This window comes from Neolewinella agarilytica (genome assembly GCF_900110645.1).
GTDB lineage: Bacteria > Bacteroidota > Bacteroidia > Chitinophagales > Saprospiraceae > Neolewinella > Neolewinella agarilytica.
This window is the reverse complement of record NZ_FOFB01000002.1, coordinates 1-57,671: the sequence shown is the minus strand read 5'-3', so window position 1 is coordinate 57,671 and position 57,671 is coordinate 1. Positions and strand designations below refer to the sequence as shown.

Genomic DNA, 57,671 nt, shown 5'->3' with positions numbered 1-57,671 from the left:
AGGGATTCATGGAAACGAGCCGGCAGGAGTCCGCGCGCTGGAGCAACTCTTCGACCTGCTGGACGAAGAACCACTGATCAACCCCGGCTTTACCTTCAAGGGCGAACTACTGGCCCTGCGTGGTAACCTGGCGGCGCTGGAATCCGGAAAACGCTACATTGATACTGACCTGAACCGGATCTGGCATCCAAGGGTGCCGGGAGACACGCACTTTGCCACTTCCGAAGACAGAGAGTTATTTGAATTGCTGGCCGCCATTGAGTCGGCAGTAGAAGAGGCTCCCTTAAGCGAACTGGTATTACTCGACCTGCACACCACGACCGCCGGAGGAGGGATTTTTTCCGTTACGGGAGATGATGCGCCCAGTCTTCTGCTGGCTGCGGAGATGAGTGTGCCCGTCATTAAGGGCATTTTGAGTGGCTTGCAGGGCACCACCTTGCATTATTTCAGGGGGAATCATTTTGCGACCAACTTCCCCGTTCGCGCCATCTCCTTTGAAGCCGGCGAGCATAACGATCCGGCCGCCATTGAGCTGTCGCTGGCCGCAACGATCAATTTGCTGCGAGCCGTAGGTTGTGTCCGCCAGGAAGACGTCAGAACCTATCACGACACTTTACTGCGGGAGGCAGCCGGAGAGCTGCCCCTGTTGACGGAGCTCGTCTATGTACACCGCATCAGCAAAGACGGCAGTGATGGTTTTGTGATGAACCCCGGCTTCAGCAACTTCCAAAAAGTAAGCAAGGGCTTGCCACTGGCCAGGGACAATAACGGAGAGATCCTTTGCCCCGCGGACGGCTACCTACTCATGCCGCTGTACCAGAAGCAAGGGGACGAAGGATTTTTCCTGATTCGGGACTATAATTTCCCGACGGCCTACTAAGAGATCTTACCGTAGTTTTGCAGAACTACTTTTACAAAACCAATCCATGGCGCAACGCAAAACCGGTCTGTTTTTCGGGTCTTTTAACCCCGTCCACGTCGGGCATATGATCATTGCCAACTACATGGCGAGTCAAACGGATTTGGAGGAGGTATGGCTGGTGGTTAGTCCGCAGAACCCCTTTAAAAAGAGATCTTCCCTCGCCCGTGATCACGACCGTTACCACCTGGTAACGCTCGCTATTGGAGACACCCCCGGCTTGCGGGCGAGTAAGGTAGAATTTGACCTGCCCAAGCCATCTTACACGATTGATACCCTGGCCGTACTGCGGGAGAAGCACCCCGACCGGGAATTCAGCCTGATCATGGGGGGAGACAATCTGCCTACTCTTCCGAAATGGAAGAACTATGAGATTCTGCTTCGGGACTACGACATTCACGTTTACAACCGGCCGGGCTACGAGGCCGGGGAGCTGGCCGATCACCCGCGTGTTCACTTTCACGACGCTCCCTTGATGCACCTTTCGGCCACTTACATCCGGAAGTGCATTCAGGAAGGGCATAGCATCAGGTACCTGGTGCCGGAGGCCGTGGCGCGGGAATTGGGAGCTTCGGGGATGTATCGGTAATAAAGGGGGGAAGGGGAAGAAAGCGTAAAGGGCTAAAGGGACGAAAGCGTAAAGGAGGGAAGGGACGAAGGAGTGAAAGGGGAGAATGCGAGCCGTAGCCCCCCAGGATTTCCCCGCAAATCGTAGCTTTAGGCTTCTGTTTGACTCCCCAACCCCACAGCATGCGCGCGCTATTCCTGACCTTACTGCTACCACTGGCTATTTCTCTTTCGGCTCAAATCACTCCTCCGAATGATTTTCTTCCCCATGAGTTAGGCGAGACCTTCACGCCCCACCATATGCTGGTGGATTATTTCCAGCTGGTCAGCGGGCAGAGTGAACGGGTGATGCTGGAGGAGTATGGCCGGACGAACGAAGACCGTCCGCTCTTGCTGGCCTACATCAGCACCAAAAAGAATATGGACCGGCTGGAGGCCATCCGGGAGAATAACCTGCGGGCTACCGGACTACTCCCCGGAGACACGGACCCGGAATTAAACGACATTGCGATCGTCTGGCTGTCCTACAGCGTCCACGGTAACGAAGCGGCGGGCTCAGAAGCCAGCATGGGCGTTTTGTATGACCTGGTGAACCCGCGCAATGAGCGGACGAGCCGCTGGCTGGAAAACACCGTCGTCATCCTCGACCCCAGCATCAACCCCGACGGATATAACCGCTACACTAACTGGTACCGGCAGAATGCGACCTTGCTGCTGGACCCCAACCCCGCCGCCAGAGAGCACAACGAACCCTGGCCCGGAGGCCGGGTCAACCATTATCTCTTTGACCTCAACCGCGACTGGGCCTGGCAGACCCAGGTAGAGAGCCGCCAACGCATGGTAAAATACAAGCAGTGGATGCCACACATTCACGCTGACCTCCACGAGCAAGGCTATACCAGCCCCTATTACTTTGCACCTGCGGCCGCGCCCTATCACGAATACATCACCGACTGGCAGGAGGATTTCCAGACTGAAATCGGCAAAAACCACGCCGGCTACTTCGACCAAAATGGCTGGCTTTACTTCACCCGCGAACGCTTTGATTTGCTGTACCCCAGCTACGGAGACACCTGGCCAACCTTCAACGGTGCCATCGGGATGACCTACGAGCAGGGTGGTCACAGCCGGGCCGGCCGGGCCATTGATCTGCCCAACGGTGATACCCTGACGCTTGCCGACCGGGTGGCTCACCACCGTACAACCTCCCTGAGCACCGTTGAAATTGCCAGCAAAGAGAGCGACCGGCTGACGGCTAACTTCCGCACTTATTTCCAGAATGCCGTCAAAGAACCACAGGGAGAATATCTGACTTACATCGTGAGTGGCGATACGCCCCGGGGCAAAATGCGGAACCTGATCAATTTACTGGATCGTAACGGGATTGCTTACGCCAAAGCCACCGCCACCCTGGGAAAAAGCATGTATAGCTACCGGGAAGGCCGCGACGTAGCCGGAGGCGCCGAAGCTGGTGACCTGGTCATTTCTGCCTATCAGCCCCGCTCCGTATTGACACAGGTTCTTTTTGATCCGGATGTATACGTAGAAGACTCGGTGACGTATGATATCACCGGCTGGTCTGTCCCCATGGCCTACGGCCTGGATGCCTACGCCAGCCGGGAGCGCCTGAGCATCAAAACAGAAGCCTTTGAGCTGCCAGCGTACAAGAACCCGCTGGAAGGCAAAGATCTTTCGGCAGCCTATGCCTACGTAGTGGACTGGGAAGACCTGAGTTCTGCCTCTTTCCTGGCGGCCGCAGTAGCGGCCGGCGTGCAGGCCCGCACGGCAACGGGAGACTTTACCATCGGGCAGCAGAGCTTCTCCGGCGGGGCCATTATTATAACCCGGGCGGACAACCGCAAAAACGAGAACTTCACCGCAACCGTGCGCCGCCTGGCGCGCGAGCACGAAGTAGACGTCAAAGTACTGGAAACCGGCTTCAGCGTTTCCGGCGGTGACCTGGGCAGTAGTAATTACCAGCTCGTTGGTGCTCCCAAAATAGCCGTCTTGGGAGGAGAACGGGTTAACCCTAACCAGTTCGGTCAGGTCTGGTACTACTTCGAGCAGGACCTGAAGTATCCGGTAAGCATCTTCTACCCGGATAATATTTCCAGTATCGCTGCGGGGGATTATGACATTCTCGTGCTACCCGACGGCCGCTATGATCTGAGCGGCAGCGAGGAGGCCCTGACGGACTGGGTCCGCGGCGGCGGTAAGCTGATCGCTATCGGCAATGCCAATGGTAGCCTGAGCCGGCTTGACGGCTTTTCGCTGGCCCGCAAAGAGGCCGCTGAAGAAGAGGAGGAAGACAGCGTGGATGAGCGCCTGCTACCCTACGGAGGTTCGGAACGGCGTTTTATCTCCAACTATAACCCGGGAGCCATCATCAGCGTGGAAATGGATGACACCCACCCGATGTCTTTCGGTATTGGCGAGAAGTACTACAGCCTGAAGACGGGCAGTACGGCGTACGATTACCTCGATAGTGGCGTTAATGCCGGCCGGGTACGAACGAATCCGGAAACCTTCGGCTTCATCGGCACCGGCGCCAAAAAGCAACTCAAGGAAACGCTGGTTTTCGGCGTAGACGGCATGGGCCGCGGCAACGTCATTTACCTGATCGACAATCCACTGTACCGCGGCTTTTGGGAACAGGGGAAGTTCTTGTTTGCGAATGCGCTCTTCCAGGTCAACTAATTTTGGGCGCCGGGGCGCGGGTGCAAAGGAAGGTGGAAGAGCAGAGAAATCACCCCTCCTCAATTCCCCAGCACATTAAACGAAAGTCCAAAAAAGAAGCCCAGCTCATATACTGACTTAAGTGGGACAATTGTCTCATTGTAGGGGTCACCGACTTCCAGCCCCTGAGCTAAGCGATCAACCTTAGCCCCCATCAGCCCACTGGTGAGGGTTACCCGCTGCCCCTTGCCGATGATCAGGCTGGGGCCGAAGAAATAGTTTTGCAGGCCGGTGCCCCCCTCTCCGCCGAGGCCAAGGCCAAGGCCCATTGTGCCCGCCAGAGAGACATCGTTTTTACTCTGTCGGTAAAAATGCACGAATGACGTGATGATAGGAGAAAAAGCGTCTAGTTCGTCTCCGAAGATTTGCCCGTCCCGCACGAGATAGTTCTCCGGGCGCTCGAACAGGCTGCCAAAGCTGATACCCAGGCTGGCGTTGATTTTTAGTCCGCCGTAACTCGCTACTTTAACCGGAGCGAAACTCTTGGCCGACAGGTTTCCTGCGAAGGAATCCCGGGGAACCAGCCTGATGTCAAGCGTGGTCAGGTCTGCGTCCGCATCAATTGTTACCCGCTTAGAGAAAGAATGAGCCTTTACTTCTTCGTACAGATAACGAAGAGAAGTTAGCGCAGCCAGGTCGCGGTCTTGCAGGGAAGGCACTACGGCCCGAAATGCCTGCAGTTGTTCGTTTAGCTGGCTGGTTTTGGCCGTCAATGCTTCGAAGGAGTTATTAACGTTTTTCTGTTCGCCCGCCGGTAAATTGAGTGTATTAAGTAGCAGAACAATGCCTTCTGCTTCCGTCATCTTTCCTTCCAGGTGGCCAATGTTGATCTCTTGCCGATCAAGTTTATCCCCAAAGGCGCGCTGGCCGTCAGATTGCTTGATCAGGTCATCCAGGTCCAACTCCCGGCCCGGCTTGAGGTCCAACAACTTTTCCAGGTATTCCTCCGTGAGGCTTCTGATCATATTGGGTGCCAGAGTAGTGTTTGTCTTTAGCCGGAAGACTTCTTCCTGCATGAAGGCGTAGTGTTTTTTCTCCTCCAGCTCTCGTTGCAAAGCATTGTCGACCTCACTGATCTCTTCTTCAATTTCTGCCACTTCCTTCATTACCTCCTTAAATTTCCGGAGCTGTTCTTTCGCCTGAGCGCTCACGGCTCTGTCCTGATCTTCACCGGCCATCCCCAGAGGCCCCTGTCCACCGGAGGTGCTCTTAAACATATTTCCTACCGAGCCTCCGGTGCCTAAGAGCCCTTGCAACTGATCAAAAGTACCTGAGTTGGCTCCACCCAAAAGCATGGAACCAAGCCCGGCCGACGGCACCTGATAACTTTCTTCTGAGGTCTTTACCTCCAGCTCGTAGAGGTAGTCGTTGTAGTTCGTAACGTGCAGGATAATCTTACCTCCTTTGCGTAATAAGGGACGACTAACCACCTTTCCCTGAAACTCGTAGTGAAGACTATCTTGATATGCGTCGTAATGCACGTGAAGGTCCTGAGAAAAGACAGCACCCGGCACCATCACAAAAATTAGGATTAACTGAAAAAATTTCACAGCAAAGAGTTGTTTTATGGTGACAGATTGAAAGTTGCTTAACTTCCGCTAAATTTAGGCATCAAAAGGAAGAAATAATTGACTTCTCTTATTTTGCCTTCTTTTTCTTTCCATTTATTTGACACATGATCAAAAGGTTCCTCAGGCCGCACTGTATAATCGTCTCGTTAGCCATTATACTGTTCATTTGGCTTCTGAACTCGATTCGGCTGAACCTGCATTACATTGATCCCTTCAACAATGGGATCAAGGAGTACGAGATCACGGACATTGTGTATTCCTACATCATTAAGGATACGGACTTCCACGAAGACCGGATTGTAATTGTCAACTCCGGCAAACCTGACCGACGAAGAATTGCGGATCTGACAGATCGTTTAACGGCTGCGGGAGCAGCAGCCATCGGTCTTGATTTCTATTTTGACGAAGTCTATGGTGCTCCGGAAGACACCTTGTTACAAAACAGTATAAAGGCGAACCCCAAAGTTGTCCTGGCCTGCTCTTTGGCGGATGACAACACCGACGATGACACCATTGAGGGCGTAACTGCTGTACATCCTTTTTTCAGTGATCATGCCACCATTGGATATGGCAATTACCCCAGTAATGAAACCAAAACCATTCGGGTATTCAGCCCCGGAGAGATGGCTGAGGGGCGGTACATTCCTGCCTTCACCACCGCTATTTTGGAAAAATACAAGCCGGAGGCAGCCCAAAAATTCAATAAGCGGAGAAACAAACTGGAGCACATCTACTTCTCCGGCCACAAGGAGAATTTCATCTCACAGGACATCAACGTTGTTCTGGACTCTTTGACTTCCAAAGAGTTTGTTGACGTTTTTAAAGACCGGATTGTGCTGGTTGGATATGCCCCCTCGGACGAGTGGGCGAATCCACTGATTGATCGTCACTATTCCCCGATCAACAAAAGCTACGATACGAAGTCTATTCCCGACATGTTCGGGATTGTAATTCATGCCAATGTGTTGAGCATGATCCTCAATGAGCAGTATATTTTCAATGTTCCCTGGAGCATATCATTTCTGCTCTCTTTATTAATATGTTATATCAACGTCGTATTCATCCGGTGGATATACCGAAGATTTCATGAAGGTTTTCACGGCATCACCCGTGCCTTGCAGCTTGTGGAATTCTTGTTGATGTTTTTCCTGATCGCCATTTTGTTCTACTATTTCCGGATAAAACTTAATCTTGGCATGGGCATCCTTGCGGTCGTCCTTGCCTATGACTTCATCATGATTTACGAAAGTCTCATTCGGCCAAGAGTGCCTCTGCTGCAGCAATTACCGGAGACCTTGGAGACAAAAAAATCACCCGCTGTTTTAGAAGAAGAGGGAGATGAAGATATTAACGCTTATCTTGAAAAGCCCCTCCAACCTCCAACTCCGATTATTCCGACTACTCCTTCGCCAGATGACAGGAGGGAAGAAGAATAGGTAACCTTTACTGGCTTAGACAAATTAAACTGACACTATCTACTATCTTTCTTCCCTATGTTTTACTCCTGTTTTTGAGACGCCTGATTTTCTATACCCTTTGACTGACGCTCTTAAACAATAACGATATGAATACGGTACAAAGAATTTCCCTTACCGGAGCATTACTGCTTCAGGTTTTACTGCTTAGCGGACAGCCAATTACTGTACTGTCTACCAGTGCCGCCAGTGGCATAGAATATGCTTCCGAAGATGGCCCCATCCAACGGGTGTTTGCCGGGCAAAACCTCCAGGCTGAAGGACGCCTCAAAATAAGTGAAGGGCGCTCTGTGAACGTTGTTTACGAAGGGCGTAAGATTCACCTTGAGGGCCCCAAAGAAGTAGACATCGCGGAGATGGTAAGTGCTGCCAACACCACTCAAAGTGGCAGTTTCATCAGTCGCTTTTGGGACTTCATCAGCAGTTCGGTAACCAACACCAGTAGTGCGGAAGATGTAGAAAATTATCACCGGAAGTATATGACGAATACCCGAGCAGGCATCAAAGGGTGGGGAAATAAGGAAAACAGTATTGCCTTTGCCGCTTACTTCAGCGAAGTATTTGGTGTGCCCGAATTACCGCTGCAATGGGACAGCATTGCTGGTGTTCATCATTATCAGGTAAGCATAATTGACCGCTCAACGGATGAGATTGTGCTATCGGCCATGGCACGGGCAAACCAGATCTCTATCCCGTTGGCTGACCTGGCACTTTCACCTGAAGCCATTTACCAACTACGGATTACGGCCGATAAAGACGGAGAGACCATTACGGCCCCGGAGACATTCTTTAGTTACGAGCCGGAAGCGGTTACGACTTTTATCGATAATCTTCACCAGAAGCGCGTCTTTAAATCTCTGACGGCAGACGAGCAATTACTGTTCATCCCTCATGCCCTCGAAGAAGCCGGATACTTATATTCCGCTCGTCAGCATTACATTGATCTGGTAGCAGCTGACACCACCAATCAACTTTACAGGAAGGTCTATGCTTCGTTCCTGGCGCGGATGAACGCTCCGGAAGAAGCTAAGGCCATCATTAAATAATTCCGATCATGAATCACTCAAACAGAGAACTCCCGATAATTGTCATTATCCTATTGCTTCTGGCCAATGTGAGCAGTGCTCAGGAGACCATTTTCGCCTACGTTGATGGTGGCGAATCGTCAAGATTTGCCCCGGAACCCGTTACTGGTTATAAGCTGGAAGTTACCAAACGGATCTATGAAGACCTGGTGCGTGCCCGGGGTGATATGCAAAAGAAGAAACCAACGCTCTTCATGAATAAAGGTCGCCGGTACATCGCCTGGATGAACCCGGAGAAAGTACAGATTGGCGTAGAAGAAAAAGCCTACGATATTTGCCGGAGTTTTGGAAAAGACTCCCTGAATGCGCTGGCTATGTTGCTCTCGCACGAGCTAACGCACTACTATGAAAGTCATGACTGGTCGCGCCATTTTGTTAATGCTAATGAAGGGCTGGAGGCCAGTGAAAAGATTGGAGCGCTGGATGAGGGAATCAAACTGGAAACCCAGGCTGACTACCTGGGTGGTATTCTGGCTATTTCAGCCGGGTATGACGGTTACGGGCTCATGCCTGAATTCCTGAAAGAAACCTATGCGAGATATGGTTTACCGGATGAACTACCGGGCTACCCTTCTTTACAGGAGAGAATTCGTCTTAGTGACAATACAGCAAAAGAGCTGAAGATATTACATGGCGTATACAAGACAGCGAACTTTCTGACGCTGATTAATGCCTACGAACCCGCCATTGCCTATTATGAACACATTCTCACCAAATACCAGAGTACGGAGGTATACAACAATGCAGGCGTTAGTGCAGCGCTGGCCCTCTTGGACCTGATTGAACCGGAAGAAATGCCTTACGTGCTTCCTCTGGAACTGGACCAAAGCAGCCGCCTGGACGAGCTCGCTACCCGTCTGCCAAAAGATGTAGAAGAACGCAAATCATTACTACTGGAAAAGTCCCGGCAGTTTCTGGCAAACGCCATCGGGCTAAGCAAAAAAGAAGCTACCCCAATGCTGAACATGGCCATTTTGGCCATGCTGGAAGACGAGTGGGACGAGTCTGAATACCTGGCGCGTAAAGCCATAAAAACCGCTAAAAAGTACCAGCAGCCCAAAGCCGAAGGGGATGCATTAATCGTACTGGGTATTCTCGCTGCGCTGCAGGGGGATAAGTCGGAAGCAAAAGACTTTTTCCAACAGGGCCAAAAGCAAAGCCCCGACCTGGCCAGGCGGAACCTGGCCCTGCTAAGCAATACCCCTGAGAAGGCCATCAGTCGGCAAGCGCCCGTAAAGGGGGTGGAAAAGATTGGCTCCATCTACCTGGATGACTTCCTCGCCGACCCTCAGGTTGACCAAAGTGTTGAGCTGAGCGGCAACGTTTTTAACGGTCAGAAAACCTACGCCAGCAGTACCGTAGAGCTCCATTTTGCGGATGATGGTGACAAATACGCTATCTTTCAGGAGACCAGTGCGGACTACGCCGGTCAAAGCCAACTAGGGGCAAGAGAAGGTGACAGTCGCGAAAAGGTCGAAAATTTATACGGCCCGGCCAGTAAAACAATTAACCTCCGGCATGGCATCTGCCTTCGTTACGATAACGCTAATATTCTGTTTTTCTTTAACGCCAACGACCAGCTTGATCGCTGGGTGATTTATAACGCTGAACTTTAAAATCCATAGCTATGAAATATTTACAAATCCTGCTTATCAGCCTGCTTTCTTGCAGTGTGCTGATGGCACAGTCTGATCCGTCTCCTACGGTATTCAGTCAGGTGGGCAAAGCCAAACTGGTAAAACCTGGCGTTAAGAAGAAAATGAAAGTACGGGCGGGCTCTGCGCTTGGCCAGGAGGGCACTTTAGTGCTGAAAAAGAATACGACCGTGGGGGTATTCTTCGATGATGGCTATACCTACCTCACCGGGCCCGGTACTTTTGAGGTAGCTCCCTTGATGGAGTCATCCAGATTGGAAGAGAGTGATTTCATGGAAATACTGGGAGACAAACTGCAACAAGTTCAACACCCCTTTTTCAATCAAAGCAGAAGATCCGGCTTTGGCTCCGGCGGTTCTGGTGGAACAGGATCAACAACCAACAGTACGACCACGAACTCTCCCTTAAAGCCACCAAGCAAGCCCACCCAGGCGGGTGCCGGAGACAAAGAATCCGGCATTAAGCCGATCGCTCCTCTGAAAGGGAAGATAGCCGCTGGGATCATCAACTTTAGCTGGCGCCCGAAAGCAGGAAATACAGGGATTAGTGCTTACGAAGTTGTCGTGATGAACAGTTCAGGTGACGTAGTGTTCCGCCAGGAGGCCAAGGGCCAGTCCCTAAGTGTAACGACGGCACAAGCAGGGCTTACGGATAAAGGTAAATACTCCTGGAAGGTAAGCAGTAAAGGAAACAGTGAGATCAATTCAGGGCCAGTGGAAGTTGAGTTTCAGGGAGCTGACGGAGTGGGCAAAGCGCTGGATCGCCTCAGCAGCGACAAGGCCTATCAAATGGCCAGTCCCGCCAGCAAGCTGTTGATGGAAATCGCCACTCTTGACCGGCTGAAATTTGTGGATGCAGCATTCCAGAGGCTCTCCATTGCGCAAAAGAAATATAAGAAAAACCCGCTGGTCAAAGCTATGAGTAAGTATTACAAATACGACTACGGCATACTAGAACAGTAGGGTTTAAACAGAAGTCATCTCTACCAAAAATCAGCGATGACGCTGTTTGCACTACATCGCAAAACTCTTAGCGATCAGCGGTCAATATTCAGGCGTAACGGCCATGAATGTTGACCGCTGATCGTTTTTATCATATTCAAAAGCAGCGTGCAATAGCTCAAGGAGCGATCATCCTATGCTTTTTATTCTTTCCTTGCACCTGCGGGCGCGCCAAAAATCGTTAGCGGTCTGGAAAATACTTATCCAGTAAAGCGACAAATGCTGGCGTATCACGAAGCGAAGCAAAGCGCTCATGTAGCCCTATCTCGGCGTAGTTGTCGTAGCCTGCTTCCAGCAGTGCCTGCAGTGCCGTGATGGCTTCTTCAGCTTGTCCGTTCTTCACGTACATATTCGCCAGGTTCAGGTTGAACTGGCTGAGATCTGGCCGCAACTCAATGATTTTCGTCCAGCGGGCAATAGCTGCCGGGTAATCTTTTTTTGCTTCATCCCGAACTGCCATGGGATATAGAATGAAGGGGTTGTCGGGAGAATCCTTTAAGGCAGACGAGTAGAGGCTATCCGCCTTTTCGGGGCTACCAACCTTTAGTTCCGTTTCCGCAAGTAAGAGTTTACCATAATAATCTTCGGGCTCCAGCCGGACGTAGCGCTTGATCATTTCCCGGCTTTCCGATGCGTCCTGAAACCCCTCTTCATATAACAGCAGGCGAGCCAGATTGTAATAAGCATTAGCGTTCGGTGACGGCTTTGAGATCGTCACGTAATACATCTCAATGGCCTCTTCTATTTTTCTTTGCTCTTCAAAAAGCCTGGCCAGGTTGTAATAAGACAGGGCCAATTCCTCATCGAGCGAAATGGCGTCCCGATAGAGGGTTTCCGCCTCCTCATATTCCTTGCGCTCCTTATAAGTGCCCGCCAGATTCATCAACGCCAGCCCCCAACGTGGTGACAATGCATTGGCGGTTTTAAAAGCCAGCAGTTCTTGCTCTCCGTTTTTAAAATGACGGTAGATGATTCCCTTCTCATTATAAATATGCGGCGCTACCGGCTGCAGCGCAAGCGCCTTGTCTTGTTCTGCCATCGCCAGTTGATAGAGACTGTCACTACCGCCCGCACGTTCGGCTTGTAAGCGAAGATTCACCCCCCGGAAGTAATGTGCCCGTGATTTGGTGTCCGCATAAAAGCTACTTTCCGTGCCCAATAGCTCTGCCGCCGTTTCCAGGTATTCCGGATAGCGATCATAAATATCCGCGTTTGCCCAGCGGCGCCCCAGCTCTTTCCCCGGGGAGGTAACGTAGTCGTTAAGCGCTTGCTGTGCGTCCTCCTGCAACACACTCAGCAAGCTGATTTTCATCACCTTTTTAAAGGCTACGGCGTCGGCACTTTCGCCCATCGAGCGGTAGAGATCATAGGCAGAAGCCCCTTTAGGGTAGAGCAGGTTTTTGGCCTCAATAGCTTCTCCGAAGGCAACGAATTTTTCAATCAGGGGGGTGTCTCTTTCCAAAGAAACGGGGTCAGCTTTCGCCAGATCCGTAGGGGAAGCCACCGGAGCCTGAGCACGGTCTACTTTGGAGAGTTTCGTTGTTTTTGAACCGGCGGTAGTCGGGATTTGCTGATCTCCGGAGGCAGCCATTACCTCATCGACCAGGTATCGTTCCAGTTCGAGAAGATTGACGTAACGGTCCTCGTTTTCATCCGCCGCACCGCTCAGCCCTTTAATGAGGTAGTAGGAAAAAATGCCTCTGCCTCCATCAAGACTATCGTCTTCCAGGGAGGATTGATCGGGCTCGCAGGAGAGAATTTTGACCGTATTACCAAAGAGTTGGGAGATGACGGCGGCGGTAGCCGCCGGCCCACCATTTTGGCTGCCGGCCAGCGTGCCTGAACGGCAGGCGTCGGTGATGAGGATAACCTCCGCTTTTTTCTCCAGAATCAGGCGGCTCAGCGCATCGTCCAGGGTGTTGACCATGCAAGCTCCGCCGGTGGCGTAGGTAGTAGCGGAAGCATCGTGAAAGAGCAGGTAGCCCATCTTGTTTTCGGAGACCACTTCCACGTCTCCGTGGCCGGCAAAATAGAGGATGATGCGCTCTTTGGGCTGTGCCTCTTCAATGAGTCGATCAAGCTCCGCCAGGAATTTACCGTAGGTGGCTTCCTCGTTCGTCAGTAAAACAATATCTTGGGCATCAAGCTTCCAGGCTGTTTGGTGGGTTAGCAGATTGGCAAAGGCTTCTGCATCATCGTCAGCGTACTCCAGATCAGTGATTTTATCATCTCGGTATTCGGAAACACCCACAATGAGTGCCTTAGCACCCGAGAAAGGGCGAATAGCCCTGATTTGCGCCTGGGTAACCATCGGCTGTATCATCAAATACAGAAACAGCAGCGGAAGCCAAACGCCTTTCTTTCCTCCCAAAGAGAAGAAGCCGGAGGGTCTGGATTTATTTGTTACTGCCTGCTTCATTGACCGTATTTAATTTATGCTAAAAATACAAAGCTACCTCCAATGATGAACGGAAATGTAACCTCTCTACTTACAGGAATGCTTTTTTGCCTGGCTTCATTGCTCAACGGGCAAAATGAAATTCAGACCGCCTTCAGCATGATTGGTGGCTCCAACACCGCCATCGAGCAGGAACAGTTGCGGGAGGAGGGTAGCAAATTCGAGATTGCCAACCGGGTCTACAAGCGGCTGATTGCCGCTAAGGGCGACCGGCGCTTCACCCCACCGGCCTTTTACATTGCCTCGGGCGAAAAATTTCTGGCTTTTATGGAAGCTGACGGACTGAGCATCGGCCTGGAAGAAAAAGCTTTCGACCTCTGCATGGAAATGGGCGAAGATGCCCTGGCCGCTGTATTAGGCCACGAACTCAGCCATTTCTACGAGAAACACGGCTTTGACTTCAACATCCTCTCTGAGTTTCAGGACGAAAAAACGGGCGAAGCCGTCAGCGGTGTCAGAACCCGGCTAGGCAATGATGCCGAGGCCAATGCCTTTGCCAACGACTTGCTTAATTCCATTGATCGATCCTGGAGTCGGCTGGTCAAGCTCTCTAACGAGACAGAGTCCGATTATCTAGGTGGCTTCCTCGCTTACTCAGCGGGATACTCCGTGGATAAGCTTCCCGAAATGTACGGTAAGCTTTACGAGGGCTACGGCCTCAAGGATACTATTTTCGGCTACGGAACCCTGCAGGAACGCCAGGAACTGGCCCAGGCGACCCAGCGAAAACTGGACAACTTTATCGATCTTTTCGAAGTAGCGAACCTGCTGATTTCCGTGGAACGATTTGCTGACGCGCGGGTGTTGTACAAATACATCCTGAGAGAATATCAGGGCCGGGAGATCTATAACAACCTGGGCGTCCTGACGGTGATGGAGGCACTTAGCTGCCTGGGAGACCGGAAAAAAGACTTCCGGTTACCGCTGGAACTTGATCTCTCCTTCGGCACCGGTACCAAGGGCATTGAAGCATATCCCCCGGGCTTCTTTGAAAAGTTGCTCGAAGAAGCGCTGTATTACTTCCAAAGCGCCGCCAGCCTGGATGCAGACTACGCCCCTGCCTACCTCAACCAGGCCACCGTGTATTACCTCCGGGAAGATTATACCCGGGCTACTTTCTACGCCGACGTGGAAGCACGCGACAGAGCGGAAAAATTTCCGGAGACCTTCCCCAACACCGGCCACGATGCTGATGTGCTGCTGGCTTTAATCACCATTAAGCAGGGCGATAAGGCGAAGGGAATCAGCCTGCTGGAAAAAGCCAGTGCCAATAGCAACGTCGCGGCCATTAACCTGAAGATCGCCAAGGGCGAAGAACTGCCCTCTTCCTCTTCTGATGGCCCTGAGTGGAGCATTAGCGACCTGGAGCAGGATGACATTCTGGTTAAATCCCAGTCCATCAACAAATCCAAAGACCTGCGTATTTTCGACGACGACAAGTTGCGGGTCTGGAACGAAAAGGCAGGACTAACGGACGCCAAGATCTACCGCTTCAAGCCTCGTTTCGAACTCAACCTGCCGGATGTGTACTTCATGATCACCAACCCGGGCTACGATGAATTAAACTTTGATGACCTCGGTGTAGGCAGCACTGCCGAAGCCATCCGGGAGGAATACGGTGAGCCGAACAAGATCATCTCCGCCGTCAACGGTGAAGTCTGGGCCTATGATGAAACCATTCTCATCTTTGATGCCGAACAAAAAGTAAGGCGCTATGCACTCTGGCTGGCTGATTAGCCACGGTGCATCAATTCCCCCAGGAGTAGTTCTTGCTAAGCGAAATCAATACTCCTGCTCCTGAAGCAACCATTATCTTCACCCCATAACAGAAAAGGTCTTACCCAAATTACAGCTTCGCATGACTGCCACTGAAAATGATTACATCCAGGCCATCCTGACCAACGATCCAAAGGGGCTGCGCGAACTCTATCGCGCATTCCTTCCCCGGATCAGCCGCTTCATTCAGTTGAATGGTGGCTCAGCGGATGACGCTCAGGATATTTTTCAGGACGCACTGGTTGTCATCTACAAAAAAAGTAAATCGCCGGACTTCATCCTGAGCAGCAAGTTCTATACACTCCTCTACGGTGTTTGTCGGAACCTCTGGGGAAACCAGCTGCAGAAAAAGTCACGAACAGAAGTTTCGCTGACTGATGATCATAAGTTCCAGCTGACGACTGACATCTCCAAAGAGCTGGAAGCCGCCGAAGAGCAGCGGCTTTTTTGGGACGCCTTCAAAAAGCTGGGCAAAGACTGCCAGCAGTTATTGAAGCTGTTTTTTGCGAAAGAAAAAATGGACATCATCACCCAAAAGCTCAACCTCAGTAGCGTAGGCTACGCCAAGAAGAAAAAATTCAAGTGTAAGGAAAAACTGGTTGCCCTCATTAAAGCGGACCGCCGCTTTCCCGAACTCCGATTAAACTAAATCCGCCATGGAAGAACAGTATGAAAAAATCGAAGGCTACCTCGGCGGAACCCTTTCGGCCGATGAACGAACGGCTTTCGAGGCGGCGCTGAGCGCCGATGCCGGGCTGCGGGCGGAGGTAGCCCTCCACCGGCAACTGGCGGCCAGCTTTGCCGACCCCGGCGAGCTCGCTCTGCGGGAAACGCTGGAAGAACTGGCCGGGGAAGAAACCTACCAGGCAACGACGGTTCCACAGGAGGCAGCCGTACGCCAACTCACCGCCCGGCGGGGCTGGTTATGGCCGGTGCTCGGTCTGGCGGCCATCGCCCTGGGGGCCTATTTTTTTCTGCCCGCCATTCTGGGCAGTGGCAACACCTTACCGTCGGCCAATCCCGAATTGGAAGCGATTATTGAGCGGGGCAGTAACCCCGTGTATGACTTCGAGCTGTCGGCCAGTCAACTGGCCAGCGGAGGAGAAACTCAGCTGCGGATCGAGGGCGAGTTGTTCGCCGCCAACCTGCCGGCAGATTCCAGCTTTGTCGTTCAGGTCTATAGTAGCGATCCCGAAGACTTCCCCGCAAAGCCCCTATATTCGACGGTGGTGCGCCCCGTTGAGGATAAAAGCCGACCGCCGATGGGCTTTGGTGGTAAAAAGGCCTTTTCGGTAGCACTCGAGGCAAAGGCCCCGGATCAAAGCAGCACTTACTACTTTGTGGTAAGAGACAAGGCTGGCGAAGAAGTGATTTACGCTGGCAAGGTCAAGGCACAAGAGTAAAGGCATTAGGTGCTTTCGGGCGCTGGCGCAGGTGCAAGGGAAAGTTTACGAGCAGGGCAGCGAAAAGTACAGGTTTTCACTACCCCCACCCGGCACCAAAGAAAGAGTAGGTTTTTTCAAGGATTGAATCATGAGTTATTCCCTAAGCACCCCCCGTATTCTTCGTGCAGCCCTGTTCTGTGGCCTGCTGGCGATACCGGTCCTCCTTTTTGCCCAATCGCCTCGACTGGGCGTACCCTTCGGGCATACGACGCCCGTTACCTCGCTGCAGCTCAGCCCCGACGGAATGCTGATCACCTCCGGACAAGACGCAAACATTTTCCATTGGGATCTCAACAAGCGCAAGCTTCTCCGCTCCGTACCCAGCCCCTACGGCATGTACCTGCGGCCGGCCACCGTGGAGGGTATTTCCTACGGCGACGCCGTCAATGTCGCCTACCGTAAAGGCGGAGAATACATCGACCTCAACAGCGGAGAAGTCATTGAATGTACCATTACCGTTCGCGGTAAAACCGATACCATTGGCATGGGCTACTTCAGCCTGAACAAGGGAAACGTAAGCAAAGACGGGAAGTACTTCCTGGAGAAAGGACGCCTTACCCCCGGCTGTGTCCGGGGTGGCGATACGCTGGACATTGACTTCCCCGCTCAGGGCTTTGTACCGGGCGGAGACTTCCTCTACCAGTTATCCGACTCTACCCTCAAGCGATGGGCTTACCCCGATTATGCCCCCGCGGAGCGGGTGACCCTGGAGGATTTCCCCGACAGCACGGGCGCTTTACAGTTTATCGGCCCGGGAAAATTCGGCTACCTGAGCCTGGAAGGAGAAGACAGAAAAACGAGAATATACCACCTCTGGAATTTGCTCAACGGGAAGAAAATCGGCGTTGCAGAACTTCCCACCCGGAAAACGATCAGCGACGTTCACCCCTCCGGCAAGTTCCTGCTCGTCCACAGCTTCACCGGTGGCCGACGGCGGAAATCCATTGAGCAACGCTACAACCTCGAGACCAATGAGCTCGACGTCACCTACAAAGACCCCTACCCCGCCAAGGCCGTCATCATCAACGATTCCCTGCCCGGTGCTATTTATTCTCCGGAAGGAGACTTCGTGCTCTACCCTAATTTACGGGGAACGGTCTATCTGCTCCACCCGGAATCCGGCACGGCCTGGGACAGCCTCAGCGCCCACGCTGCCGTCGTGGAACGGGTAGACGGTTCGCAGACCAATGATGGCATCTTCATGGTCAAAAAAGCCGTTGGTAGTTTCACCGAATCTTTTGCCGGTTACTTCTGGAACTGGAAGGACCTTAACACCCTGGGCGTCGTCACCATCGAGCGGGCCACCGCCCCGCCCCCCGGCACCCCCGAAGGGCGGGCACTAAACGCCACCCGACGGCTGGAAATCGTCGAGATCAAAAACCCCTCGGCGGAGCGGGCTAAATTCACGATCAACGATCGGACGGGAGAGAGAATCCACTCCACCAAGGAGGTCGATTTCAGTGACCCCATCACCAGCGGTCGGGACCTGAGAGTTCAGACCCACGCCATCTACGGCAATTCCACCATCGCCATTGGCACCCGGGGCGGAGACATCCTCTTCTTTGACAAGGAAGGAGCCTTCTATTCAATCCTGAGCGGCCATACCGAATCCGTCAATAGTCTGAGTTTTACCGAAGGGGCGAAGCGCCTTATTTCTGCCTCCGACGACGGGACGATGAAAATCTGGGACCTCGCCAGCGGAGAGCTCATCGTCACCCTGGTCCTGATCAATGATCTGGAGTGGGTCGTCCTTGGGCCCAACAATCTTTTTGATGCCTCTCCCCGGGCCATGAGTCTGCTCTATTACGTGGTGGACGACGGGGAAGGCGGGGAAGAAATTGTGGAGCTGGAGCAGATGAAGGAACGCTTCTATTCTCCGGGACTGCTACAACAGCTACTCGGCTACAATAAGCGCCCCCTACGCTCGATCAAAGGGCTCGACCAGGTGGACCTGTACCCTAAAGTAGAGAAAATGACGGTGGGTAACGATTCCCTGCACCTGCGCCTCCGCGCCCGCACGGGTGACATTGGTAAAGTCGCGCTCTTCCTGAACGACAAGGAACTCGAGGAAGACATCAATCCGGACCGGGCCACCTCCATTTCACTCGACCTCAAGCGCTATCAGTCCTTTATGTTTCACGACAATGTGCTGAGTGTGCGGGCCTACAATAAGGAAGCCTCGCTGCGCAGCTCTCCCGTCGAAACGGAGTACATCTACCCCGAAGGGGCAAAAGCCCGGGGCACGACGAATGACAACAGCCCTACCCCAACCCTGAGCCGGGAAGATTATCTCGACGCCAAGCTCTACGTCCTCTGCGTCGGCACTTCGGATTACACCGATGAGCCCGGCGAATCAATGGACCTTTCCTTCCCCGACGTTGACGCCGAAATGATGGGTCGCGCCCTGAAAATGGTGGGTTGTGAACTCTTCTGCTCAAACGCAGAAGTAGACGTTGTTTGTCTTAACACCAACGACAGCCTGAAAACCGATCTGGAAGCCGAAAACATCCGCTGGGATTTTTCCTCCAAGGAAAACATCGTCCGCGAATTCAAAACCCTGAGTGAGAAAGCCCGCCCGCAAGACATCGTTATCGTCTACTTCTCCGGGCACGGCAAAACCTACCGCAGCAACGATAAAGATCAGTTTCACTACCTGACCTACGACGTTCGCCCGGGTAACGTTGGCGATGAAACCGCCACCAAAAATGCGGTCATCGCTTCCGATGAGCTGACCACTTTGCTCAAAAGCATCCCCGCTGCCAAGCAGGTCCTCATTCTCGACGCCTGTAATTCCGGGCAGATCATTGACGATATTTCTCTGGGCTCCAAGGACCTCAACGGCTCACAGATCCGAGCACTTACCCAGATGAGTGACCGCACCGGCCTCTATCTGCTCACCGGTTCTGCCGGTGATATGGTGAGCTACGAAGCCAGTAAATTTGGTCATGGCCTGCTCACCTACGCGCTGCTCAACGGCATGAACGGACAGGCCACTACGAAGGACGAAGAAGGCATCTCCATGGTGGGCATCACTCGCCTTTTTGATTACGCTCAGGGGCGGGTGGTTGACCTGGCCAGAAGCATTAACGGCATCCAGAAGCCGCAGGTGAATTACCCGCTGCGGGCCGGAACTTTCCCCATTGGCATCTTTAACGACAATACAAAAATCCCCATCACGGGGGCGAAGCCGACCGTCGTTCGTTGCCGGGTAGTTGACCGCGAATCCTTTGAAGATGAACTGGACCTGGAGGTTGAAATGGAACGCCTCTTCCGCAAAGAAGCCCGCAAAGGGCCGAAAGCAGCCTACACGTACGTTGACATCGGCAGGCTCGAAGATGCCTACTATGTGGTCGGCAGTTATACCGTTGATGAAGAAGGACTCATCACCCTCTCGGCTAACCTGGTTCAGAATAAAACCAAGAAAATCCCGCTCGTTATGGATGTCGGGGGAGAGCCGTTAACCGCTACCTCCATGGAAAAACTGGCTCGAAAAATCGAGCAGGCGGTGCGGCGGAAGTTGAAGGGGCGGTAGTGGGGAGCTTACTATGTTTACATGGAGCCGGTTGAGTAGCATTTGCATGATTTAAAATCTGTTTAGGTCGTTTTATTCAAAGTTTTGTTAGAAAAATTCTTACATTTACTATTGTACTAAGAATTAAACCCTATGAAAAATTTCGCTTCTTCGCTTCTTCGCTTCTTCGATTCTTCGCGATCAGTTTAATTTTGCTCACTGCTTGCGAAAAAGATGGCTATATACCATTAGATGAAACTCCTATTCATCCTGAAGAAGTTATTCGCAACAAACCAATAATCGTTGAACGAAATTTGGTCTCGGAGGAAGTACTGGTACTGCGCTCAGAAATCATAAATTCTGTAACCAATCTATCTACGCCTCGAACCAAAGATGGAAAATTTGAAAATTTTCTCGACTCAATACTTTTAACTCCTGCCTACATAGTTAATGATACTTCAGGGAATGCTATTGTTTACAGTTTTCTATTGGAGGAAAAGTCAATAGATGTTTTTGCTAATCTCGTAGTACGAATAGATAGCTTGGGAAATAGTACAAGTTTTGTCTACCAATACGAAATGGATACGGAGTTTAGTATCGGTTTCAATTCGGGAAAAGACAATATTTCTAATTTTTCGGGAGCCGTTAGGATCAGGCCTCTAAGTACACTTTTACAGTTTAAAGAAAAGTGCAACCTTGGAGATTGTTTCAAAATTTTAGTTGGCAAACCAGACTACGGCACTACTCCTAGTGGAGGAGGCGGCGGAGGAAGTGGCGAAGCAGGAGGCCCCGGAGGTAGGGTAACAACTGGCCCCACCACCGTACACCCTTCTGGAGGAGATTGCTGGCATGTGGAAGAATACGGTTGTGAACAGAGCGGTTGCACAACCGTCATTACTTTTGAACCGTGGTGTGGATTAGTTTTTCTCTGGCCAGATGATAAAAGCAATAACTGCGGCCCAGACGACTGTGGAGAATTTATCAAAATATTGGGCATTATACCTCGAAGGCTATTATCCAGTGTTACCCAAACCAACATTGAAAGACTCGACATTTTACTAAAAGATCTTCCTTATGACGGCAACGTCATTAACTACATTCTTAATGAGAATACGTTTGAAGAATGTTTTAGTGACATTCACAATTCAGGCAATTGTGTGCGAGCGCAAGTAGTTGACTACCTCAATTCGGTAGTTCCTCTTACGGGAAATGGCAGTTTTCCATTTACTGATAATTATAATGGCTTTTCGGATGAAGAGTTATCCGCTTTTTTAAATGCTGTTGTTTTGGCAAATGGTAATGACCATGTTGTGGAATCGGTGAACTACTTAGCCAGTAAGAATTTACAAGACATCCCTTCAACTGTTTCATTACCCGACCTGATTGCTTACCTTGGATACACTTCAGTCAATGCTGGAGAAGCCTTTACAACGGCTGCTGACGACTTTCTTTCAATTGTCTCTGCTATTGAAATTCATAACTCACCTTCTCCAATTAGCTTGAGTTGGTTAGCGACTCATCCAGAAAGTATTTCTTTGTTAGTTAGCTCAGTTTCTGATCCAATTATAGCTGAGGGGATTAGCCTGTCTATTGAAATTATTGCGGGCCTTCATGAGAATATGAACGAAAACGAACAGGTCACTACGACAGTTTGGGCATTTTCAGATCGTTACCGATTCAACGCTTCTTCTAAACTTTATTTACTCGATATAGCTGAAATTTTAGATGAAGAAAGTTTTAGCTCAGAATCGAAAAATTTTATTCGAGAAAACGCTTCTAAAACAGACAGAATAGCGAACAGTGTCGATTGCAGTGAAGACCCCTGCTTGTGTGATGTAATCAATAAGTGGAAAAGTGCAAGGTTCATCACAAAAGCGTCACGTAGCATATTTAGGGTGTTTCGTGATCACAACGGGAGTGACAATCTAGAAATAACCACTTCTTCAGTTTCAGGAGAGCAATTAGCTAGTACTACCTGGGCACATACTAGTTTACCAACAACACCTCCTGGACTTGATATAGATGGTGGTCAGTTCAAGATTACCTTCAATTCGGACAAACCAATGAATTGTACTCAAGTAGGCTTAGCAGCAACCTTGTTACATGAATTATTACACGCTCACATTGCTCAACAGCGCATTCATATGAGCACGGCAGATTTCGCTAACAGGTATCCTTTGTTTTCTACTGGCACAAACAATGAAAGTGGATCTCACATAGAAATGGCAGATAAATATGTAGAAACAATAACTTCTGATTTAGTTTCCCTATTCCCAGATCTCGAGCCTTCCTATGCATACAGGCTTGCTTGGGTTGGACTAGACAATACTCCTGCATTCAGAGCTAAAGAAGCAGCTGACCCAAATTTCAGACAAAATGTTATTGATGCAGACAAGCTGGCTAGTTGTCAATCTGGAATGGATTCCGAAAGAGATGCCGTAGGAATGACCAAATGTTATTAATTATGAATTATAACATATCTATTTATCTATTTCTTGCATGCATATTTTCGAGCTGCTTTCTTCGGCCCTCTTACAAGAAAAATGAAGAAATTGACAAAGAGTGTCGATCGTATTTGTATAAGAATATCTCTGATCAACTCACCAATCCTGATTACGGAGATTCGGTAGCATACTACGCAATCATTGCACAGCAATCAAAAGAAAAAAAACATAACCTAACATTACTCTGCCTTAAGAAAGACGGAAAATGGACAACATACAAGTCAATAGGCAGCGCTAAAGCACCCTGCATGAAAGCGAGGGAATCTTATCTGATTCCATTAGTATTATATCAAGGAGAGCCTTGGGGCAAGTCATTAATCAGGACTATTGATGACTTCCCTGAAAACTACATTCAATCTTTCCGAAAGAAGTCGTTATCTGACAAGACGATTATTTTTGAAACGGTTACGTTGATTAACTACAAACCGGTTGAATAATGCCAGGCCTTCGAAACTGTTTCGAATGAAAAACGCGGCAACTAAAATAGCAATACTTTTCTACCTCGCATCTTGGGTAGGATGTGCAAACACGAAACCACAGAACATTTCGTCTAGAATAAATGATTGCCTTATCGAAAGCAAAATTAACTTAGCGCACCTTTCCCGTAAAGCACCAATAGATAATGGCAACAACTATATGGCATTCCATATTTATTACGATCAAAATGAGCCTTCTTCAAATAATAGGAATGCCTTATGTGATCTATTTAGGCTCCATCCTGATAATAGAGAATGGATCAAGATAGATCAATTCAGGATTGATTTACATAGCTGCAACATTGACAGCACTGGCGTTCTAATTCCCATCAATTACTACTATGGAGAAGTCATTTCGATTCACCAGCAAAAAGACCATCTAAACTTTCCAAAAAAATTCCTCAAAAGAGTTCGAAAATTTTCGCGTAAGAACAACCTGACTACCTATTCTCCTCTATTTTTGAATCGAGGCTTTTCGAAGTCAAAACAATAGTGCATTACGCCAAAACCGCGAAGTTCTCCCCCTCAATACACCGTCGCCACCAGCCGCCGCCCACTGGCCCGGTTGCGGAATTCACAGAGGTAGATTCCCTGCCAGGTGCCAAGGTTTAGCCGGCCATCGGTGATGGGTACGGTGATGCTGTGCCCGATCATTGCTGCTTTGATGTGCGCCGGCATATCGTCCGGGCCTTCCATCGTGTGAACGAGAAAAGGCAGGTTCTCCGGCACGATATGGTTAAAGACAGACTCAAAGTCCGTCAGCACGTCCGGGTCTGCCGCCTCATTGATGGTGATGGCTGCGGAGGTGTGCTGGATGAAGAGATGCAATAGCCCCACCTTCGGCAGATCCGGCAGCTGGCTCATCACTTCCCGGGTGATGATGTGGTATCCGCGCTCACGGGGGGCGAGGGTGAAGATGGTTTGACGCATTGGTTCTTTGGTCTTTTGGTTCTTTGGTCTTTTGGGCTACCGCATTTTGGAGGCGTTGGAGGCGTTGGAGGCGTTGGAGGCAAGTACGGTATTTTATACATACTACTCCTAAAACCAGTGACATTTCTCGGACGCGGTTAGGGTAAACGCATCATATCTGATGATGCGTCATAAAATAGTTGAACCTTGGGCTGATCGAACGGAATGAGCTGTCATTTGCGGGAGCAAATTAAGAACACTGAAGGGCTCAGTGGAACAAATTAAAAACGTAGCAAACAAAGTTTAAGGCGGTAGCCCAAAGTACTAAAATACCAAAAGACCACCTACCGCCGCCGCTTATTCCCATAACTCGGGCAGCGTACGTCTCCAAAGTAGTAATTGAAGCCCAGACCGATGAAGAAATAACGATCCTTCAGGGTATCGTCCCCGCGCTGTTCGCCTTCGCGGTCGATGCGGTTGCCTTCGCCGTCCAGCATCAGGCCCCGATCGTAGAGTTCTGCAGCTACTGGTCCGCGCGAACGACTGAGGTCGGAAAAATCCGGGTAGACCGTGCTGACATCATCGAGGTAGTCCGTGCTGGCATTTCGCACGCCAATGTTGACGTCCATGCTGATTTCGTAGCTCAGGTCCCATTTAAAACCAATGCCGTACGCCAGGGCCGTACTCAGCACCTGATATTCTTCGCCCCGGAGTTGGCCTTCCGTCCCCAGATCTCTGAGTTCTACCAAATCTCCGTCGTCCGTCTCGGTCTTGGGGTTATAACGGAAGACAGACACACCAGCAAAAGCATAGGGCGTAAAGAAGTACTCCTTATGGCCGTGGTAGTAAGGCAGGAAGTTGAATTCAAACTGCAGGGTACCGTCGTAGATATCGCTCTGAAAGCTCAGGTTGCGGTTCTGCTCGAAAGGGTTATTGCTATCGCTGTCATAGGCTTCTACTTTACCGTAGTTGAAGCTCAGCTTTGCCGCCAGCCGGTGATTAAAATTGTATCGGGCACCGAAGCCTCCGGCCGCATTGGGCCGGTCCAGCCGGTAATCCGTATTCAGGTCTCCCAGGTACCAGGAAGCACCGGCCCAGGGGCCGATTTCCAGTCCACGCATCTCCAACTGAGCATCAGCTCCGGTGGGTAGCAGACAAAGGACAAACAACAAAGCGGGCAAAAAGCGGAATATCGTCATGGGGCAAAAAATAGCGCGGCGAATGGACAACCCATACGCCGCGCTGGTTAAGACTTGCTTATTAAACGTTGGTCACCGTAGAATGGTGTGTGAAGCAAGGAAAATGTTTCCGGGTTGCAAGTTGCAGGTTTCATGTTGCAGGTTGCGGGTTGCGGGTCACCTTGCAACCTGCATCTTGCACCTTGAAACCTGCAACCTGCAACCTCCCCTACTGCCCATAGCCTTCATAAATCTGCCTTAGGTCAGATACAGTCTCCTTCGCCTTGATCTCATCGATCATAATTTTGAGCTGCTCGATCATCGGGTTAGCAGCACCCGCTTTTTTCAGCGACTCCCGGATATCATTGATGGCTTTGGTAGCGGCCAGGCGACGCCAAGGGCTACCACCTTGGTCCAGGCCGAGCGATTTCAGCTTCGCCACACCGGCAGCCATCTGATCGGGGCTTCCCTTGGCCAGCAGGTTGCGGTAGCCGTCCATCAGGTTGAGGGCGCCGTATCCATCCACTTCGTTCATCCGCTTTTCGAAATAGGGCAACTTGCTCACGTCACCCAAACCGGCGTAGAGCTCTGCCAGTGCGCCGGCGATGTCGTCGTTCTCAATGGATTCCAGCTGGCTTGCGGCGGCGGCCGCCGCTTTCGGGTCAACGCTCACGAGCGCCTGCAGGCCGGCAGCAACTACGGGGTAAGGCTCGGCATTGAGCGCAGACTCCGCTACTGTCTTCACGTTGTCGCCCCCCACTTCGGCAAACATCTCAATGGCAGCGGCACGAACGGCGCTGTGGGGGTCGCCTTCGGCCAACATCCGCACGAGCGCAATTTGGTCCGGGGTAGGCTCAGAGATGGTCCGCATTGCCAGTCCGCGGACCGCATGGAAGGGATCCTTCAATGCCGCCGTCAGCGTCTGCGTTTTTGCGTCACTCTCCTCCTTGGTGGACAGGCGCTGCAGCACCAGGTAGCGGTCAATCAGGTTGGGCGCAGCCTTGAACTGAGCGGCCAGTTCTTCGGCCGACTTGATGTAGTTGAACTGAGCCAGCAGCTGATGGTTGGGATCAAAGATGACCACGTCGGGCTTCACTGGCGAGTCGAACGTAAAGGTCTGCTTACGCTGATCAACGGTAATAATCTGCCGGTTTGGTGTGGTGCTGCCGTTCGTGTAAATGTCTACTTCAACGGGAATGCGGAAGATAGCGGGCACGTTGTGCTCCGTCTCCTGGGTTTGCTCTACAGTGAGCGTCACTTTACCGTCGGCGTAGTCCGTATCCAACGACAGGGCCGGGTGGCCAGCCTTCAGGAACCACTGGTCGAAGAACCAGTTGAGGTCTTCACCTGTCGTTTCTTCGAAAGCCATCCGCAGTTCGTCCACCTCAACGGCGGAGTACTGGTTTTCGGTCAGGTAGTGCTTCAGGCTGGTGAAGAAGGCGTCATCGCCTACGTAGTGGCGCAGCATGTGTAGTACCGCACCGCCTTTATTGTAACTGTGGGCATCGAACATGTCTTCTTTGTCGTCGTAGTCGTACCAGATCAACTCGTGAGGCTCACCCCGGTTTACGCTGCCAAAGTAGCCGCTTCGCTCGTTGAGCATGTGGAAATCGGCGGCATCACGACCGTGCTTTTCCTCCATCCAGAGATACTCGCTGTAGTTGGCAAAGCCTTCGTTGAGGGTCAGGTTACTCCAGCTTTCACAGGTGACGTAGTCACCGAACCAGTGGTGGAACATCTCGTGGGCAACGATTTTTTCGTTGGTCTCTACGTCGATCAGGTCACGCTTGGTGCCGTGCATAAACTCGCCGAAGATAACGGCAGAGGTATTCTCCATGGCGCCGGATACATAGTCGCGTACCGCCACCTGGCTGTACTTCGGCCAGGGGTAGCTTACACCGGTCACGTCGCTGAAAAAGCTCAGCATCTCACGGGTGTAAGGATAGATGTCTTTGGCGTGGTCCTTCCAGCCTTTTTCCATGTAGTAGTTAACGGGGATACCGTTCCAGTCCTGATCTTCAACGATGTCGAAGTCGCCCACGATCAGCGCAAAGAGGTAAGGCGCGTGTGGCAGGTCCATTTTCCAGTAGTCCGTTCGGGTACCATCAGCGTTCTTCGTCTGGTTGATCAGCGATCCGTTGGAGAGCGTCTCGTACTCGTCGGCAACGGTCACGTACATCTCCTGGGTCGTCCGCTCATTGGGCTTATCGATGGTCGGGAACCAGCGGCTGTTGTTCTCCGTTTCGCCCTGCGTCCAGATCTGGCGGGGCTTATCGCCTTCTTCGCCCCGGGGGTTGATGAAGAAGAGGCCCTTGTCTGAAGTGATGGCAGCGCTACCACCGGATTCAGCCGGGATGGCCGTGTAATCGATCACAATCGTGTACTCCTCCCCGCGCTTATATTGGCGGTCGAGGGCGATGGTTACCTGTTGTTTCTCCCCACCGTAGTCATAGCTCAACTCCTTCCCGCTGGCCATTTTGATGCTCTTAAACTCAAAGCCTTTAGCGTCGAGGACCAGTTTGGCGCTGGGCCGGAAGTAAGGAGTTAGTTTCAGCGTCGCTTTGCCGATTACTTGTTCTTTAGCCCAATCGAAACGCAAGTCCAGCCGCGTATGCAGCAGGTCGTGGGTACGGAAGTAAGCCGGCCGGTAAACGGGGCGTTCGTTGGGGATTTCGATTTCCGCCTGCATATCCGTTACGCCGTTGGCTTCCGGGGTAATGGTCATGGTGTCGAGGTCTCGGACCTCCATCACAACGGGGGCTTCAACCGTAGCGGGCTTGGTGGTGGAACAGCCGACGGCGAACAGGGTCGCCAGGAGGCCGATCAGGGAAAAGGTATTACGCATACTTTGTAGAGTGGTTTAGATATAAAAGACGTATAAAAGTAGCCTAATGTTGCATGTGCGCCGGAGCGCAGGTGCAATGTTTTCCCCGTAGAAGAGCAATGATGGAGATGAATAGCTACTACAGAAAATTTGACCAGGATATACCATTGAAACCAAACCTACCCAATCAGGCGTTATCTTTATATCCCTAATTAATCGTTATGACAGATTCACAACGCCCCCTTTCGTTCTCAGAAGAGGAAATGCGTCGTGAGATTATCGCGGAGGTGTCACGCATGGACACCTCCTTCCTCCGAGTGGTACATTCAATGATGCGAACCTATGCCGAAGAGCGGGAAATGGAAGAAGAAAATCCCGTTATCGATTACCTGGTTGACGGTAGCCCACTCCGTAAAAAGGAATTCCTGCAAGCAGCTGACGAGGGTGTAGAAAAGGTGATAAATGGAGGAGGGACTGAAGCCGATGATTTCTTCCAAAAGAAAGAGAAATGGATGAATGATATCGAGTAACGATTGAAGACTCGGCAGAGAAAGACTTCGATGCAATCATTCATTATTTAATGACAAACTACTCGCATGCGTCAGCCACTAAGGCCGTCTTAGCGATCAAGAAAAAAATTCTTAGTCTAGAAAAATTCCCGGAATCTAATCCAGTATATCACAAGAGTAGCGGGAAAAGAAATTTGACTTACCGTTATATCGTTGCTAAAAAAGTGCACAGAATCATCTTTACTATTCTTGTTGAAGATTTACGGGTCATCATTTCTAGAATTACACACGCCAGAGCGGACAAAGGAGGTATAATTCGTTCCCTGGAAGAAGAGTGATCGTTCAAATTTTCAGCTAAATGCCCCGCAAATACACCACCTGCCCCATTGCCACGAGAAACCCGCATTCCACCTTCGCACCTGATCGCGTAGAGTTGCTAGAAACCTACAGGGCGCAGCCTACTCCTATGGTCAATTTTACGGGGTTAAACCATTCATAGCCTCGGGGGGCTTGTTCAAGAGAGTTTGCTCCATGAGTGGAGCCGTTAACAATGTATTCATCGTAACGGTTAACATTCCCAGCCCGGTAAAACAAATTTAAATTCATCCGGCCACAAGAAAAGGTAATCCCGGCATACGCTTCCAATGATCGGGGAGAGAATTCAAAATTCCCTTTTCTATCACTACCAGAACTGGTATCAACCGGCTTCACCCAATAACGAAAACGAGGTTGTAGGCGAACATTAAAAGCCAGTGATTTATTGAAATGATAGTTGAGTTGGCCAAAAGGTGCGATCATTAGCTGTTTATGCCTATCTACAAAAGTTATTATGCTAGGAGCAAACTCTCCTGCGGGTATGGAAGCATCCACTACAGGTCTTTTAAAAGTTGCTACTTCATAAAGGCTATTTATGCCAGCAGAATATGAAAACGATCCTCGCTTGCTAGTTTCATATTGAATAGTAAGACCAAACGAGTATGTTCCAAAAAACTCTGTCTGTGTCCTTAGCAGTCGATCCCTGTTTGGATATGAATATAGCCGTTTATCATGCTCTGCCATCCCCGCCGACAACTCCATTGACCAAGATGAACTTAGAGTATCAAGTTGACAGCATGCGATTGAACTGAATGTGATGAAAAAAGCAAAAGTTAGCAGCGTAGATATTGACAGGCAACAATTATGTTTATTGATTATCATTTGACGATAATTTTACGAACGCTATTTATATCTGAAGAATAAACACTTATCATATACACTCCACTATCCAGTGTCTGCAAATCGATACTTATTGGTAGTTGAAAGTTTTTTTCCTGAAGGATCATTCTACCACTACTATCGTATATTTTCACCAAAGCACCAACCAATGTTTTATCGCCGCCTTGCACAAAAAGAGTCTTTCCGTTTTCATAAGATAGAGGGTTCGGGTAAATTGCGATATCGTTTACTAAAGAAGCAACATTCCCTAGCTCTACTCTTCTGCGCTGTTGGACACCACCTCCACCGCCGCCGCCTTGGTTACAGAGATCAATAGCCATATTTACTGACCGAGTCCCACAACGATTTGAAACGAATACACTAATGGTGCCATCCTGTTCACCAGCATGCACCCATGCCGTTTTTGAGTTTCCAGAATAGTTTTCCCAACAAAGCTCTGGATCAAACGGAAATAAGGGCACGTAGGAAAGTTCCAAGAGTAAGAATCTGCTCCTTGTGAATTAGCTGTCAAATAATAGTTCAAACCAGGCTCAAAGCAGGAAGGACCACTAATAGATGGAATCTGAGGTTTTCCTACCCATAAGTTTTTGGATACAGTGCGGGAAGAGCAAGCCCCATTAATAATTGTAAATGTAAGCACTGCTGAACCAGAAAAATTAAGATTTGCAGCACTTAAAGTTGCCAAGCTACCTGTACCAGTTGTGCTTCCAGTAAACAGTGAACTGGGTGTGACAGCCCATGACAATGAGCTACCTATTGGGAAATTTTCTAGCAGGTACTGATCGTTAGAGCAAACTACTTCTTCTCCAGAGACAAAGGCTCCGTAATGAGAATCAGTTGTATTTGGGGCTGTAGTCGCGCCCAACCAATCACTGTAGCCTGTAGAACTAGTACCAGCACCAAGCCAAGCACTACTAAATCGACCTGCAAGTGCTTCAGGATCAACCTCACAGGTTACTCCTCCAACGAAACTTTCTGAAGCAGAATGAACAGCTACAACACGTCGATTTTGATCGAAGTAACCTCCTCCCGAACTTCCAGTTTCAATTGTCCCAATATCTCCATTTGATCCCGGAGAAAATTCAGCAACAAATGCATCACCTGCCGTAAGAGTATAACCTACACCAAAACTACCAAGAAAAATATCACTCGAATTAACTGTTGGTGCAGAATCATCATGAGAAAACTTCATAACATCCCCTTGAGGGTGATGTGTTATCGTCAATTCTGTTGGGATATTTGCTCTTCTATCCCAACCTGCAAAAAGTATGTCACTATCAGCTGGAATTGGCTCATTAATTTCTAATAAAGAAGCATCAGCACCTTCGAATAATGCTCTTAGTGAAGCCCCCGATAGAGTTATCCAAGTTTGCGATGATGGTGCAGTTGACCCATTACACAAAACGTTTCTGTAATTGAATCTAAACCTAAATGAAGATAAGTTTTCACCATCTATACAGTGCCCCGCAGTCTGTACGAGAGGGGTATCAGATTGACAATCATCAGTCAAAAGTGTACCAGAACAGTGTTCGCTGGTAACATTTTTCAAAACCAAACAAGTAGAATTGGCTTCGTCTTGCCAATTGGAAGCATCTGGACATGCAACATCAGGTATACACGGTAGAGCTTGACCATATGCTTTTCCATTCTCTATATCGTTTCCTCTGAATCCAAAAGCAACCGATTTTATCGACACTTCAAATTCTTTAACGGATTCCTCCGGTAAAAGGATTTCTATGGTTGCTGATTCTCCATATATAATTTCAGATATATATTCTCCGTTTCTTAAATTTTCTCCCCTTACTGGTCCATGAAGAACTGTCTTTTCACTATTATATATGACCATGGAGGCATTTAAAGGCAAAACTAAATCCTCAAAAACAAAGGAAAGAGATTTAGCTCCAACTATTTTAATTGGAAGTTTCCAGACAGAGTAATTACCAAATTCGTACAGTAATCCGTTTTTCTTACTTAGCTGAGCGTTGACCTCAACAGCAATTCTGTCAATTGGCTTAACGGAAAGTGCATCTAGATCAAGAGCAGCGCTGACATTAGGAGTAGGCAATACATTTTCTGTCGGTTTTTCTTCAAAATACCAAGGAATATGCCCCCGCATGTCTTGTTCGCCACTAAATATTTTCGTGTATACCTGCCCATTTACATTAAATGAAAAGTTAAATAAAAGGGCTATCACCGGTAGAAGCCGGTAGAAGCCGGTAGAAGTAAAGTTTCTCATGTAGAATAAGGTTTATGAGAGGTGAATAAAAACGCTCAACTCGAAAGAGGACAGCGGTCTTTCCTATTGGAAGCTATCTTTACAGCGCAAACCTTTTACGGTTTGTTCGTTGGATAGTAAATAATTTTAAAAAAACAATGATTGGCGAAATTAATTCTATGAAAAACCTCCCCACCCAAGCCCTCCTCTTCGACCTCGACGGCACCCTGGTAGACAACATGATGGTCCACCACCGCGCCTGGCAGCGGAAGCTGAAGGAGTTGGGCCTGGACTATTCCCTGGAGCGCGTCAAAGCAGAAATCCACGGCGTCAACCTGGAGATCCTGAAGAACCTTTTCGGTGACCGGTTCACGCCGGAGGAGCGGGAGCAGATTGCCTGGGACAAGGAAGCGGCCTACCGGGATATTTTCGCCGCCGACTTCGCGGCCAACATCGTACCCGGTGCCCTGGACTTCATCCGGCAGGCGCATGCCGCCGGCATCCCGATGGCCATCGGCACCGCCGGGCCGAAGGAAAATGCGGAGTTTGTGGTGGAGAACCTCGGCATCGGTCACCTGATGGGCCACCTCGTACATTCCGGCATGGTGAGCCGGGGGAAACCTGACCCGGAGGTCTTTCAGCAAGGGGCTGACGCCCTGGGCGTCGATCTGAAAGACTGCATCATCTTCGAAGACTCCGTCACCGGGGCCAAAGCCGCCAACAACGCCGGTTGCCCGGTAGTGGTACTGACAACCACGCACGATGAACCAGAATTCACCGAGCTGGAAGTCGCTGATTTCCGGCCGGATTTCCGGGGGTTGAAGATTGAAAAGACGGGCCAGGAGTTTAGGCTGTTTCTTGACTAAGGCATCCCATAGCAAGTTCTCTTCATCTGAAACAAAGAATAAAAATCGAATTTTTTTTAAAACTACGATTATCTAAATGTAAGGTGTTCCTTCAATAAGGCTGGAGGCATGACGCTTTTTAGCGTGCCAGCTCGGAGAGCTTTGTAACACAGGTCTGGGGTTTGCTTCGCAGCTGCCTCCGGCGGTTAACCCAGACAAGGCCCTAAAATCCCTCATGGCTCACTTCCAACAGGGGAATATCCTATATTCTAAATGCTTAATTTGGTCAGTGCAAGACCTTCACTTTATTCTATTTGATAACACCAAATTTGTATTATTCTAAATAAAAAAGTACATTTGATTCATGAGATACTTATATTGCTTGTTGCTTGTTGCTTGTTAACAACACTAATGAAAGGACAGGCTGATCCTGTCAATCATGATCCAAGTCAATACGATCTTTCTTCTTATCAAAACCAGTGCAATAATACCAATCCGGAGCTAACTAATGACGGATGGAGCGTAACTGCGTACTTTGATGATCCTGATGGTGATTGCATTTCTACAAGATGGGTAAATATATACCAGAGTCCATCAGGCACCTTCAATATTTACGATCAGAATATATGGTTTCACCTGCAAAGTACAACTGAATACGATTTTGGAGCTCCTCACTGGCAGTGCTGCGCGCCTTCCGGGCCTACCGGACCAGTAATTGGAAGTAATGGTGGCTCCTATGGAGGCTGGACAGGGTCTGGCGAAGGATTCAACTCTACAATTACTAATGCTCAATGCGGCTGCGACTACAGCATCTCCTACGATAGCGATGGGGATGCGACAATAACGGTAAACTGTAATTGCATTGATGAGAACTAATTTAACTAACAAACTAAATACTTCGTTATGATTCACAAGATATTTGTAACACTATTGTTCGCAGTTACAGTTTGTGGTTGTTCAAAAGACTTGAACATTAGCAATCCTACTATTGAGCAACCTTCTATGACTTTGGCTATGGCCGAACGAATGTCTAATCTTGATTTCAAAGAACACTTTGCCGCTAAACACTATGGTGAGGAAAGAATAAGATTAACGGAAAAGTACCTTAGCATTGTCCAGGGAATGAATACTAAAATTTCTCCTGAATATCTAGAAAAAGAAAATGAACTAATGCAATTCAGCAGGGCAATTGCAGAAAGCAAAGACTCATCGAAGTATTTTCTAACGCAGTTTATTGGCCTTCGCTACCTTAGGTTCCACCATTTAAATCAAGAAGCTATTGATACGAATAAAGCCGATGAATGGCTGAGAATTTTGCTGAAAACTGGTAGTATTGATCTCGACGTATTAGTTGACACATACATTGCAATTCAGCCATCTTTGGGGAACGAAGAAAGTAATTACCTCCTCAAAAAAATAAGAGACCGGTACAAAAAGGAAGTAAAAGCTATAAATGCAGAAATTGAAACTTTGGTAAAGAAAACTAAATCAAATGGCTTTTCCCGTGACTTAGATATGCTGGAAGCAGCTGAACTTGAGATAAGAGGAAACAGTCGTAGGTATGCATTACAAGTATTACCGATAATTGGGACTACTGATAAATTCTAATAATTGGTATTCCGCTTATTTAGGTAAAGGCTTAACGTTTTTATGGTTCAACAGCTCACGAGGGGATTAATGCACAGGTATGGCCAGGTTCATCACTGCTCCCGTTCCCTTTCAGGGCAATCGCAAACTCCCTCTTGGACGCTTCAAGGTCCAATGGATAGTGGCAGGTAAACCTCGAAGCGTCCCGCAGTATTGCGGGACCTTCGAGCGTTTGCTCTTTTCCGAGTTTGCGATTGCCCTGCGTCCCCCTTTCCCCTGCACCTGCGGTGAGCGCCCAAAAACCCTACCTTTACCCCACCATGCAGGATCTCTGGAAGCCCACCTTTACCGCCTTCGCCGCCTACCTGAAGCTCTCCCGGGGCTATTCGGACCATACCCTGGCGGCTTATGGTTCCGACCTCGAAAAACTGCCCGCCTACCTCGAGCTCCGCAACTGGGACTTTGGCCCCGAGCGCATCGAACGCTTCCACCTCGACGATTTCATCCGCTATCTAGCTGAGCTGGGTCTCGCCGCGCGCTCCCAGGCGCGCCTCATTTCCGCCCTTAAGACCTATTTTGGCTTCCTCCTCGACGAAGGCAAAATTCTTGCCGACCCCACCGAACTCATCCGCGCGCCCAAGCTGGGGCGCAAGATTCCCGAGGTACTCACCTACCATGAAATTCGCGAGCTGCTGGCTCAGATCGACCTCAGTCTCGATCATGGTCTGCGCGACAGGGCCCTGCTGGAAACCCTCTACGCCTGCGGACTGCGCGTCAGCGAAGCTACCAGCCTCAAACTAACCAACCTCTACCTCTCGGAGAGTTTCGTCCGCGTTACGGGCAAGGGCAATAAAGAACGCATCGTCCCCATCGGCGGCGAAGCCATCCGCCATCTGGAGATTTACCTGGAGTACGTCCGCCCCGTCATTCCGATCAAACCCGAGGCCGAAAACATTGTCTTCCTCAATCGCAGGGGCAGTCAGCTGAGCCGGGTGAGTGTCTTCACCGCCGTAAAGAAGTACGCTGCCGCGGCGAACATCAAGAAGAACGTTAGTCCGCACACCTTCCGCCACTCCTTCGCCACCCACCTCATCGAGGGCGGCGCGGATCTCCGCGCCGTACAGGAGATGCTCGGCCACGAGTCTATCCTCACCACTGAGATCTATACCCATCTGGACACGGACTTTCTACGCGAGACCATCATGAGCTACCACCCGATGAATCAGCGATAGATTCAAATCAGCCGACTGAGTTGAGGCAGGAAAAACAGGCTGATATAAATTAATAGAAAGAAGGCCAGAAAGCTGATGCGGCCGATGTCTTTACGGAGTTCCATAGAAAAAGGCGATTAATGGTTTAAGGGCTTCACTACCCTTCCCTGGCTGAAACGCAAAGGTGATTCTGGTGGTTCGGCCACCGCAGAGCCATGAGAAACGAATATTGTTTTATCAAAAAAATATCCCTTTAAAGTGTAACGGATGCTCCAACGGGTGAATAAAGGATTGTAACCAACGCCCGCTAGCTTAGTGGGGCTCTCACTACACCAAAGCAAATTCATCATGAAATTCCGTTCCTTTTCTACCCTGCTCATTCTTTTCTTTTGTGCCAGTATGATGGCGCAAACCACCGCAGAACGTGCCGGCGAGCGCGCAAAGAATCGCGCCGAAAACCGTGCCAACCAGCGCGTTGACCAAAAGGTGGACCGTGCCGTAGACGATGCCTTCAACGCCGTTGGTAACCTCTTCAAAAAAAAGAAGAAAAAAACCGGAGCAGGAGCAGAATCAGCAGAGCCGGCACCTACCAGCAACCGCACCGAAGGTTCGACCAATTCTTCCAGCCGCCGCAATGAAGACGGTGGCGGTGCCGAAGCACTCGGTGGCCTCTTTGGTGGCGGTGAAGCCTGGGAACCCTACACTAACCCCGTTTCCTTCAGCATGCGGATGGAGATTCTGGAGACCAGAAAGAATGGTAAAGAACAGAAACACAGTATTGACATGGCTATAACCTCCAACCGTTTAGGTATGCGGATGGAAGACGACAGCAATCGGGAAGCCAACCGCATGATTCTGAACACGGAAGATGGTAAAACGACCATCATCACCACCGATAAAAACGGAGAGATGAGTGGCATGCGAATGCGGGTGCCCGGCATAAGAAAAGCCGTCGCCGACGCTGCTGAAGATATCCACGAACGTTTCACCTTCGAACAAACTGGTGAGCGTATGACCATCGATGGATACAACTGCGAAAAAGTCATTACTACGGACACCAAGGACGGCACCATAACCGAAGCCTGGGTAACTCAAGACCTCAACGTTGACAGTCAGGAACTTTTCAGCAGCATGATGGGACTCTTTGGGTCCAGCCGCCAGCGAAACAACGGAGCCGCCAATTCCTTCTCTGGCGCTTACCCTGGCTTCCCGATCAAGGCAAGTACCACCAAGGGAAATACAACTTACGAAACCCACTACAAAAACATTCGTGTCGGAGACAGCCAGGTAGACAGAACCATCCTCTCTACCGAAGGAATCCCGATTCAGGAAATAGGGTTCTAAGCCCCGTCAGCTTATCTTAAAAAAGCAAAATCCCGTACGGCCTTCCAGCTGTACGGGATTTGCTTTTTTGGGGACGACGCGCCTTAAAGGCCGAAGGCCGTCCATCCGTAAAAACAAGCAAAGCACGTTTTTACGTCTACAAGAGCCAAAGGCTCGTCTACCGAGGGAAACCGCGTAAGCGCGCTTCCCGAGTGGGCCCACCAGGATTTGAACCTGGGACCGACGGATTATGAGTCCGGCGCTCTAACCGCTGAGCTATAGGCCCTGATTAGTTTGCGGGGTGCGGGGTTGCAGGTTGCAAACTAATTAGAGTGCAAAGGTAATGAGTTGAAGCAAAAGTTGCGGACTTTAGCCATAGAGTTCTGCGATGATTTGTTTTTCGGGGTAACCGAGCTTCAGCAGACGGTCTTTCGCCTCGTCCACCATCACCGCCCAGCCACACAGATAGAAGCGAACGTCTTCCCTGACCTCGGCGTAGTCTTCTTCATAAACGGGGTGGACATAGCCCTGACGAAAATCGATGTCTTCCTGCCAATCAGCCTCTTCCCGGCTGAGACAGACGGTGTAGTGGAAGTTCTGGTGTTCGCGGAACATCGTAGCGAATTCCTCGGCGTAGAGAACATCCTCCCGCGTACGACAACCAAAAATCAAGTGAAAATTAACCGATTCGGCGCTTAGTCTTTCCTGAAGCATAGCGCGGAAGGGCGCCACGCCCGTTCCGGTGCAGATCATCACGATATCATTCTTCAGGGGGCCTTCAGGCAGGGTAAACACGCCTGCGGGCTCCTTTGTCATCAATTCCGTGCCTACGGTGGCATCGTAGAACAAAAAGCCCGTCCCCTTGCCCTCCGGAAGACGGACGATGCAGAGTTCCGCCTGGTTCGTCCCGTCAGCAGCAGCGGCAATCGAGTAGCTGCGCCAGCCGTCGCGGCGGGTTTCGCCGATGGGGAGATCGAGCGTCAGGAACTGGCCAGCTTTAAAATCCAGGCGTTCCCGATCGGGTAGTTCTACCCAGAAGGAGCGGACGGTTGGGCTACGTTGCTCAATGCGGCGGATGATGGCGGGTTTCCATTTCATACAGGTTACAGGTTGCAGGTTACAGGTTGCAGGTTGCAGAAGTTGCAGGTTACAAGTTGCAGAAGATACAAGTTGCAGGTTGTAGAAGTTGCAGGTTGTAGGAGTTGCAGTCTGGCTCGCAACCTGCAACTTGCAACCTGCAACCTGCACCTTGCCCCCTACAACACCATCTCTTCATAATCAATAACCGTCTCATAGCCCCGCTCGTTGAAGTATGCCTTAACTTTTTCGGGGCTTTCTTCGCTCAGGGCCCAAATGAAGTCGCCTCCCCAGGCACCGAGGCTTTTGAGTTGGCCGGGGAAGTCAGGGAAAAGCTCGTCCTGCACGGACTTCATATCCAAGGTTTCGGCGACCAGGGTTTCGTGCTGGCGGAGCAGTTGGGCGGCGGCGCGCAGGTCCAGGGTGGGGTCCAGAAGAGCCGTGGTGATCTCCCCGATGGCTTTCTTATCCCGCTCGCTGACCGCTGCGGCCCGGTAGGCGCGGATGCCCTCCCGGCTGTTCTGTTTTTGGTTGCGGTAGACGAAGTGGGTCTGCTTAACCCATTCCGGATGCCAGTCAAGGGCCGTCACCTTCGGCGTACTACCGTTGCGTTCGTAGAGGATAGGCCCTTCGGCGATGGCGCAGGCCAGATCATAGCCGCTGCCGCCGAAAGTGCGCTCCAGCAACTCGTAGGGATTGACCTCCAGCCAATGCGCTACCGCCGCGATGAGTGTCGAGCTGGAACCGAGCCCCCATTGGCGGTCGAATTCCAAATAGGTAGATACCCCCTTCGTGAAGGTGGCCCGTTGCAGTACCCCCGGATTCAGCTGGTCCGCCGCACCCAAAATTTCCCACAGGCGAGCGGTAAATGAGTCGTCGGTCGCTGAAGGTCCTCCTCCCCGTTCGGGAGACATCAATTCAGTTTCAAACCATAGCTGATCTTGATGATCATAAGCTTGCCAAACCAAACACATTCCTCCTCGACGGTGGTGAAACTCAAATCGCTGGCCCATTTTTGTTGGCACCGCCAGCGCGGGCACCCCATCCAACACGAAGTACTCACCGGTGAGCAAAAGTTTACCGTTAGCTCGCCATTCCCTTAAGTTCTCAAGCATGCTTCATTTTTCTGACCATCAATACGCCAGCAAGTAGCCCCAGGCCAGCCAACAACCAAATCCATGCGCCCTTAAACGGGTTTGAGCTTTTGTCCCATCCGGGGGCTTTCATTCCACCGTAAGCCTCAAAGGCTGCCCATTTATCGGGTCTTGTCTCCGGGTGTTTTTGCAGGTAAGCTGCCCGGGCATCTCGCAGGGCATCGTCCGTTCTCTTCCCGGCGGAGAGCGCCTCGTAAAAGTTGTCCATCAACTCTGCGGTAGCATGGTCATCCACCGCCCAGCTGGAGGCAACAACGGCGCGAGCTCCCGCTGCCAGATAGGCCTTCGTCAGACCGACGGTACCCTCCGTCGCATGGAGAAGCCCTCCCCCTGTTTCACAGGCGCTGAGGACTACCAAATCAGCGTTCAGCGTCTCATCACCAATCTCCGAAGCATACAAAGGCTCCGGGCTACCGTTTTCGTCCAGTAACAGCACATGGCTCTTCAGGCCATCCTCTCTGCTGGAAATAGCGTGGGTGGCTAGATGAATCAAGCCGTAGTCTTTAGCATACTTCTTGTAATTAGCTACCGTGGCCCCTTCCCCCGTCATAAAGCGACCACCACTGAGGTCCGACAATTTTTCAACTTCCTCCTGGTTATACTTCAGCGGCGGAATAACAAAGCCTGCCTGCCGCAACTCTCCCGCCAGTAACCACTCACTACGGAAAGACGGCGCCATCGCCAGCGGCTGTTCATACTTCGGGCTCAATTCTACTTCCTCCAGCATTTGTTTACTACGAATCGAAAACTGCCGGCTGATGGCATGCTCCACGCCAAAATAGCGCGCCTTCTCTCCTGCCTGCTCCATCCGTAAAGCGGAAAAGGGAATTTCCGTTAATACCCCTCCCGCAATAATACTCACTCGCTTAGGCAGTAACTCCTCTATGTCTCCAAATAATAATTCGAACAGCCGTCGGCTGTTCTTATCAAGGCCTTCGCCCTGATTAGGGATTTGCACTTCAGCTGAAAGGCTCGTTGCTAATGTCATCGCTTCTGTCCGCACCCCATTTAGTATATCAACAGCAATGGTATCTCCCGTTAGTAATAGGCGGTAAAGCACATTTCCATTTTGGTAAAAAGATAAGATAGACGAAGAGTCTTGTGCGGCCTGAAATTGAGTGGACTGAAGGGAAATTTCTTTACCAGACGTCAAACTAATTGAGTTAAATGACCTATCACTTAGGGATTCGTCATTAGCATTACTATGAATTCTTATCCTCTCATATATTTCTTCTAAGCTATGACCGTTTTTAAAAGATAAATCTAGCCTATTACTTTTCTTAAGATCGTTTACTGCTTCTTCGAATGCCTCGTCCTCTCTCATTCTATCTCTTGCCGAAAGCCAATAATGAATTCCAAGCCCATAAAACTCATCAACTACGGAGACGCTACTGTTTAAATACTCGACATCTCCTGTTTGCTGATATAGATAAGTACCAACAACTAGAATATCTATGAATTCTACTCCTAGCAAATCAATCTTTCGTGAAGCTAGCCTTTTAAGGCTATCATTTTTCTTTTTCAAAACAACATTTAGTGCTCCAGAATACAGGGCCAGTGACTCCTCAACAGGCTTAATCCCTTTTCCAAGTCGAGTTTGATATAAATTACAATGAGCATATCTAAGTATTGACCGAATGTCTCCTTTATCAGACTCCTCTGCAAGCTTTATCAAGTCTTCCACACTTTCTACGGGACCATAGCTACAACCTACTGCCTTTTTTGAATATTCCAGAGCATTAGAATAAGAACCTTTAGCAAGGGCATCCTTTAGCCTAAACATATATTCATCTACTAAAAATCTATCATCATTTTGCGATTCAAAACATCTTTCTAATTTTTTATTTATCTCTGGATAGTCGCCGTCGGATTCCCCTGAAAAAACATAATTAAACATAAGTAAAATAGCCTGTATATTTTCTGGCGAAGCCTCTCCATCCTCAAGCCCCTTGAAAGATTTTAAAAAATCGTATTGTTCGGATAAATGCATTGCATTCGACATTCGAATGATTAATCCTATCTTAGTATTGTCATCTTCTATTTCACCATTCAACACAACTTCCTTTACCTTCTCACTTAGTTCTTTTACCTTTTTCAGATTAGACAAGTTAGATGCTAATCCAATCTCTGAAAGTAGATTTATACTGTAATTCGAATTTGAATTTTCAATTAAAAACTTATAGTATAAGGCAGCCTGATCACCCTTTCCAGTTTTTTCTAAAAAACTAGCATAAGTGTAAATTAAATTCAAGCTAATATCATCAATTTCATTATTGCTAATTAGCGGAATCAATTTTTTGAAATAAATTTCAACAGAGTCATACTGTGCAGTTTGAATTGCAGACACCATTTTTGCTCCATTTAGATATCTTAAATCACAATTTTCTCTTCTATCACTAGCATCTATATAACAAGGTGGTAAAACGATGGTCTTAACAACAGGGTAAAAATCAAATATACAACAGTCTTTTGAGTCCAAGTCTAAACAAATAAGCCATGTAAAAACAAGCAAAAACAGCGCCCGCAAGTACCTTACCGTGATCTTTACCTTAAACCCCATATCAATAATATTTCAATTAGTTGATTGCTAAACGACAATTCTTCTAGCTTAAAGCTACGATTTAGCTTACAAAGGATCATAAAAAAAGCCACCCATTCTTGAGAATGGGTGGCCTTTTATATTCGATTGAGAAGTGATTACTCTTCTTCTCCTTCCGTATTGCTTAGCTGCTCACGGAGCTGCTCGAAGGCGGACAAGTCACCAAGCGTAGAGCGCTCGATGCTGGCGGAAGTTTTCTTAAGTACCTTCCGGGTATTGTCTTGTTCTTCTTTGCGTTCCTTGTACACCTGGTCTTTGGCCTCCTTGCGGATGTCATTGACGTAGCGGCTGTGGCTTACGGTGAGTCGCTTGCTGTCGCGGTCGAACTCAATCACCTTAACGGTGAGGGTTTCGTCCACATCAGCGATGGTTCCATCCTCTTTGCGCATCAGCTTAATCGGAGCGTAAGCTTCGAGTCCGTAAGGCATTTGAACAATGGCTCCGCGGTCATCCTTGCGGAGAACAGTGGCCTCGTGGTAGCTACCTTCTGGGAATACAGATTCAAAAGTATCCCATGGGTTCTCTTCCAGTTGCTTATGACCAAGAGACATTTTACGGTTCTCTTCGTCCACTTCCAGTACCATTACCTGAATCTCGTCACCAACTTTAGTGAATTCAGATGGGTGGCCGAAACGCTTTGTCCAGGAAAGATCACTGATGTGAATCATCCCGCCGATGCCTTCACCGAGCTCTACAAATACACCGTAAGGAGTCAGGTTCTTGACTTTTCCAGTGTGAACAGAATCAACACCGTACTTCTCACCAATTACATCCCAAGGATCGTTCTGCAGTTGCTTGATGGAGAGAGACATCTTCCGGTCTTCGCGGTCAATCGTGACCACCTTAGCCTTCTTAGTTTCTCCAACGGTGAAGTACTCGCGGGCGTTGATGGGCTGGTTAGACCAGCTTACTTCGCTAACGTGCACGAGGCCTTCAACACCTGGCTGAATTTCGAGGAATGCACCGTAGTCTTCAATGTTGACCACTTTACCTTCGATCTCGCTACCTTCCGTGATGGTCTCGTCAAGTACTTCCCATGGGTGTGCCATGAGTTGCTTAAGACCAAGGCTGATACGCTTCTTGTTCTCGTCGAAGTCCAGTACGGCCACATTGACCTTCTGGTTGAGTTCGAGCACATCGCTTGGGTGGTTGATCCGGCCCCAGCTGATGTCCGTGATGTAGAGCAGACCGTCTACGCCACCAAGGTCGAGGAATGCACCGAAGTCCGTGATGTTCTTCACGATACCTTCCAGTACCTGTCCACGCTCCAGAGAAGCAATGATTGCTTCACGCTGCTCGGCCAGATCGCTCTCGATGAGGGCTTTGTGGGAAACAACGGCGTTTTTGATGGTCTCGTTGATCTTAACGACCTTGAATTCCATCGTTTTACCAACGTATGCATCGTAGTCAACGATTGGCTTGATGTCAATCTGTGATCCAGGGAGGAATGTTTCCAGGCCACCACAATCGGCGATAAGGCCACCCTTCGTCTTGCTGATAACCTTACCGTTAATAACGGTACCGTTAGCATAAGAGTCACGGATACGGTCCCATGCACGAAGGAGCTTTGCCTTACGGCGGCTCAGTACGAGCTGTCCTTTTTCGTCTTCCTGCTGCTCTACGTATACCTCTACGGTATCACCAACGGCCAATTCGGCCTGGTCGCGGAATTCAGACAAAGGAAGGAGGCCGTCACTTTTGTAGTTCAGGTCAAGGATAACGTCTCCATCAACGATATGAGATACTTTAGCAGACATGATCTCTGCTTCAGCAATATTCGTCATAGAGTCTTCGTACTGCTTTTCCATAGCAGCACGCTCGTCAGCGGAGTAACGACTGGCCGCAGAGCGGTTCGTCATGTCCCAGTTGAAGTCATCGTGAGCGGAGCCAGTGGCACCACTTTGATCTTCTTCTTCAATTTCTACGCCTTCTTCCTTTACGTCTTCAGTAAGGGCAACTTCTACTTTCGTGGCTTCCTTACGGATAACCTTTGCGGTAGATTGTGCTTCTTCGGCAACGCCAAGGATAACGTCGTTGGCAGTAGATTCGGCTTCAGTTGCCTCAGTAGTAGTTTCGGGGGTCTCCGGCGCCGCATCGGTCGCGGGAGTTTCGTCAACCTGGCCTTCTACGGCCGGGTCTTTATCATCATCCATCATCATAGGGATGTGAAATTTTAAAAGGTAAAAAACAAAGCCACTTCGGGGGTGACCGTTCCCCACTTTACCCGGACACACCGGCTAAAGCCGCGCAAAGGTACGACCTTTTTTTAAATCAGGGAAGGAATATTTTCGAGAGATCAAAAAACCAAAAAGGCCCGGCATCGCAATTGCGAGCCGGGCCAGTTGGTAGAGGTTGGTAGCGGATTCGAACCGCTGTAGCAGGTTTTGCAGACCTGAGCCTAGCCACTCGGCCAACCAACCATCAGGGATGCAAAAGTAGGTAGGTGGATACCGTTGCACCAAACTTTAGCCTACTTTTTTATGAGGAGTAAGATAACGTGCTAACAGCCAAACAAGTTGCAACGGAAATTTCACCTCAGCAAATTAACCACTCCGGCCCGTTGTCGCTTAAAACCGTCCGAACTAACGTATTCCAACTGATAGAGATAAGCGCCCGAAGGAAGCCTTTGCCCCCTCGCTTCGCCGGTCCAGCCGGCCGACGGATCTCCCGTCTCAAATAAAACGCCTCCCCAACGATCGAAAACCCGTAGCGTGTAGCCCTCCGCCTGCGGCAGGTTAGAAAAAAGGGGGCGGAAGACCCGGTTCCCGTCCTGATGGGCAACGGGACTAAATACATTGGGAACGAAAACCTCCGTAAGGGGTAATACGCAACTGACATTGGAACGAAAGGGGAAAGACTGACCGGAAGTCAGCGGTTCGGGTTGAAACCTGGCGATTACCCGGTAGCAGGCGACGCCATCAACACCATTTATATCATCGCTAAAGGTGGTAGCGGTCAGATCCATGGCCACCGAGTTATATATTGCACCTGCGGCCGCGCCCTCATTAGCTACAATAGCCCGTTCTATATCGTAGGTAATCTGCCCCGGAAGATTATTTTCAAAAGCCGTCCAGTTTAATAAGTTCTGGCCCGGAACGAGAGAAGTGGTTTCCAGAAAGACGGGCATCACCCGGTTAGTCGTCACCTCCCTGCCGCATTCATCCGCTATGCGAAGGCCAACTGTTTCCCCCTGCTCAAAAGGGGCCGCAAGCCTAATCGTACCGCCCGTACCAAAAACCGGATCACTGACCGGAAAAATCATGGTCTGCCCACCAGGTGAGGTCACCAATAGCTGGCTCGTTACCGTGGCGGGCTGCACCCGGTCATCGGCATAGGTAAGTTGTAGTTCTCCGGCATCCGTAAGCTCCATACCGTATAGGGCAAAGTCACGGATGGGCTGACTGAAATCCACCAACTGGCAATACTCCGTACTTCGGGCCCGGCCGAAATCATTGGCCAATACCGCTTCCACGTAGAAGCACAGATTCTCCCCGTCGTTGGCGCCCTGATAACGTATTTCAGTAGCATTCGGCGGAAAGATTCCCGCCAGCGCAAACGGATTTCCATTCACGGACACGAACAACTCAAGGCTGGTAGAGGGCAGGTAATTGCTGAGAACTGCAGACGTTGGCAACAGAACAACGTCCTCCTCACAGTCCGTTCCTCCGCCCCCCGTTAAGGAAAGCGGTGTTACGATAGTGCCCTGAGCACTGTCATTCCCGCAGGGGTCAATGGCCACCAGACGGAAACTCCGGCTACCCGGCCCGGCGGCTCCCGCCGCCGGTGTAAACCGATAGTCCGTTACACCAAAAACCGTATCCAACGGAACAAAAGTTGTTGCCGTCACCTCAAAAACGATGTAACCAATTACTTCTGGCGACACGGACGGCATCCAGTCCAGTATAATATCCCCGTCTTCTACGCTTACATACTGTATAATCGGCGTTGCAGGAATGGCGCTGTCCAGCGTCTGGCTGGTGCCAACGGTTTCCCCAGGGCAGTCATAGCGATAACGCAGGAAGTAATACCGCAATTCTCCGCTCGGATTATCATCGCGGTATTCCGTAGCAGCGGGATCAAATATCTCCGCCTGCAGTATAAATGGTCCGGCAGGATCAGTTGACATATAAATCTCCGTGGCCTCATAGGCGCCGCAGGTGTTACTGACATTGTTCCAGCTGAGCACCTCAGCACTCCCGTCAGAACGGGTACACAGGAACTCAGGAGGATCGATCTGACCACTCAGGCCAGATGCGGCCAGCAACGATAGGAAAAGACAAAATAAACGCACGGGAAAAATTCAGTTCATGGGGAATACCCCTTGCAAACGCAAAGGTTGGGTCGACGTTGTCCCGGGTCCGCTTTTTTTGACCCTGAACGGACAAGCTTAAAGCATCAGCGGTTGGTTTTGTTTCCCGGCGGGCACTATTCTTCTGCAATATCCTCGTTCTCCGCCGGAGCTTCGAGCAATTCGATGGGTTCAGAAAAATAGCGTTCCAATTCTTTACGGATACGTTCTTTCCGAAACTCGCTACGGCGGAAGTCATTCTTCACTGCCCGCTTATCATTCTCTACGGTGAAGGTTTCCAGCGGGCCTTCTACCGTATAGTAGAGATTGAAAAAACCATTACGGCGGGAGGGCAACATATCCAGGTTCCGGTCGTGCCGTTTGATTTTATTAGCGATGGCCTGCCCGGCATTTACTTTGATGAAATAATCCAGGTAATTATTGAACGTGTGGCTTCCACTGAGTTCCAGATTCAGTGCACTGGACTGAACGAACATGGTCGGGATATAAATGGTCTGCTCCGTTATTTCGAAGAAATTTTGCAGCCGGGTAAACCGAACGCGATCAAGATCCCCTGCTTTAAGGGCAAAGGCAAAGTTTTCCAGCATGCCAAAGTTATTCAGTTCGCCGTCTTTAATATCCAGGTCCGCCAATACACGGAGTTTCTCGTAGTCAAAAGCTCCCACCTCATCAAAGTAAGCCTGGATGAAAATCCGGGCATCCATCGTGCCTTCCAGGTTGTCATCTACAAGTACTTCCTGGCTGAAATTTTCTGACTGCCGAAAGAATTCATTGACGTCAATGGCCTTAGCCCTGACCCGCCCTTCTACGCGCTGAAGTTCGGCGAAGTAGACCGTTCCGTCAACTTTCAGTTCTCCTTCCATAGACTGCGTAATGCCCGTTACATCCAGTTTTCGGGGCTCGAAGAAAAGCTGACCTTTGAAGTCTTCTCCTTCAATCTCCCCATAGTTCCAGTTATCCACCTGAGCATCAAAACGACCTCGAAGCAGATCAGTGATCTGGGTTCGCCTGGCCATCGTTTTTGCTCGCAGGCTATCCGTTTTCCCCGCCGCCTCGGCCAACTCCTCTTCTTCTTCGGTCGGTCCGGCAAGGGACAACAACTCATCCAGGTCAATTGACTCTCCGGTGAGGCGGGCCTCAAAGTCAAGTTCTGCGTCATTGGTGTTTAGCGAATCCGCGAAGAGCACCGGAATCAGGTTGGTGGCTTTGCCCGTAAAACTGATCTCGGTCCCCGGGCCGCTGAAGGCGAAATCGGTCAATACCATTTCATTGTCATTGAGCTCCAACGTCCCGGAGGGAAAGTTAAGCTCCCGGTCGTTCACCGTGATCTCGCCATCGTCAAAGGTCAGTCGGCCGGATGCCGATACATTGCCCATGCGGCGAGGACGGAGCATATCCTCGTAACGCCCCTTCAGGCGTAGGTTATCCACTTCTACGTAGCCTTCGCCATCGGTGATAGCATCATAGCCCATCAGAGCGGGTAATGTTCCGAGCGCAAAGGCTCCGTTGGCCGAAAAATCAATTTGAGGATCATTGAGATCGTCGACTTTGAGCGCCAGCTCGAAGGGCTGGTTACGGAACATTCCGGTTAATTCTTCGATGGCGAAGGTTTGCATGCCTCCCCTTGCGCCATCCAGATAGGTAAATACGGCCTTGAGGTTCAGGTCCCGGACACCAACGTTCATTCTGGGGCTACCGACCCGGCCATTGGTAAAAGTGAGACGGCCGTCGAACCGTGGGTAGGCGCGTTGGGTCCAGGCTCCGCTAATGTCGGAGGTCAGAGTAAGTTCTCCCCGGGTTTCGAGTTCGTTGAGGCCGCCAGCGTAGGCTGGCGGTATGAGGGCCAGAACATCTTCAAGGCTGCCGGACTGACTCTCCACGCGGAGGTCCGTCACCAGACCGTCCTGAGTAGATTGTAAATCTCCCACGACCTTAAGTTCCAGCTCTCCCGCAGTCATCAATAAGGGAGCGAAGGTGTATCCGTTATTGACGTTATCAATTTTCGTCTCCGCACTCAACTGCACTTCCTGCTCGTGCAGGAACCGTTCTCCACTCTGATCAACGTAGAAAATATCGAGACTTCCCTCGGTAGACATCAGATAGTTATCGTTACCGAAGTCACCGCTAAAAGACAGACGATTGATGGTCCCTGCCAAATCCACTTCAAGTTGTGCGTTTCGGTACACTACTTCAACCCCCTTCAGGCGAGCATCGGCAACAGCAAACTCCATCGCCTCGGCGTCTGGGTTGTCGGGCACTTCTTCTCCTACGGGTGTATAGCCCGTAAGTTGATAGTTACTATTGCCATCAACATCTACCATTAGCTGCAACAGACCGTCTTCCACCACAATTTCCTCTACTCGCACTTTGCCAAACAGACTGCCCAGGTCAAGCAGGCAACTAACTTTTTCAGCGATGAGCAAATCGCTTCCGTCGCTCCCCTCCACCTGAACGTCCAGAAGGTTCACGGAAAGGTTGGGAAAGGTAGACAGGAAGCCGACATCATATTCTCCGATACTTATTTCTGTTTGCAGGTTTTTATTAACCGATCTGACGACGGCCTTAGCCACGGAACCTCCGAAAAAGGACACCATGATTAAAGGGATCAACACCAGAATCAGGAGGATGACACCGACGATTTTTAGAGCGCGCATGGGTGGTTGGCTTAGTGAAAGGTATTGACTGAATTCGTTTCCTGCGATCTTGTTCGAAACAAGGTACTTGTTTTCAGAGAGCGGAGCCTGTAATTCTGACGGGATTCGGTGGCGCCGGAGCGCAGGTGCAAGGGGAAGTTACCCGGCCGACTGTACCCATCCCTGTTCACGGGCATGGCTCAGTGCTTCGTTATAACTACCCACCAGCTTCACCTCAATTCCACTAACGCTTTCAATCAGCTTTTCGATACGTTCTGCCCGCCGGGCATGTTGCACGTCCCGAATGTAAATGGCAAGAATCCGCTCCGGATTGTTTTTTGCCGCTTCCAGGTAGATATCCGTATCGTGTTCACCGGAGTCTCCGACGAGGATGAAGGGCAGGCTGGGGTAAGTATCCAGGATACGTTTTACCATATCCGCCTTATGCGTTTTGTAGCTACTTACAATATCCTCACTCGGCAGGCCGAAGTCTCGCAGCAATACCGGGCCTCGCGGCAAGTGGTTTAAGTGAAGGAAATCCAGCAATAAATCATATAAATTCCAGGGGCTGTTGGACACATAGAAAAAGGGGTTAAACCCTTCTCCGTCCGGCCCCAGCTTGAGTGCCTGGTAAAAGTCCGCGACGCCCTCGAAAGCGCGCCGGTTACCGGCGTTCTTCAAAATGGTATGCAGCATCATTTTGAGCTTTAGCTTGCTGGTGACATCGGTCTTCAGGATCGTATCGTCAATATCACTGATTACCCCGAATTCGGCTTTAGTGGGTACAACTACGTCCGAATGAAACTGCAGATCAACCTCTTCGAGTCCGGGTACACTCTGTACGGTGATTTTCGCCTCCTGCCACAGCTCATGATTAGAGTGGACGTGATTATCATCCCCGCAATGATGCTCCACGTGAAAGTACCCTTCGCTGTCCGTAACTCTTTCAAAGGTATGGTCTCCCCAGGTGATGCTGACTTTCGCTCTTTTGATTTCCCGGGAGTTGAATCGTTTGAAGTTATTGCTGATGTTGTCCAGCAGGTTATCGCGTTCTTCCCGGCTGATGCCCCGATCCCGTAGCACCCGCCCAGTAAGCCAGAGGTAGTCTTCCCGCCCAAAGCCGATGTAATTAGCGACAGAGACGGGCTTGTCTCTGCCCCACCCCAGGCGGTCAACGATTTCGTCCCATTCACGATGAGCAATTTTCCCGAGTGAGGATAGTGTGTCTTTTATGGCCATGATGGTGTAACGGTCGTTGAAGTGCTGGTGTTTGTTGGTTACAGCTAACTTTCCCTGCTCTTCGTCCAACCACAGCATCCTGCGGTTCCCGCTAAGCCCTTCAAAGTGTCTGCACTCATTAGCTATTCTGAAAGCTGGGTTAACTCGATGTTTCGCCAGCGGACCTTGATACCTCCTCCGTCATGGATTTGCAAGGCAATAGCACCTTTACCCTCTCCTATTTTATCATCGTCCAGGCTGATCATTTCCTGTCCGTTAAGCCAGGTCGTCACCCGGTTTCCGACTACCCGGATCTTCATCTTATTCCACTCCCCCATTTTCAGGGCTTTGTCTTTTTCGGGATCTGGCTTAATGAGCCAGCCCCGCCCGTAAGATTCGTAGATACCTCCGGTATTACTTCCGGGAGGAGCAACCTCTGCCTGCCAGCCCGTAATTTTAGTACCATCCAGCGTAGACCGGAAAAACACGCCGCTGTTTCCGTTAGCTTCCTGCCTGAATTCCAGGCTTAGCTCAAAGTCATCGTAAAATTTTTCCGTCGACAGATAACCGTACTCGGCACTCGGTCCGCTCTCACAAATAATTTCTCCGTTATCAACGTACCATTTTTCCTTACCGTGGTTTACCCAACCGTCCAGGTTTTCACCGTTGAACAAGCTTACTTTCTGGCTACTGCAGGAAGAAAAACCTGCTAACATTAGCAGAAAGACAATAATGACAGTAAACAATGACTGCACTAAAGAATTGATTTTCATAAAGCTGGTTTTTGCGATTAACGGAAGGTATTCCAGGCCATCAGGTGATAATACTTAAGGGTGCTGTCGACGACCAATTGCCCCGCGTAAAGTCCGGAAAATCCTGTGGCATTCCATCTTCAGCGACGGATTTTTCGCTCAGGGGAGCTACGGCACTCCAGAAACAACCCTCGTAAACGTTTTGATCCAACGGTAAGCCCTGCCGCAGGCACTCGACAATCCGGTAGCGCATAATGCCATCCATTCCTCCATGACCACTGTTTTTAGTAGAGGAATTAAGGCGCTTATAAAGTGGATGATCGTACTTTTCGTAGAGCGTTTCCAGTTGTTCTCCCTGGGCCCAGCGATGATGGCTATCCGTGGCTCCCTCAACGCCTCCTTCCAGCGCCACCCGGGTCGGGAATCCGGCCAGTGTCCCCTTGGTTCCCTGGATCAGATTGTGTCGGGAATAGGGGCGCGGACTTGTTTCGTCCCATTGTACCATGACGGTTCGTCCCATATTCGTTTTAATGATGGACGTGTTCAGGTCTCCACCACCATAACTGAGTTGGTTCCATTTATGATTCGCCGGGTAGTTCTCGGCGGCATACAACTCCCGCCCCCGGGCGGGGGTAGAATAAGAGACCAGCCGACGGAAGTTATCATCCTGCCGGCACAGATTCATGTATTGGGCCACGGGCCCCAGCCCGTGGGTAGGGTAAAGATTACCGTTTCGATCAGCGTAGTGGTGTGTTCTCCAGGAACCCGTAGCCCGTTCCTGCTCTTCCATCTGAAATCTCAGTTCATGGATATAAGCAGCTTCGGCGTGCAGCAGCTCCCCAATGACTCCCTGCCGGCACATATTCAGGTACATCAGTTCGTCTCTGCCGTAGTTGACATTCTCCATCATCATGCAATGCTTCCGGGTTCGTTCAGAAGTATTGACGATATCCCACATTTCCTCTATAGTGACAGCAATGGGGACTTCCACAAAAGCGTGAGCGCCCATTTCCATCGTTTTGATGGCCATCGGAGCATGGTTCTTCCAGTTGGTGGAAATAAAGACGGCGTCTGGTTTGACCTCCTCCAGCATTCGCATCCAGTGGTTCTCATCTCCATGGTAAAGTGCAATATCCTGATGGCGCCCCTCGTAGGCCATCGCAGCAGTCTTGCTCCTTTCAGCGTAGTCTTCGTAGAGATCACATATGGCGACGACCTCCGTTCCGGGCAGGGAGGCGATCTCCTTACAATGCCCGCTTCCTCTGGCACCTACACCAATAAATGCCACCCGTACCGTTGACAGGGGTGGGGCGGCGAAGCCGCCCATATACTGCCCGCCGGAGGCGGGCACTTCCTTAACCGTTGCACAGCTACTCAGTACCCCACCAGAAATAAGGGCGGCGCCGGACAGGGAAGTTTTGCGCAGGAAGTTTCGGCGATTGAGGTTTTTCATTAGCTTTTAAAATTTTATTCGAGCTATTGTTAAGACAATGGTCTTATTCGCCATGTTCTGACTGCAGTATAAGCGCAAATGCTTTTTTTTCATCCGTTATTTTTGCTTTGAAGGCAATTTCGTCTTTGCTAAACTGGACATTTTCAGAATCAATGAGCAACCTTCTGATATTGGCATCTAGTCTCTCCGATATTGGTCTTGAAGTATCTTCGTTGAGGTTACTAATAATCTCGTTAATCTTAAGCTCCTCTGCTGAATACAATACAATCAGATTATTGGTCCCGGTACGGTTATCTGTAAGGAATTCATTCTCTCCAGGCAATGCCACTTTATAATCGTTATAATTGAGAGCAGCACTATACCCTGGCCTTGGGAATAACATATCTACTTTCGGATTTTCTGATCCCGTGCCCAAAAGATATACATAAGCTGGTTGTTCGCTTTCAATGAAAATTTGCATTCTAATTCCAAGTGGCAACTTCTCTGCTACCTTATATGTACACTCCCCATTATTGGAGCCTACTGTCCAATTTCGAGTTCTATCCGAGAGGGTGACCGGAAAATCATCTTTCCCTCCAAATTCTTTTAACCGAAGTTTACCGACCAACTCCTGCTTTCCTAGTTTCCAATTCCTCTCCTTCGCAGGGCTTAAAAAAACTTCAAAGGCTTGGTAAGTAAAGTTGGCAAAGTCTTCATAGGCAACCCAGCCATATCCCTCATCTCCCCATTCAGCCCCCCAACTATTTTGTACTTCAAAGCTTCCTCCAAACCGATCGTCATCAAAGCCAATAACTGTCATGGCGTGGCAGTTTACTCTTTTATCGTAGTCTGTGGGAAACTTCGTTTCAGGCTCCCACTTTCCATCCTTGCCTACACTTCCACCAGTATCTTCCCCCTCAAAAGATTTTGGCACGACCATAGAAATTACAACTGGGTGTCCAGCAGTAATAGCTAATTTTGTTCGGGAAATTTTGATATAAGGATCTTCCTCACCAGGGCTCCAGAGCGTAAGTGGAGGCGGTATTTTATTGTCTTCAGCTTGGTTTAGCAAACCAATCGGAAGAGGAAATTGCGGGCATTCCATTGCTACCTTTTGGCTAGCGACGTCTCTGTTTCGCACAGCTCCACGTATGGTTAGGCTCCTCACTACTCCAGTAGTAAATGCTCCAGAACATTTAGCCCCTTTCCCCCCTCCTTGCAGAAAGGTAAAACCTGGAGAGTAGGCATTTTTAGTAATAGTCTTTCGATCCGTTAAATTTTCGCCTTTGGCATATAAGATAGTTCGTGCGCAGTAGGCCGTTGCCCAGCCGGTACAGTTACCATAACTCCCCTGGCTTCCGGGTAGTGGAGCATATTTCCGAAGACTCACCTTAGGAGGATGTACAGTATATGACCTGGTGACTAAGGGGGTTCTCAATAGTAAATCTGAATATTCTTTATCTTCTTCTGACAAAACACCACGAGTGTACTGTCCGGAAAGCGCTGAAACAATTACTGCCAGGCCAATTGTCCATAAAAGTCTGAAGATCATACCATTTTCTTTTGACACAATATACAATCATCAACTACAACTCGTACTTTAGACAATAGTAGGTGGGAAAATCCTGAAAACAAAAATTCATTTGATGCCCCAGTAATTTACCATGATCTAACCTGCCTAAAGAATACGCTAAACAGCGTAAAAAAGCAAATAGGCACAGATGCATGCGTACTTCCTTGGAATAAAAACACAAACTTTATATATTACATAGCACCTAGTGCATTTAAATCAAAGTATTCGCTGGTTTACCCTGTACTAGTCAACCCTACCCATAATTGCTCTTTAACTACACATGCCCTTATCATGAAAGCTCTCAAATCATTTTTCCTTCTCAATCTTTTGCTTTTCACGACAACTGCTTTAGATGCTCAAATTAACACTGAAGAAGCAAATTACCGTAATTGGGTTAAATCGGAAAACTCAAAAGGAATTGCGCTAGTTATAGGGAACAGCAACTATTTACACAATGGCAAGCTACTCGAACCGGCCAATGACGCTCAGCTAATTGCAAATTCGATTAGCACAAAAAACTATGACGTTGAAATAGGACTAAACTTGACAAAAGACTCATTAGAAAAACTAATTATTGATTTTTCCGAGAAGCTAAAGAGGTACGATCAAGTCATCGTATTTTATGCTGGTCATGGCTTTCAAATTGACGGAGAAAATTATTTAATACCTACCGATGCTAATCCTCAAAAAAAAGAAGAGGTAAAACTTGAGTGTGTAAACATCAACTCCTTTCTCCAGGCTATCAACGATCCAGACAAACCAAAACTCATCATTTTAGATGCTTGTAGAAATAATCCCTTTAAAAAAGATTGGACAGACTCTCAAAGGAGTCTATTAACAGAAGGGATGAATAATGTTAGCGCCATTAGAAACTCGTTACTGATTTTTTCAACAACAAAAAATACTACTGTTCTCGATAATAATCCATTCACAGAAAGCCTATCGGCTGAAATTGAGCAAGGAGGATGTATAAGTAAAATTATGAGCAATGTAGCGAGTTTGGTCAGAAAACTTAGACCAAACCAAGTGATTTGGCAAGAAGGCATTCTTGAAAAAGAGTTATGCTTTGACCAATCAGGTTACAGGTACAACCCTAACAATACTCAAAGCAATGAAAGGAATAACTTACCTGATGAAGATAAAGATGGCATCCCCGATGCTTTAGACAATTGCATAATGGAAGCGGGAGTTCCCGAAAACTCTGGCTGTCCACCAGAAAGTTCTTTTGACTGGTGGCGTAGAATCGAAAATGAAAACACAAGCCCTACGGATCTTCATAAAGAAGCAATTGTACTATCCAAAGCATCCTCACCTGATGCCAAAGGAAAACTAAGCTTCATGTACCGTCGAGCAGTTGGGGTTAGTCGTAATTATGAGATTGCTTTACAACTCGCCCAAGATGCCGCTAAGGAGGGAGATGCTTTTGCCCAAAACAACTTGGCTATGCTATACATGTCAGGTAAAGGAGTCCCTGTAAACGTCAAAAATGCCTTTTATTGGGGTAAAAAGTCAGCTGATAATGGAGATGTATTTGGTCAATTCTTAACAGGTTATTGTTATGAAGGCGGCAGAGGTGTGGACCAAAGCGACAGCCTAGCTATTATCTACTACACTCTTTCTGCTAATCAAGGATATACAAGTCCTCAAATAAACCTTGCCTTGATCTTTGCTGATGAAAATAGAGGCAACGACATGAAAAAAGCCTTCTACTGGTATTCCATGGCGGCAGAGAATGGCCACCCAAAAGCCCAAAACAATTTAGGATCGATGTACTTGAGAGGAGACGGAGTTGAACAAAGCGATATTAAAGCAATAGAATACTATCGAAGGGCAGCTCAACAAGGACATAAGACGGCCCAAGACAATTTGCTAAAATTAGGAGAAAAATGGTAGTAAAAAGGCATGCTAGCTTTAAAATAGCTTTCATCGTTGCTCCCCCCAGCTTTCCCGGTCGAGGTTTCTAAAATTAATGGCTTCTGCTAAATGGGATGGTTTAATGTTATCGCTGGCTTCCAGGTCAGCAATCGTTCGGGACACTTTCAATATTCGATCATAAGCACGAGCACTTAGTTGAAGTCTTTCCATTGCTGTTTTCAGCAATTCGTTACCAGCTGCATCAATTTGACACCACTCGCGTACCATTCGACTGGGCATTTGAGCATTACAATAAATGCCATTTTGATCAGCATACCGCTCTGCCTGAATTTTACGGGCGGCCAGAACTCTGGCAGCAATCATCTCACTGGTCTCCGTTTCCGGTTTTTTACCCGCTAGTTTTTCAAGCGGTACAGGCGTAACTTCTACCTGCAAATCTATCCGGTCAAGCAAAGGACCGCTTATTTTACTCAGGTAGCGCTTAACTCCACCCGGCGGACAAGTACAATCTCGGTCCGGGTGGTTAAAGTACCCACATGGGCAGGGGTTCATGCTGGCGATCAGCATAAAACTGGCGGGAAAATCTACCGTCACCTTTGCACGGCTGATCAGAATACGGCGTTCCTCCATCGGCTGTCGCATTACTTCCAGTGCACTTCTCTTAAACTCTGGTAGTTCATCCAGAAAGAGAACTCCGTTATGACTAAGACTGATTTCTCCGGGGGATGGATAACTGCCTCCTCCCACCAATGCGACATCGCTGATGGTATGATGGGGTGCTCTGAACGGGCGAGTCGTTATTAGTGCCGCAGACTCCGGAAGAATTCCCGCTACCGAGTGAATTTTAGTCGTCTCCAATGCTTCTCTGAGGTCCAGCGGCGGTAGTATGGTCGGCAGGCGGCGCGCGAGCATCGTCTTCCCTGCTCCCGGAGGTCCGATTAGGATAACGTTATGCCCACCAGCTGCAGTTATGGTCATGGCTCGCTTGATGTTTTCCTGTCCCCGAACATCACTAAAGTCAACATCAAAGCTGGTCCTGTCTTTAAAGAACTCTTCTCGCGTATTCACTACGGTAGGTTGCAAGTCAAGGTCTCCGGTGACCAAATCAATAGCTTCCCGCAGGCTTCTGCATCCGTATACGGGAAGATCACTTACGATGGCTGCCTCCCGCGCATTTTCTACTGGTAAAATAAAACCTTTATAGCCCTTTGCCCGTGCCTGAATAGCAATCGGCAAGGCTCCTTTAATTGGGCGAAGTTCTCCACTAAGCGATAGCTCTCCCATGATCATATACTCATGCAGGTCAGGAACAGTAATCTGTTGGGTAGCATTTAAATAGGCAAGTGCGATTGGTAAATCGTAAGCAGCTCCTTCCTTTTTCACGTCAGCGGGAGCAAGATTGATTACAATCTTCATTCTCTTATTGTAAAAGCCACTATTAATAACGGCAGCTTCTACCCGGTAGGAACCTTCCCGGATAGCACTATCCGGAAGCCCTACAACATTATACCAGGGTTTATTCTCGCCAACGAATCCTCCGGCATTCACCTCTACGGTGATCATTCTCGCGTCAACACCTTCAACGGCGCTGGCAAAAGTTCTAACTAACATGGTGCGCAATATTTGCGGCACGCTCAATTGACACTCAAATGTATAAATTAAAAAAATAAAAACAAATTTTACTTGAAAGAATCCGTTTAAAAAAGAAACCCCGCTACTCAATAAGAGTAGCGGGGTTTCTACTTCCATCCTTCCGGATGGGACTGAGACGTCAGTCGTTCTTAGCGAACAACTACCATCTTCTTCGTAGCGGAGAAGTCTCCTGCAGTCAGCGTGTACGTCAGTACGCCAGTAGCGGCGCTCAGCTCGTTCACGTTCAGATCAACTACGTTACGGCCAGCAGCACCTTCCAGTTCGCGTACCATGACCGTGCGGCCCTGGATATCCTGAACGTTAAGCGTTACCTGACCGGCAGTAGCCAGCGTGTAAGCGATTTGAGTAGTCTCTACTACTGGGTTTGGCGTGTTCTGTGCAAGGCTGTTGCCAAGCTCAGT

The 57,671-nt window shown here is 49.5% G+C and carries 41 protein-coding genes and 2 tRNA genes (1 of these 43 running past the window's edge); 21 read left to right on the top strand and 22 right to left on the bottom strand.

The features are described from left to right. The 3 genes from BM123_RS02495 to BM123_RS02485 all read left to right on the top strand — a co-directional run. Positions 1-880, top strand: partial view of a succinylglutamate desuccinylase/aspartoacylase family protein gene (locus tag BM123_RS02495; RefSeq protein WP_090165243.1) — the 3' portion only. It extends 80 nt beyond the left edge of the window; the window shows 880 of its 960 coding nt (coding positions 81-960); its start codon lies beyond the left edge, outside the window; the stop codon is at positions 878-880. Positions 881-926: 46 nt separating this feature from the next. Beyond that, positions 927-1,508 (top strand): nicotinate (nicotinamide) nucleotide adenylyltransferase, encoded by a 582-nt coding sequence (gene nadD / locus BM123_RS02490; RefSeq protein ID WP_090165242.1) that lies wholly within the window; start codon positions 927-929, stop codon positions 1,506-1,508. A gap of 161 nt (positions 1,509-1,669) precedes the next feature. After that, positions 1,670-4,183: a M14 family metallopeptidase gene (locus tag BM123_RS02485; RefSeq protein ID WP_090165241.1), complete on the top strand. Its 2,514-nt coding sequence runs from the start codon at positions 1,670-1,672 to the stop codon at positions 4,181-4,183. A 59-nt stretch (positions 4,184-4,242) separates the two neighbouring features. On the opposite strand, the gene BM123_RS02480 is transcribed toward BM123_RS02485, so the two are convergent. Further along, entirely contained in the window at positions 4,243-5,772 is a 1,530-nt protein-coding gene (locus BM123_RS02480; protein ID WP_090165240.1) for a hypothetical protein, read from the bottom strand. Positions 5,773-5,897: 125 nt separating this feature from the next. Between BM123_RS02480 and BM123_RS02475 the strand changes: the two genes are divergently transcribed. From BM123_RS02475 to BM123_RS02460, 4 genes are all read left to right on the top strand, one after another. Next, on the top strand, positions 5,898-7,229 hold the full coding sequence (locus tag BM123_RS02475) for a CHASE2 domain-containing protein (protein ID WP_090165239.1): 1,332 nt from the start codon (positions 5,898-5,900) through the stop codon (positions 7,227-7,229). Positions 7,230-7,357: 128 nt separating this feature from the next. Continuing rightward, on the top strand, positions 7,358-8,314 hold the full coding sequence (locus BM123_RS02470) for a hypothetical protein (RefSeq protein ID WP_090165238.1): 957 nt from the start codon (positions 7,358-7,360) through the stop codon (positions 8,312-8,314). An 8-nt stretch (positions 8,315-8,322) separates the two neighbouring features. Continuing rightward, complete coding sequence (locus tag BM123_RS02465) at positions 8,323-9,969, top strand: hypothetical protein (RefSeq protein WP_090165237.1); 1,647 nt, start codon at positions 8,323-8,325, stop codon at positions 9,967-9,969. A gap of 11 nt (positions 9,970-9,980) precedes the next feature. Further along, positions 9,981-10,970, top strand: coding sequence for a hypothetical protein (locus BM123_RS02460; RefSeq protein ID WP_090165236.1), 990 nt, complete (start codon positions 9,981-9,983; stop codon positions 10,968-10,970). Positions 10,971-11,190: 220 nt separating this feature from the next. Here the strand turns inward: BM123_RS02460 and BM123_RS02455 are convergent, their stop codons facing one another. Then, positions 11,191-13,428: a caspase family protein gene (locus BM123_RS02455; protein ID WP_090165235.1), complete on the bottom strand. Its 2,238-nt coding sequence runs from the start codon at positions 13,426-13,428 to the stop codon at positions 11,191-11,193. Positions 13,429-13,470: 42 nt separating this feature from the next. Here BM123_RS02455 and BM123_RS02450 point away from each other — a divergent pair, with 42 nt between their 5' ends. The 6 genes from BM123_RS02450 to BM123_RS02425 all read left to right on the top strand — a co-directional run bounded on the left by BM123_RS02450 (position 13,471) and on the right by BM123_RS02425 (position 23,140). Next, entirely contained in the window at positions 13,471-15,204 is a 1,734-nt protein-coding gene (locus BM123_RS02450) for a M48 family metalloprotease (protein WP_090165234.1), read from the top strand. A 121-nt stretch (positions 15,205-15,325) separates the two neighbouring features. Then, on the top strand, positions 15,326-15,892 hold the full coding sequence (locus BM123_RS02445; protein WP_090165233.1) for an RNA polymerase sigma factor: 567 nt from the start codon (positions 15,326-15,328) through the stop codon (positions 15,890-15,892). Between the two features lie 7 nt (positions 15,893-15,899). Next, the gene (locus tag BM123_RS02440) at positions 15,900-16,646 is read left to right on the top strand and encodes an anti-sigma factor (RefSeq protein ID WP_090165232.1); all 747 of its coding nucleotides are present in this window, start codon (positions 15,900-15,902) and stop codon (positions 16,644-16,646) included. A gap of 130 nt (positions 16,647-16,776) precedes the next feature. Then, positions 16,777-20,220 carry a caspase family protein gene (locus BM123_RS02435; RefSeq protein WP_090165231.1) on the top strand — a complete coding sequence of 1,148 codons (3,444 nt, stop codon included), beginning with the start codon at positions 16,777-16,779 and terminating at the stop codon, positions 20,218-20,220. Positions 20,221-20,411: 191 nt separating this feature from the next. Continuing rightward, positions 20,412-22,661: a hypothetical protein gene (locus BM123_RS02430; protein WP_139211730.1), complete on the top strand. Its 2,250-nt coding sequence runs from the start codon at positions 20,412-20,414 to the stop codon at positions 22,659-22,661. Positions 22,662-22,774: 113 nt separating this feature from the next. Next, on the top strand, positions 22,775-23,140 hold the full coding sequence (locus tag BM123_RS02425) for a hypothetical protein (protein WP_139211729.1): 366 nt from the start codon (positions 22,775-22,777) through the stop codon (positions 23,138-23,140). A 564-nt stretch (positions 23,141-23,704) separates the two neighbouring features. On the opposite strand, the gene BM123_RS02415 is transcribed toward BM123_RS02425, so the two are convergent. From BM123_RS02415 to BM123_RS02405, 3 genes are all read right to left on the bottom strand, one after another. Continuing rightward, positions 23,705-24,109, bottom strand: coding sequence for a secondary thiamine-phosphate synthase enzyme YjbQ (locus BM123_RS02415; RefSeq protein ID WP_090165227.1), 405 nt, complete (start codon positions 24,107-24,109; stop codon positions 23,705-23,707). Between the two features lie 323 nt (positions 24,110-24,432). Continuing rightward, a complete protein-coding gene (porG, locus tag BM123_RS02410) occupies positions 24,433-25,287 on the bottom strand; it encodes a type IX secretion system protein PorG (protein WP_090165428.1) in 855 nt (284 codons plus the stop codon). A 208-nt stretch (positions 25,288-25,495) separates the two neighbouring features. After that, the gene (locus tag BM123_RS02405) at positions 25,496-28,111 is read right to left on the bottom strand and encodes a M1 family aminopeptidase (RefSeq protein ID WP_090165226.1); all 2,616 of its coding nucleotides are present in this window, start codon (positions 28,109-28,111) and stop codon (positions 25,496-25,498) included. A 200-nt stretch (positions 28,112-28,311) separates the two neighbouring features. On the opposite strand from BM123_RS02405, the gene BM123_RS02400 reads away from it, so the two are divergent. Together BM123_RS02400 and BM123_RS24850 are read left to right on the top strand one after the other, a co-directional pair. Beyond that, positions 28,312-28,620: a hypothetical protein gene (locus BM123_RS02400; protein WP_139211728.1), complete on the top strand. Its 309-nt coding sequence runs from the start codon at positions 28,312-28,314 to the stop codon at positions 28,618-28,620. 2 nt (positions 28,621-28,622) lie between these two features. Beyond that, positions 28,623-28,937, top strand: coding sequence for a type II toxin-antitoxin system RelE/ParE family toxin (locus tag BM123_RS24850; protein WP_090165224.1), 315 nt, complete (start codon positions 28,623-28,625; stop codon positions 28,935-28,937). A 106-nt stretch (positions 28,938-29,043) separates the two neighbouring features. Here the strand turns inward: BM123_RS24850 and BM123_RS23820 are convergent, their stop codons facing one another. From BM123_RS23820 to BM123_RS23815, 3 genes are read right to left on the bottom strand one after another with little or no spacing between them, the layout of a single operon-like run. Beyond that, on the bottom strand, positions 29,044-29,796 hold the full coding sequence (locus BM123_RS23820; RefSeq protein ID WP_139211727.1) for a TonB-dependent receptor: 753 nt from the start codon (positions 29,794-29,796) through the stop codon (positions 29,044-29,046). Beyond that, the gene (locus BM123_RS02385; RefSeq protein WP_090165222.1) at positions 29,793-30,134 is read right to left on the bottom strand and encodes a T9SS type A sorting domain-containing protein; all 342 of its coding nucleotides are present in this window, start codon (positions 30,132-30,134) and stop codon (positions 29,793-29,795) included. Before BM123_RS02385 ends, BM123_RS23820 begins: the two co-directional genes overlap by 4 nt. 2 nt (positions 30,135-30,136) lie before the next feature. Beyond that, positions 30,137-32,050, bottom strand: a complete 1,914-nt coding sequence (locus BM123_RS23815; protein WP_139211726.1) for a trypsin-like serine peptidase — start codon at positions 32,048-32,050, stop codon at positions 30,137-30,139. 158 nt (positions 32,051-32,208) lie between these two features. Between BM123_RS23815 and BM123_RS02375 the strand changes: the two genes are divergently transcribed. From BM123_RS02375 to BM123_RS02360, 5 genes are all read left to right on the top strand, one after another. Then, positions 32,209-32,895, top strand: a complete 687-nt coding sequence (locus tag BM123_RS02375) for an HAD family hydrolase (RefSeq protein ID WP_090165427.1) — start codon at positions 32,209-32,211, stop codon at positions 32,893-32,895. A 390-nt stretch (positions 32,896-33,285) separates the two neighbouring features. After that, complete coding sequence (locus BM123_RS23810; RefSeq protein WP_139211725.1) at positions 33,286-33,750, top strand: hypothetical protein; 465 nt, start codon at positions 33,286-33,288, stop codon at positions 33,748-33,750. 27 nt (positions 33,751-33,777) lie between these two features. Further along, positions 33,778-34,482 (top strand): hypothetical protein, encoded by a 705-nt coding sequence (locus BM123_RS02370; RefSeq protein ID WP_090165220.1) that lies wholly within the window; start codon positions 33,778-33,780, stop codon positions 34,480-34,482. 299 nt (positions 34,483-34,781) lie between these two features. Further along, a complete protein-coding gene (gene xerD, locus BM123_RS02365) occupies positions 34,782-35,693 on the top strand; it encodes a site-specific tyrosine recombinase XerD (RefSeq protein WP_090165219.1) in 912 nt (303 codons plus the stop codon). A gap of 327 nt (positions 35,694-36,020) precedes the next feature. After that, on the top strand, positions 36,021-37,016 hold the full coding sequence (locus BM123_RS02360; RefSeq protein WP_090165218.1) for a DUF4412 domain-containing protein: 996 nt from the start codon (positions 36,021-36,023) through the stop codon (positions 37,014-37,016). Positions 37,017-37,208: 192 nt separating this feature from the next. On the opposite strand, the gene BM123_RS02355 is transcribed toward BM123_RS02360, so the two are convergent. The 12 genes from BM123_RS02355 to BM123_RS02300 form a co-directional block, all read right to left on the bottom strand. After that, positions 37,209-37,281: transfer RNA gene (locus tag BM123_RS02355), tRNA-Ile, on the bottom strand. An 83-nt stretch (positions 37,282-37,364) separates the two neighbouring features. Beyond that, positions 37,365-38,093, bottom strand: coding sequence for a ferredoxin--NADP reductase (locus tag BM123_RS02350; protein WP_090165217.1), 729 nt, complete (start codon positions 38,091-38,093; stop codon positions 37,365-37,367). Between the two features lie 158 nt (positions 38,094-38,251). Further along, a complete protein-coding gene (locus tag BM123_RS02345) occupies positions 38,252-39,187 on the bottom strand; it encodes a GYDIA family GHMP kinase (RefSeq protein ID WP_090165216.1) in 936 nt (311 codons plus the stop codon). Beyond that, a complete protein-coding gene (locus BM123_RS02340; protein WP_090165215.1) occupies positions 39,180-41,786 on the bottom strand; it encodes a CHAT domain-containing protein in 2,607 nt (868 codons plus the stop codon). The genes BM123_RS02345 and BM123_RS02340 overlap by 8 nt, the downstream gene beginning before the upstream one ends. Positions 41,787-41,923: 137 nt before the next feature. Then, positions 41,924-43,984: a 30S ribosomal protein S1 gene (gene rpsA / locus BM123_RS02335; protein WP_090165426.1), complete on the bottom strand. Its 2,061-nt coding sequence runs from the start codon at positions 43,982-43,984 to the stop codon at positions 41,924-41,926. A gap of 190 nt (positions 43,985-44,174) precedes the next feature. Beyond that, a tRNA-Cys gene (locus BM123_RS02330) sits at positions 44,175-44,245 on the bottom strand. Between the two features lie 110 nt (positions 44,246-44,355). Beyond that, positions 44,356-46,116: a T9SS type B sorting domain-containing protein gene (locus tag BM123_RS02325; protein WP_139211724.1), complete on the bottom strand. Its 1,761-nt coding sequence runs from the start codon at positions 46,114-46,116 to the stop codon at positions 44,356-44,358. 134 nt (positions 46,117-46,250) lie between these two features. Further along, positions 46,251-48,788: an AsmA-like C-terminal region-containing protein gene (locus tag BM123_RS02320; RefSeq protein WP_090165213.1), complete on the bottom strand. Its 2,538-nt coding sequence runs from the start codon at positions 48,786-48,788 to the stop codon at positions 46,251-46,253. A 138-nt stretch (positions 48,789-48,926) separates the two neighbouring features. Beyond that, positions 48,927-50,084 (bottom strand): App1 family protein, encoded by a 1,158-nt coding sequence (locus BM123_RS02315; RefSeq protein WP_090165212.1) that lies wholly within the window; start codon positions 50,082-50,084, stop codon positions 48,927-48,929. 44 nt (positions 50,085-50,128) lie between these two features. Then, positions 50,129-50,701 (bottom strand): 3-keto-disaccharide hydrolase, encoded by a 573-nt coding sequence (locus BM123_RS02310; protein WP_217642084.1) that lies wholly within the window; start codon positions 50,699-50,701, stop codon positions 50,129-50,131. 97 nt (positions 50,702-50,798) lie between these two features. After that, positions 50,799-52,190 carry a Gfo/Idh/MocA family protein gene (locus BM123_RS02305; protein WP_090165210.1) on the bottom strand — a complete coding sequence of 464 codons (1,392 nt, stop codon included), beginning with the start codon at positions 52,188-52,190 and terminating at the stop codon, positions 50,799-50,801. Positions 52,191-52,233: 43 nt separating this feature from the next. Further along, positions 52,234-53,721, bottom strand: a complete 1,488-nt coding sequence (locus tag BM123_RS02300; protein ID WP_139211723.1) for a C1 family peptidase — start codon at positions 53,719-53,721, stop codon at positions 52,234-52,236. Positions 53,722-54,033: 312 nt separating this feature from the next. Between BM123_RS02300 and BM123_RS02295 the strand changes: the two genes are divergently transcribed. Continuing rightward, on the top strand, positions 54,034-55,635 hold the full coding sequence (locus BM123_RS02295) for a caspase family protein (protein ID WP_090165208.1): 1,602 nt from the start codon (positions 54,034-54,036) through the stop codon (positions 55,633-55,635). A 30-nt stretch (positions 55,636-55,665) separates the two neighbouring features. On the opposite strand, the gene BM123_RS02290 is transcribed toward BM123_RS02295, so the two are convergent. Then, complete coding sequence (locus BM123_RS02290; protein WP_090165207.1) at positions 55,666-57,228, bottom strand: YifB family Mg chelatase-like AAA ATPase; 1,563 nt, start codon at positions 57,226-57,228, stop codon at positions 55,666-55,668. Between the two features lie 170 nt (positions 57,229-57,398). Then, a partial coding sequence (locus BM123_RS02285; RefSeq protein WP_139211722.1) for a T9SS type A sorting domain-containing protein occupies positions 57,399-57,671 on the bottom strand: 273 nt, incomplete at its 5' end.

Bases quoted from the DNA above. Each gene is read 5' to 3' on its own strand.
- nadD (WP_090165242.1), top strand. From the start codon at position 927: ATGGCGCAACGCAAAACCGGTCTGTTTTTCGGGTCTTTTAACCCCGTC.
- BM123_RS02485 (WP_090165241.1), top strand. From the start codon at position 1,670: ATGCGCGCGCTATTCCTGACCTTACTGCTACCACTGGCTATTTCTCTT.
- BM123_RS02475 (WP_090165239.1), top strand. From the start codon at position 5,898: ATGATCAAAAGGTTCCTCAGGCCGCACTGTATAATCGTCTCGTTAGCC.
- BM123_RS02470 (WP_090165238.1), top strand. From the start codon at position 7,358: ATGAATACGGTACAAAGAATTTCCCTTACCGGAGCATTACTGCTTCAG.
- BM123_RS02465 (WP_090165237.1), top strand. From the start codon at position 8,323: ATGAATCACTCAAACAGAGAACTCCCGATAATTGTCATTATCCTATTG.
- BM123_RS02460 (WP_090165236.1), top strand. From the start codon at position 9,981: ATGAAATATTTACAAATCCTGCTTATCAGCCTGCTTTCTTGCAGTGTG.
- BM123_RS02455 (WP_090165235.1), bottom strand. From the start codon at position 13,428: ATGAAGCAGGCAGTAACAAATAAATCCAGACCCTCCGGCTTCTTCTCT.
- BM123_RS02450 (WP_090165234.1), top strand. From the start codon at position 13,471: ATGATGAACGGAAATGTAACCTCTCTACTTACAGGAATGCTTTTTTGC.
- BM123_RS02445 (WP_090165233.1), top strand. From the start codon at position 15,326: ATGACTGCCACTGAAAATGATTACATCCAGGCCATCCTGACCAACGAT.
- BM123_RS02440 (WP_090165232.1), top strand. From the start codon at position 15,900: ATGGAAGAACAGTATGAAAAAATCGAAGGCTACCTCGGCGGAACCCTT.
- BM123_RS02435 (WP_090165231.1), top strand. From the start codon at position 16,777: ATGAGTTATTCCCTAAGCACCCCCCGTATTCTTCGTGCAGCCCTGTTC.
- BM123_RS02415 (WP_090165227.1), bottom strand. From the start codon at position 24,109: ATGCGTCAAACCATCTTCACCCTCGCCCCCCGTGAGCGCGGATACCAC.
- porG (WP_090165428.1), bottom strand. From the start codon at position 25,287: ATGACGATATTCCGCTTTTTGCCCGCTTTGTTGTTTGTCCTTTGTCTG.
- BM123_RS02405 (WP_090165226.1), bottom strand. From the start codon at position 28,111: ATGCGTAATACCTTTTCCCTGATCGGCCTCCTGGCGACCCTGTTCGCC.
- BM123_RS02400 (WP_139211728.1), top strand. From the start codon at position 28,312: ATGACAGATTCACAACGCCCCCTTTCGTTCTCAGAAGAGGAAATGCGT.
- BM123_RS23820 (WP_139211727.1), bottom strand. From the start codon at position 29,796: ATGATAATCAATAAACATAATTGTTGCCTGTCAATATCTACGCTGCTA.
- BM123_RS02385 (WP_090165222.1), bottom strand. From the start codon at position 30,134: ATGGCTATTGATCTCTGTAACCAAGGCGGCGGCGGTGGAGGTGGTGTC.
- BM123_RS23815 (WP_139211726.1), bottom strand. From the start codon at position 32,050: ATGAGAAACTTTACTTCTACCGGCTTCTACCGGCTTCTACCGGTGATA.
- BM123_RS02375 (WP_090165427.1), top strand. From the start codon at position 32,209: ATGAAAAACCTCCCCACCCAAGCCCTCCTCTTCGACCTCGACGGCACC.
- BM123_RS23810 (WP_139211725.1), top strand. From the start codon at position 33,286: ATGAAAGGACAGGCTGATCCTGTCAATCATGATCCAAGTCAATACGAT.
- BM123_RS02370 (WP_090165220.1), top strand. From the start codon at position 33,778: ATGATTCACAAGATATTTGTAACACTATTGTTCGCAGTTACAGTTTGT.
- xerD (WP_090165219.1), top strand. From the start codon at position 34,782: ATGCAGGATCTCTGGAAGCCCACCTTTACCGCCTTCGCCGCCTACCTG.
- BM123_RS02360 (WP_090165218.1), top strand. From the start codon at position 36,021: ATGAAATTCCGTTCCTTTTCTACCCTGCTCATTCTTTTCTTTTGTGCC.
- BM123_RS02350 (WP_090165217.1), bottom strand. From the start codon at position 38,093: ATGAAATGGAAACCCGCCATCATCCGCCGCATTGAGCAACGTAGCCCA.
- BM123_RS02345 (WP_090165216.1), bottom strand. From the start codon at position 39,187: ATGCTTGAGAACTTAAGGGAATGGCGAGCTAACGGTAAACTTTTGCTC.
- BM123_RS02340 (WP_090165215.1), bottom strand. From the start codon at position 41,786: ATGGGGTTTAAGGTAAAGATCACGGTAAGGTACTTGCGGGCGCTGTTT.
- rpsA (WP_090165426.1), bottom strand. From the start codon at position 43,984: ATGATGATGGATGATGATAAAGACCCGGCCGTAGAAGGCCAGGTTGAC.
- BM123_RS02320 (WP_090165213.1), bottom strand. From the start codon at position 48,788: ATGCGCGCTCTAAAAATCGTCGGTGTCATCCTCCTGATTCTGGTGTTG.
- BM123_RS02315 (WP_090165212.1), bottom strand. From the start codon at position 50,084: ATGCTGTGGTTGGACGAAGAGCAGGGAAAGTTAGCTGTAACCAACAAA.
- BM123_RS02310 (WP_217642084.1), bottom strand. From the start codon at position 50,701: ATGTTAGCAGGTTTTTCTTCCTGCAGTAGCCAGAAAGTAAGCTTGTTC.
- BM123_RS02305 (WP_090165210.1), bottom strand. From the start codon at position 52,190: ATGAAAAACCTCAATCGCCGAAACTTCCTGCGCAAAACTTCCCTGTCC.
- BM123_RS02300 (WP_139211723.1), bottom strand. From the start codon at position 53,721: ATGATCTTCAGACTTTTATGGACAATTGGCCTGGCAGTAATTGTTTCA.
- BM123_RS02295 (WP_090165208.1), top strand. From the start codon at position 54,034: ATGAAAGCTCTCAAATCATTTTTCCTTCTCAATCTTTTGCTTTTCACG.
- BM123_RS02290 (WP_090165207.1), bottom strand. From the start codon at position 57,228: ATGTTAGTTAGAACTTTTGCCAGCGCCGTTGAAGGTGTTGACGCGAGA.